Raw genomic sequence first — 56,334 nt, 5'->3', positions numbered from 1 at the left:
ATCCAGGGATACTGCGCGGTACTGAAGAATGGGATAACACCTATAAAATCAGAACCGTCGTTGAAAGAGATATCAATCACATGAAAGAGAATCTCTGTCTTGCAGGGCGTCGCACACAAAATGAAAAAACATTGCATGCTGATCTAATTCTTGCAGGTATCACTCAGCTCATCACCGTCGTTCTAGCTGACAAAATCAAACATCATGAGTATATCCGCAGTGTAAAACCGCTAATCGCGTAGGACTTACCAACTTCATTAAGCCATATGCTTATTAAAGTGCGCCTAAAACTGTCGGCTTACATTTTATTTCAGAGGATTCATGCCCTGCATGAATTTTCCTTGTTTAAATTCAAGATTGCGAACGAGCAAAGCGAGTTTCGCAATTACCTAAATTATATCACTATCATTTATTTAATTATGAACTAAATATAAAGCTTTTATAATGTTATGGATAAAACATCACATAATTCTAAAAAATCTGAAAAAAACTTTCCAAATTACTCTTCGTCATTCTCTGCAGCCATATCTGCATAAGAAATGATGCGATAGTTGAGTGTGGCTCTGGGTCCTGCCAGAACCTTAAGTCTGTCCTGAAGACGTCTGTGTACCAGCATGCACTCCTCAACGCCGGTTCCTGTAAGAAGCACAAGATACTGCGTTCTGGAATATCTGCAGAAAGCATCACCATGTCTCAAAGTCTCGTTAATAGCCACTCTGAGGGACTCCATACGTCTCTCGGCCTTTTCCTCCTGTCTGATCTCCTTGCCCTCATAATCGGCGATTGTGAGAAGAAGAAGGAAAACAGTAAGACCGTGTCTCTCCATATTCCTGCTGAGAATCTGATAAGAAGCTCTCATCTCAGGATACAGGCACTCGTAAGGGCCACCCTCTTCCTCAAGCACAAGACCGCTCTTAAGCCCATTCTCACTGGAATCCTGGCTAGTTGCATGATCTTCGGAGAAAGCGGCATCCTGAAGCTCCTGATAGCAGCGCTGCATGTTATCTGTAGGCGCTATTCCAAGCTCCTCAGCATAATATCTGATCATCTCCTCATAGAGAGAATATGCCCTCTTATAATCCTTCATAAGCCTGTAGGCATCGATCTCACCAACCTGCCACTCGCAGTCGGGATCGATTGCTGACGCATTATGAAAAATCTTAGCCATAGCTTCGTAGTTCCCGGTAGCTCTGTAATAGCCCGCAAGGAAATCTACGCACTCCTCATAGAGAGTCCTTAAATCCTCACTCTTTTTGGATATCCAGTAAAGCTCGTTAAGCTCGGGCAAAAAGTTACCCTTATAAATATCGAAGGCCTTCTGGTAGCTCTTCGCCTTATCCTCGTCCTTTTCGGAATTTCTGGCATTGTTTATAAAAGCTGTAAACTCAACGTTATCAGCTGTAGCCTCAACGCTTGGATCAGCCTTATAAAGACCGTCTGAGAATACAAACACATTACCGCCCGGAATTCCGGCCTTCTCAGCAACCTTCCTGAACTGATAAATCAGGTTGTTCATACTGTTGTTGAGGTTACTCTTCACATTAAGATCTTCCGAGTAGATATCATCCTGAAGATCTTCCTTCTTAACCCCTTCGCTTCCGGCAGAAAAAACTCTTGCCACAAGCTGAATATACTTAGATGCGCGGTTTCTGCCGAGAGTAATCTCCTTACCATTACACTCAATACCAAACACACCTAATGTTTTGATGTATAACTTTGTTTTTTTCATAACTTTTTTCGCTTCTCTCCATACCCATTAAAATATGTTCTATTGTATCATAAAATCACAAATTATTGCGAAAATATTACCACACAAAACTCAGAATATGATTGGTTATCACAAAACCTCACTTATTCTGTCTTCCATTCGCTTCATCTCCTGGAATTCTCCCATATCAAGGAAAGACATCTCGCTTATAGGATACATGCCCACTCTGCCGCCGCTTTTCATAAGGTCATCGGCCAGATCCGTCATGTGGTACATAACATCCGGAGGTATCATATTAAAGCATGCAGGATTCACGACATACATACCCGTATTGACAAAATAGGAAAGATGCGGCTTCTCCCTGATAGCCGTCACGAGACCTTCCTTCTCAGCATCCAGAACCCCATATGGAATAGGAAAGTTTTTAAGTGAAGAGACAATCGTTATTCCATTCTCGGATGCAATGTGGTGCCTTATTATACTGTCATAATCGGCATCGATAAGTATATCGCAGTTCGTCACAATCACAGGTCTTTCGAATTTTTCCTGAATAAGTCTGATGCTGCCGGCGGTGCCAAGCGGCTTATCCTCTTCCACATACACAATCTCATAAGGGACCTTCTGCTCTGCGAAATAGGACTTTATCATCTCCTTTTTATAATTCACCGTCAGATAGAACTTTCTCGCCCCATATTCGTGGAACCTGTTCATGATTCTCTCAAGAATAGGAATATCGCCCACAGGGATCAGCGGCTTGGGTAAAATCTTGGTGTATGGATAAAGCCTTGTGCCTTTACCACCCGCCATGATAATTATCGGTGTGTCGGAGAGCGCAAGATCTGCCGCCTCAATGTAATCAGCCTTACTCTTATCCCGGAAAATAATATTAACAATTTTATTTTCCTTATCAAGGATCGGAATAGACGTAATATGTGCGCTGTTCATCAGGAAGTTGCACTTGTCCGCCTCATTTTCATACAGAAATCTCGGCGTTTTAAACGCTGCCATCATGACATTGTCATTAACATCTCCCGACTTCAGTATCCATCTTCTGATATCGCCGTCAGAGATACTCGCCACAAGAACACCGTCATCTTCCACTATGTACAGAATACTTCTGGTATTAACATCAATTTTCTGCATAGCCTGAAGTATGGTTATATCCTTTGTTGAGATGAACTTTTCAAGAGTAATGCTGTTTTCTTCCGACATACGTACCCCCTCATGGCTGTTGTCAGTCCGTTTATAAACCTCTATTCATCAGCAATTCCGCATATAAAAAATCTTCTTCATTATCTATATCAACACTGGAACGTTTAGACATCACATAAGCATAGCTTCCGTCTCTGTAGAAAAAATTGTCCTCGGCAAACGCTCCTATAACCGCAATATAAATCGAGCCATTTAAGCGGTATGACTTCTTAGCCTTCTGCCTCTGATTAGCTCCGGCTCTCTCTATAAAGCCATCCATACTCAAATCCTCCGGCAGTGTCCCGCACCATGAAAGCGGATGCTCCGTCTCACACACTGAGACAACAAACTTAGCCTTTTTTTCCGTGAAAAGATCGTATGCTCCTCGTATATCCTCAGAAGTCCTAAGAGGAGATGTGGGTTGAAGGAGACAGAAAGTATCAAAGCTTTTGCCCATCTCCTTATACTTCTCAATCACTTCCGTAACCGCATCCCAGGAACTGGCCGAATCGGACGCCGTCCTCTCACTTCTTAAAAACGGAACCTCTGCGCCAAGCCCTCTTGCGATCTCTGCATACTTCTCGGAATCTGTCGATACCATAACAGCATCAAATACTCCCGAACCCAGAGCAGCATCAATCGTATAGCCCATAAGAGGCTTTCCGTTCATCGGCTTTATATTCTTATCCACAAGCCCCTTCGAGCCACTCCTCGCGGGGATTATAGCGAGATTCTTCATAGTGTATGCCTCATCCGCTTCATATTCATGTTTCAAACTCAACATCATAAAAGCTTTTCTTCAAATCCAGTCTGTCTTCCAAGATAAACTTCTCGATAATCTCTGCCATCATTTTCGATGTACCTTCTTTTTCGTATGGATTACCGGTATATTTTATCGACTCTCTGAAAGAAGCATCCAACGCCTTATCGATTGCCGCCACAATACTCTTTTGGTCCGTACCACAGTAAATAACCGACTCTGCCGCCACTCTTCCCTTCTGCCTGTCACCGATATTTATCGTAGGCACATGGAAAGACGGAACTTCAATTATTCCGCTTGATGAATTACCGATTACAAAAAGCGCACCTTTAACCGCACTTAAATATCTGCGCATTCCCAGCGAATCTACAAGATAGAAGTTATCATGCTCAGCAGCATATTTCGCAAGGATCTCGTTTACCTTCCTGCCTCCGGCATCTGCTCCCGCTTTTGTAAAAAGATAAGTGATATCCGGATACTGCTCAAGAGCTGCAAGTAACTCCTTTGTCTGCTGGTCCGCACTATCATCTTCAAGAGTCACCGGATGGAAAGTTCCGACAGCATATCTATCACCAAGTATTACTGCTCCCTTTTGCGACCTTTCAGCCACATTCAATCTGGCACTATTAATACTCTTCTCAAGCTCATCTCGCGGCATGATATCCACTTTGCATGCATTCTCAACACCAAGAGCGCCGACATTGAATACTCTCGAAGGATTCTCTCCCAGCTGAATAACTCTTTTTCTGTACGCCTCAGTTGATGTGAAATGCAACTGGCTCATCTTCGTAATACTGTGTCTCACCGCCTCATCCACAGCACCCTGCGTGGTTTCGCCGCCGTGAATATGAATAATCGGAATCCTCGCATTCATAGCAGCACTGCAAACAGACAGCATCTCATATCTGTCTCCTAGAACCACTATCGCATCAGATCTTTTTCTATCAAAATACTCTCCAAAGAGCGTTACCGACTGCCCCATTATCCTTGAAATATCTGCAGGACTGTCGCCTTTTACCCCACTAAAAATATCAATTTTTTCATCTATCTCAAAACCAAGTTCAGAGGAATCCTTCTCGATTTCCTTGACTGTCTCGCCGAATTCCTTAAGCAGATGTGCGCCGGTAGCCACAACCTTAGGGCACACCTTTCCATCATCAAGAAGCCTTTTTATCAAAGGACGAAGAAGACCGTATTCAGCTCTTGTGGAGGTAATGATTGTTATGGTTTTCATAGTTCGATTAGCTCATCCTCTTTAAAATCCCGCTTCGCCTTTTGCCCTATCACTTCATCCCACCTCATGGGTGAGATGCCGCTACCGGGCCTCTTGGTGGTAAGATTATCTTCTGAAAAAATATCACCGGCCTTTATTTCTTTTGCGGCAATTATGCTCTTTCTTGCCACTAATCTATTCTTAAGCTCCGCCTCGGTTGGCTGCTTATTTCCATCGCCAAGAGCCATCTCTATATTCCTGACAGAAAGGACCATCTGCCTTAGTTCATCAGGTTCAAGCGATGCCTTATGATCCGGACCTTCCATACTCCTGTCCAGTGTAAAGTGCTTCTCCAGAACCGTTGCGCCAAGTGCTGCTGCCGCTATCGGAACCTCTATTCCCTGTGTATGATCCGAATATCCGACATCACATCCAAACTTCTCCTTTAGCGCAAGCATCGCTTTCAGATTCACATCCTTCATCGGTGTTGGGTAATTTGTTGTACAGTGAAGTATGGTCAGTTTCCCTGTCCCGTTTTCCTCAAGCGCCTTCACTGCATCCGCAACCTCATCCATGGTGCACATTCCGGTCGAGAGAATCATATCCTTGTTAGTCTTAGCTATCTCTACAAGGTATGGATAATTGGTTATCTCTCCGGATGGAATCTTCCATATATCAAGGATCGGATCAAGAAACCTTATACTCTCTATATCGAATGGCGTAGACAGGAACTTTATTCCTACCTCCTTGCAGTAGTTCGCAAGTGTAATAAAGTCATCGAAAGGAAGAAGGAGTTTTGAAAGCATATCCTTCTGAGATTCTTCCTTACCGATATTATTCTTTTGATACTCGGCCATGGGCGCACTTTTGGACACCAGGCTTGATAGCTTCGCCGTTTGGAATTTAACTATATCCGCGCCGCATTCCTTAGCGGTATCCACAAGCTTTTTTGCCAGTTCCAAAGAACCGTTATGATTTACACCCGCCTCAGCAATGATTAATACTTTATCCGCCAATGCTTATCCCTCATAAGATATGATTACAGACTAGTTCCATCTTCTAAGTATTCTGGCCGGAGCTCCAACCGCCGTGCAGGATGCTCCGATATTTTTTATAACCACTGATCCTGCACCGATAATCGCATCATTTCCAACTTCCACACATTGCAGAATCGTTGCACCTGCTCCGATCAGTGAATTAGCACCAACTTTGCTCTCGCCGCACACCTTGGTTCCAACCGCCACATGCGCAAAATCACCGATTTTGCAATCATGTTCCACTATAGCCCCCGTGTTAATTATTGCGTTATCCCCAACGGAGGCTCCTGCGTTTATCACAGCAGTTTTCCCAACAAATATCCCGCTTCCAAGCTTTGCATCAGCAGCTACCACCGCGGAGGGATCAATTATATTTGGAAAAGAAAAGCCCATATCCTTCGCCATGAAAAACAATTTACTTCTAAGGCCGCTCGGTTTAACAAATCCCACAGTTATAAATGCATTCTTAACGCCTCCAGCCAAAAGTTCGGGCAGCTTATCGTCTCCGCCCACAACCTCACAGCCAAGAATCGTATCCCCGGGCTTTAGATTGACATCCGTTACATAAATTTTCTCGAACTTCCTGGACCTGAGCGCCGCATCGATCACCGACTTGCAATGCCCGCCGCCACCGATCATAACTATGCTTTCCATGTGGATTCCTCCGAGAGACTGGTGCTAACAAATCAATATATTCCTAAGATATATTATACTCGATATTTCGTATAACGTGAACATCCGACCTTTCTTAATCAGCGTCACATTTCAGATAAATATTCCTCAACATTCCTATATTCTCTGCCATCTGAAAGTACCTCTGTCTCTCCGGAATATAGAACACATCTCTTTTTAATCATTCCATATATCGTCCTAACGTGATCCAGTTTCTTCTCATCCATAAGAGGCTTCCACTGATTATCTGCACGTTCACTGCTATGTTTTATTTCATACAATTCACAGCTGTCGGTTTCCTGATCATAAATGACCATATCAATCTCGCCGACATCAAATTGGAGCTTAAAAACCCGCTTATTCTTCCCCAGAGCCTTCTGTGTCTCTAAGAGGACAATATCCTCAAGCATTATCCCCCGTACATCTTCAAGGATTTTACTTGAAATAAGCAGTTTTTCGCGTTCACTAAGCGCTTTGAATTCCTCATTTCTCATAATTAAATACACAAGAGCCTGTGCCTGGCAGTACCTCATTCCAGGCTGAGTAAAAATTGTACGCCAAAGGTCACCTGTACCAGCAGCATTGGATTCAATTTTTATATATTCGATTAAATCCAAAGCTTTCAAATACTCTTTGATCTCAGTTAATACCGCTTCAGAAATGATCTCTGAGAGTTCCTCATTTTCCTTTATATCAAGAATCCCTTTCAACTTCTTTATGACATCAGATGTATCTATCTCATTAAGCGCATCCGTTCTTTTCTCAGGTTCTCTTGCACTTCTAAGCATCTGTGCAGATGACCTAAGGTCCCTTGAAACAAACTCCTTCAGAATGACTTCCTTGGTAAAATCATGATTCATATCCTGAATAATACGATTGATGACATTAGTGAGTTCATGGGCATCATATAACCTTTTCAGATTCCTGAAATGAGTCCCCTCTTCATAACATGCCAGCGAATGCTGGATATTTTTACATATCGCCGTATCAATATAACGTCTGGTGCTCTCATCATCTCTGAAAGATGCCTCCTCAAAATCCTCATCATCTCCAAACCTAAGTTCACCCGCTTTTAATGTTCCGCCATATCGAATATAGTCATCTATACTAGTTATCCCTAATAGCCTGGCATGCTCTCTGTATGGAATATATGTTGTGTGTACCATAACAGCACGATCGTATAACTCTTCATTGGAAGCAAAATAAAATCCCAAAGAATCCGTTCCGGACAATATAATCTTTAGTCCCTGCGCAGCATAGACATCCGAAAAGAGCGACGCAGAATCAATGAAGTCACTTATCAGAGTAACTTCATCAATAAACAAATATTTAAATCCGCCCTTTACTGCCAGCTTCATAGCTTTATTCATTTCAACCATCGTATCTGCTGTCGTCGCCTTAATATATAACGACTTAGTGAAATCAGCATCCTTCATGCCTAGAATGAGCTGCCTTAAAAGAGTCGTCTTACCTGTACGACGAAGGCCATAAATCAGGCAGACTTTATCAGACTGCTTTCCATAGATATACTTTTCCAATATCCCATAGCAGTCTCTTTTCTTAAGCCCTTTAGCAGCATCTGCCATATTTCTTAGCGAGCTTCCATACATGGCATTCACTTCAAAATCAAAGTCATTAGAAAATTCAGTCTTTCCATAGGCCACACCAGCTTCCATCAGATAGCGTCCCTCATGCCTTTTTTCAGTTTTCCCAAGACTCCTAAGATTCTTTTGAAGTTCTTTCCTAAGTTCTACCTGCTTCCGAAGAATTGCAGCGTCCTCTTCGCTCACGCTGTCATAATGCATCTTTCCATTATCATCCTTCCATTGATGATAATTATATATTTTTTCGTTGATCTTCTTCTGCGTAACATAGCCTCTTGGAAGTTCACTAATCTTCTTATTTAGTTCAAAACTGTCATTATAACTACTCATAATCATTAACCTCTAAAATAATTTTAACCCCAATTAACCCTAGTGTCTATGGGTTAATCGGGGTTAAAGCCAATGTAATACACCATGTTTTCATGCGCATTACATCGAGTTTTTTATTTTACTCTCGACAAATAATATACTATAATAATACTGAATGCAGCATATTATTTTACGCGCGTCAAATATAATAGTTTAAGAGGTACTATATGCCCACAATAATTAAAGAAAAACAAAACCTAACCTACCTGAAATGGTCTCATATAAGGCACTCCGGCGGTACTGCAGGCACTTTTCTAAAATCCTCTTCCACCCTCGGAAAAAAGAAGGAATATTATAAACTCTCACTATTTGATTCGGAGAAAGGCATAATCGGACACGAGTGCATTAACGAAATTATCGCTGACAGACTACTGACAATTCTTGGCATAGAGCACCTTAGCTACACCCTTATAAACGCGGACATAGCTATCGACGGCAGAATTTATAGCACCTATCTATGTGCTTCCGAAGACTTCAAGAAACGAGGCGAAAGCAAAATTGCACTGGACGATTATTATAGAACAGGCGCCAATCCCGGAGAATCCAAATACGATTTTTGCGTAAGGCAGGGCTTTAAAGAATACATAGACAGAATGATAGCCTTCGACTATATAATCCTCAATAGGGATCGCCACGGAGCCAACATTGAAGTTCTGAGAAACTCGAGACAGCACACGCTGAGAATAGCCCCCTTATTCGATCACGGATCATCTCTTTTATGCTCATGCCTTACACCAGAAACTGCTTCTGCCTTTGATGTTATGGCGGATAAACCATGTAACAATTACATCGGCACACGTTCATGTTTGGAGAATCTGGAAATTATAAAAGGGCAGAAGAATCTCTTTCCAAATCAACTCAAAGAGACCGATAAGTGTTTTCTGCTGGATGGATTGGATGACATACTACCCGCTATTTTCATAAACAAAATCTGGGATATGATCTATGAGAGGTACTTATTTTATGAAAATCTATGAGATTTTTGATAAGGAAAATGACATATCGATAGGCATTCTTTTATATTATGAAAAAGAAAAATCCTTCATAATAGAACTACAAGAATACCTTGACGAGTGGAGTGCCCCGCTCCTGCTGACAAACTATGTTAAAAGGGGAATATTGACCATCCCCCGCGACGTAAGCTTATTATGGGTCAAAGAGCGCATTATCCCGAACAGTCGTCAGAACATAGGCGACATCCTAACCACGCACGGCCTCAGGGAATATGATGAAATAAAATTCCTTGAACTATCTCATGGCCGATGCTCTCAAGACAGTCTGTATATAAAAAGGATTGAGAAATTGCCTGAATATGTATTAGAAAGGCAGAAAAAGAATCTTACTAACTGCACGATTCTGGACGGTACCTTTTTGCTTTGTTTTTTTGCAGATGATACCATTAGAAAAATTGATCTGCGAACCCTCAGTTATCTTCCTGATGTTGATGCCGTTATTAGAAACAGAACTCTTTTTTCCTCCTGTCAAATCGGCACAGGTGGATATTTCATTACGTTCAACGATTCTATAGACATTCCTGCATCTGAACTGTATGAAGCAGGCACTTTTATACCACTAAGACCGCATGACTTTTTCCTGTTTGCCAAAAATAATCTCGCAGACACCACCGAATGCTGCGAGATATTGGAATGCTCCAGACAGAATCTGTCCTATATGGTAAAACGCGGACAGCTTACACCCGTGAAGGAGAACGTGAAGGGGAATCTTTTTTCAAAAGGAGATGTCGTGAGGAATATGTGGTAAAAAATGATAAAGCATTAAAAAATTGTGATAACTATCCCATCCATTCCCTGATCTGGTCATCCGTAAACTCGCGCATATCCTCGCCCGAATTCCAAGCCTTGTACCAGCTGACAGTCCTGTCTATCGCCTCAGAAATGTGCCACTTTGGTTTCCAGTCAAAAGTCCTCTTTAATTTTGAAGAATCAAGCTGCAGAAAGCCTGCCTCGTGAGGCGCATCCGTCTCTGATAAATCCTTCCAGGACGCACCTTCTCCCCAGCACTTCACAAATCTGTCTGCAAGTTCCCCCGTAGTCACGCAGGACTCCGGATCAGGTCCAACATTATATGAACCGGACAGCTCATGATTCTCAGTCTGCCTCATAGCTATGAGCAGATATGCAAAAACCGGCTCAAGTACATGCTGATACGGCCTTACAGAAACCGGATTCCTTACAGCGATACTCTCGCCCTTTATTGTCGCTCTCACACAATCCGGAATTATCCTATCCGCAGCAAAATCCCCGCCGCCTATGACATTTCCTGCGCGGGCAGTGGATATCTGTATATTCTTATTATCTTTGAAAAATGATTTCTCGTAGGAATGAGTCACTAATTCCGAGCAACTCTTAGAATTCGAGTAAGGATCGTAGCCGTCCAGCTTTTCATCCTCACAAAAAGCATGATCCGGTCGTTCCGAATTCTCATATACCTTGTCAGTGGTGACATTTAAGAAACTCACCTTTTCAGAAAACAACCTCACGCACTCCAGAATATTCACCGTTCCCATCACATTGGTCGAATAGGTATTAACGGGATCTTTATATGATTCGCGCACAATAGGCTGCGCCGCCATATGAATGACAACCTCAGGAGTAACGCTCTCATAATATTTCTTCAGCTTATCAAGATTGCGAATGTCCCCAATCTCACTTTTTACATCCTGATAAGTACCCAGAATCTCATAAAGCTTCGAATCACCAGAAGGTTCGAGGGCATAGCCGTACACATCCGCTCCGAGATGGCAAAGCACAGCGCACATCCAGCTTCCCTTAAAACCTGTATGGCCGGTAACGAGCACACGTTTCCCGGAATAGAACTCCTTTATAGCTTTAAGATTTTCAGCATTCATAGGCACGTCCTAACATCTTCAACTCATAAAACAGCCTGAAGTATCACCTTCGCCATATAAGTCAGCTTCTCATCCGTCATTCCTGGATATAGCCCAACCCAGAAACTATCCTGCATAATTCTGTCTGTATTTGTAAGAGAACCGGCAACTCTATAGCCATCCCCAGTTGTTCTCATTTCATCAAAACACGGATGTTTAGTGAGATTTCCCGCAAAGAGCATCCTCGTCTGAACGCCGCGCTCCTCAACAAATTGCACAACCTTATTCCTGTCCACGCCCTCTTTGCAGGTCATAAGATAGCCGAACCAGCTGGGATCTGAATTCTTTGTAGCAATCGGAAGAATCAGCTTTTCCTCAGCTCCGCCCTCGACAAGAAGCTTAGTCAGATACTCGAAATTATGCTTCCTCTTCTCCACAAATCCCGGGAACTTTTCAAGCTGCGCACAGCCGATGGCCGCCTGAAGATCCGTGGCCTTTAAGTTATATCCGAAATGCGAATAGACATACTTGTGGTCGTAACCCTTCGGAAGCTCCCCGTATTGCCCGTCAAACCTGTGTCCGCACATATTATCCTTGCCGGAAGGACATACACAATCGCGGCCCCAATCTCTCATGGATCTCACGATTTTATGAAGGAGCGGATTGTCAGTATAGACTGCTCCGCCCTCGCCCATTGTCATATGATGAGGCGGATAAAAACTCGAGGTTCCAAGGTCTCCGATTGTGCCTGTAAAACGCATCCTGCCTTCAATGGAATACCTGCTGCCCAGCGCATCGCAGTTATCCTCCACAAGCCACAGATTATTCTTTTCGCAAAAGCTCTTAACCGCGCTAAGATCAAACGGATTGCCCAAGGTATGCGCAATCATTACGGCCTTCGTCTTTTCAGACAAAGCCTCATCAAGCCTTGAAACATCGATATTATATTCAGGAATATTTACATCCACAAAAACAGGAACAGCGCCATATTGAATTATAGGCGCTACAGTTGTGGGGAACCCCGCCGCAACAGTAATGACTTCATTCCCCCTGCGCACCCTTCGTTCTCCCAGAAGCGGAGACGTCAGCGCCATAAAGGCTGCAAGATTTGCGGAAGATCCGGAATTCACAAGAGAACAGAACTTCACGCCAAGGTACTCAGAGAGCTTCTTCTCAAACTCGTCCGTATATCTTCCGGAAGTAAGCCAGAATTCCAATGCAGAATCCACAAGGTTAACCATCTCATTTTCATCATAAACCCTGGATGCATACGGAATCCTGTCTCCCTCATGAAATTCATCGGATTTAGTATGATATTTTTTTGCATATTCAGATACCATATCAAGTATCTGCTTTTTCATCATTCCCTGATCAGACATCATCTCTCCCACCGGAACTTAAATCGCCATGAGTATCTTCCCACTTCATCCAGGGCGCTTCACCTCTTGCAACCATGCCTTCGAGAACATCGTGCTCCCGTTTTGTGTCCATGCATTGCCAGAAACCCTTGTGGTTATAGGACATCAGCTCGCCTATTCCGGCAAGTTTTTCAAGTACATCCTTTTCAAATACAGTATTGTCACCATCGATGAATCTGAAAACTTCGGGCTGAAGCACCATATAACCAGCATTAATTGGCTTGGCATCATCTACTCTCTTCTCTCTAAACGCGCGTACAGAATTGTTCTCCGCTATATCAAGAATCCCCTTTTCCTGATCCAACATTACAGAAGTAAGCGTAGCTATCTTGCCATGTCCTTTATGAAACTCCATCAGGTTCTCAATATTTACATCGCAAACGCCATCACCATAGGTCATCATGAACGGCTCATCACCAATATATTTCTGAATTCTCTTAAGTCGTCCACCCGTCATCGTGTTAAGGCCGGTATCAACTACCGTTACCCTCCAGGGCTCTGTATGTATGTCATGGAAGTCAATGCTGTAGGTCTCTGCCAGATCAAATGTAACATCTGAAGTATAAAGAAAATAATCCCCAAACCACTTCTTGATGATATGCTGCTTATAGCCGGCACAGATCACAAACTCGTTGTATCCATAATAAGAGTAAAACTTCATAATGTGCCATATGATCGGCATACCCCCAACCTCGATCATCGGTTTTGGCTTATAGCTGGATTCCTCGGAAAACCTTGTTCCATGTCCACCGGCAAGTAATACTACCTTCATTTCATTGCCCTCATCAACAAATTAGAAAACAAGCTAATATATATTCTATTATAATCGAAATATCGATAGAAAATAATAAAAAAACAATAAAGAAATAAGCATAAAAGTAGCACCCTCCTTGCGGAGAGTGCCACTGTAAATCCTTTTGTATGATTATCCGGCTTCGTATTAGCCCTGAAGGAGTGACATAACACCCTGTGTACTCTGGTTTGCCTGTGCCAGCATGGACTGTCCTGCCTGTGCGAGGATGTTGTTCTTGCTGTAGGTAACCATCTCGTCTGCCATATTTGTATCGCGAAGTCTGGATTCTGCTGCTGTTGTATTCTCTACTACGTTATCCAGGTTCTTGATTGTATGCTCTAATCTATTCTGGATAGCACCAAGTTCTGATCTCTGTTCTGATACAATCTTGAGTGCGTCTTCAATAGCGTCGATTGCGTATGTTGCTGCTATGCCAAGACTGTCTGTTACTGTAAGATTCTGAATACCGAGATTAGCGGCGTTCATAACCTGTACATCCATCAGGATTTTGTTTGTCATATCTGCATCAGATCCTACATGTAGCTGAAGACCAAGATCCTTCGCAACTCTTGCAGTTCCCTTTGTAATACTGAAGGTATACTGTTTTTCATCATTTGAAGCTCCAGCTACCTGTGCTCCCTGAGGGTTCCTACACGCTGCACTAACCATATTAACTTTATTACTATCAACTCCTATCAGATTTGCCTGCTTAAGAGCCTCATTTATTTTCTGTATAGCTACAGATACCGTTATATTCTTATCAAGATTTGCATCTACTGCAACTCTGGTACTACCGCTGGTAGGAGTTCTAACCTGGGCTCCGTCGACTACCATAGCCTGTATCTGTTCAAGAGAATATTCCTGATCACCAACCTTAAATACCTTAGTTGTTCCATCATATGTGCTTGTCGCTTTTTTATATGTTGTTCCATTTATAGTTACAGATGAACCAGTATTAAGTGCAGTAGAAATCGCGCCTTGTATCTTACCGATTGTATCTGAACTCTTGTCATACATGTGGTAATTTTTGCCTGCAATCTTAATGTCATCGCTTGACTTAAGGTATGTAGTGAATGTTCCATATGTGCCAAGGTCAGCAACTGTACCATTAAGACCTGCGTCATGAGTATTCATGTACTTGTTATAGTTTCCGGTGCCTCCCTTAAGCAGGTAGGTCTCGTTAAACTTTGTTGTCTCTGCAACTCTGTCGATTTCTGTAGTAAGCTGAGTAATCTCATTTTGAATCGCATCACGATCAACTTTACTGTTTGTTCCGTTAGCTGCCTGTACTGCAAGCTCGTTCATTCTCTGAAGCATATCGTGTACTTCTGTGAGTGCACCTTCTGCTGTCTGTACTGCGCTTACACCATCATCAGCGTTTGTTGATGCTCTGTCCAAGCCTCTCATCTGCTTACGCATTTTCTCACTTATGGAGAGTCCTGCTGCATCGTCTGCTGCTCTATTGATCTTATAACCTGAGGAAAGTTTTTCAGAAGATTTAGCCTGCTGGCCTGTTGTAATGCCAAGCATTCTGTTAGAATTCATCGCCGTCAAATTATGCTGGATAACCATATTATACCTCCATGTGGGTGCAGTCTCTCCCTCTGATCCGTAGAGTCCGAGCCTGCTGCTTGATACTTTAATTCAAAATAATAGTTACTTATTAAGTTGAGTGCGCTCCCACATCGATCATCCTTGACGATGTTTGTATTTGTTTTTACACTCTATATATCGTTCCGATTTTCATTTACTTAACCCCTTTTTTGAATTTTTTTGCTTTTTTATTTCATTCTGTACCAAAATAACATACAAAAAAAGCGAAGAAACGCTGATTTTAAGCGCATCTTCGCTTTTGAATTATTTTTCTAAAAATATGCACTTTTTATATAAAATCATTAAAAATCATCATAGAATCTCAGAATAAATATTATCAAGCTCATCCTCATCAATGAACGGATACGGATTTTCCAAGGCCGCTGATACCCTCTTTCCGTTTTCATCAAGACTGGATATACATTTAGGAATCTCATCGAACAAAATAGATCCGATAAACTCGCATATAACAGGCCCATCCTCATTCATGACACTATCCAAAACTGTTTCTATTTCTGAATTACTGCGTATTAGATAGTAATGAATCCCATACGCGTCCGCAATCCTTGATAAATCAGGCATGGATACACCGCTTTCCTCGTCGCAACCTACGTGGAATCCGTCGAAGTTTCTGTCCTGCATGGTTGAGATTGCCGCATATCCTTCATTATGGAAGATAAACATCTTCGCATTTATTTTGTGATGAACTATGGTCTGGAATTCCTGGAGATTTAGTTGCAAGCTTCCATCTCCTTCTACCATTATTACCCTGTTACAATTCGATGCAAAGTATGCACCAACAGCAGACGGCAACGCAAATCCCATTGATCCAAAACCCATTGACGAAATTGTTCGCTGATTCTTCTTATGATTAAAAGCCATATGACCTGCGGTATTACACCTGCTCGTCGATGAAACAACGATGGTATCCTTCTCAGTACACCTATCAGATAAAGAAAGTGTCAGCTTGTATAGATCTACCCCACTATTTTCCTTCGGCTGTTTCTCATTCTGAAGAGGAAATCTTTCCTTTATATTACTACAAAAAGAAATCCACCTCTTGTAATCAGGAATATCCAAATCTGAAATATGCTTCTCCAATGCCTTCAAAAACTGCTCTGTACTTGAAACCAGCATATTCTTATCCGGCATATCAAGCTTTCTCATCTCATTTTCATCAATATCAATGATGTACTTCTTGGCCCTAAAAGCAAAATGTTTCTCACTGAAGGCTGTGATCATATTATCCAGCCTTGTCCCAAGAATAATCACTAAATCTGCACCCTGCGTAATTATATTCGAATACCTTCTGGCCTGAAGTCCGGGGCTTCCAAAAAATAATGGATCAGAATTACCCATCACATCAAGAGCTCTCCAGGTTGTAACCACCGGAATTCTCAATTTTTCATTGATTTTCAGGAAAAGCTCTCTTGATTCTTTTGAAGTGCACCCATGCCCAAGTATAAAAAGGGGCCTTTTTGCCTCTTTAAGATCCTGCATTACTTCTTTTACAAAGTCATCTACCTCTGTGTCGCTTACCATACTGCTCTCTGTTTGCGGTAATTCAAACCCTCGTATACACTCCGGTTCAATATCAGCATTCTGAATATCAAGAGGAATATCGAGCCATACCGGACCCTTCCTTCCGGAAGTAGCCAGATATAGAGCTTTTTCAATCTCATACCTTATATCATTCTTATCCATGACAGTAACAGCATACTTTGTTACAGGCTTAGCCATGGATACAATATCATTTTCCTGAGCACCAAATTGACGAACGCCTCGAAGAGATGCAAAATCAGCGGTTTTAACCTGTCCTGACAAAAAGAGCACCGGCGTAGAATCAACAAAAGCCGCCCCTGCAGCAGTAAGCGCGTTAGTTCCTCCTGGACCTGTAGTAACAAGGCACACCCCAAGACTATCATCATACATCCCATAGCCCACAGCAGCTATAGCCGCAGCCTGCTCATGATGACAACACACATGCTTAATCTTGCTTCTTCCAAGAGCATCCACCAGGTACATGATGCCACCACCACTAAGCATGAAGATGTGCTTCACTTCTCTCTTTTCAAGTTCCTGCATTACATAATCTGCAACTCGCATTGCTCATCCCCCATTATAAAAAAATACTAATCACTATTTTTCGCGCTTTATAACAGAACTTAATTCCGTAAGCTTGACTTTTATCTTTATATTATTGTCATCAGCAAATTTCTTAATCCACTTATTATCTTCCTTTCTATAAGGATCCATCCAAAATCTTCTGATGAACTTCTTAATTTGAGATCCAAATGACCAATTCATTTCCGAACAACTATCTATATCATCAAAATCATCTATAGTTTGCTCCGCAGTAGCCTCACCTGATAAGTATCTCAAAATTAAAACATCTGCATCAGAGCATCTATATCTTCATCTTATTGAAATCTTTCTGTTATTCTGTCTTCAACATCATCAATATTCAACCTATAATAGGACAGTGTTTTCTCCAATGTACTTTTAGGAATCGCATTATGATTGTAGTTGTATATGGCATAATCTATAAATTCATGCGGCATTACGATTTCATTAGTGGCTACATTGAGCTTATAATTTCCTCCGACACTCTTTAACAGATTTCCAACTCTCATTTCATTTCGTGTATTATCCAGACATATCTTTTGATCAATGTCGATTATTCCCAAACTCTCTAACCGATTGAGCGTCATTTCAAAGCTTACATTAAACTCCGACATTATTCTGGCAATATCCATAGCTGTCAACTCTTGACCATTCATATTTGTTTCAAGATCAATGTATTTTTTTATTTTATCCTCCGGCATTAAAAGACACGCTGCAAAATAATTCGCTTCCTGTTCTCTGTCATCTTCACTACTACTAAAAATAGTTGAACTATCATCTACAAATTTTTTATCTGAATTGAAATGAAGTACAACATGCCCTATCTCATGTGCCAAGGTAAAGATTTCCCTGGATAATCTGCTACTACTATTTGTAAATATAACAACATCATCCTCCTTACTCATAGCAAATCCCAGACTGGAATTCTCTCCTATCGGATATCTTATCAATTTGTAACCAAACTCATCACATTCCTTGAACAAATCAATGATGCCATACCTACTAATCCTGCATCTTTCTCTCACAGCATCAGCATGTATTCTTATATTTTTTTTACATGTATCATTCATCACACTCTATCTCCATCTTTAATCTGCAGCCTCTTATACATATGCTTATTTGCATAGAATAAATCCAGCATCTCAAATATGGATTCAGCTTTAGAATTATTATCTCCTGTTCTATATGAAACCGGCTCTTCTTCATCTAAGACCTTTGTAATATCAATCACTGATATTTCCAAAAGTTCTGCTATCTTTGCAAGTATATCCAATGTAATACCACTATCACCGCTCTCTATTCTGGCATACTTTTGCCTGCTCATAGAAAGCACAGAAGCCATATACTCTTGAGTATATTTCTTAGCACTTCGTAGTTCTTTTATTCGCAATCCTAGCTTTTTATACATAACACAACCTCCATTGGTGATTACATTCTAACATTGCAAATTAACATGTCAATACAAAATGTTAGGATTTTATAACATTTTAATATTTAATGTTACAAAAACCTAACATTTGATAATTCAACATTTTTATTTTATATAAGTCTAATAGTTACGCACTAGAAAATTATCATTTATAGAAATCTTTATTCTCTACATTTCCAACGTATTCTTCCTGCGACTCAAGGCACCAGTCCCTGATAGCAGTAATGCCATCCTCAAAAGAATACTCTTCAGTAAAACCTGTTGCCGTTTCAAGTTTTGAAATATCTGCCCTCATTTCAGGCATTACTCCTGAAGCACTAACTCGTTCTCCAAGCACAACCTCCACATTCGGATTCACTACCTCATGCATTATCTTTATATATTCCTTTAATGGTTGCTGTGTCTTACTGGCAACATTGTAAACTTCTCCGTCTTCAGCGCTATCAGCCAGAAGATACAATGCCTTTGCTGCATCAAAAGAATAGAGATAATTCCAAATCTGCTCTCCGCTGGTATACTGTGGTCTCTCTCCCTTTAGTAGTTTTAAAATGCCTGTGTTTATCAAACTATTCGTTCCATCATATGGACCATATATACTAAACAACCTTGCACAAATATGCTTTATTCCATATCCTTTGCACATTATCCTGGTCATGTTTTCCGCACAAAGCTTGGCATTACCGTATCCATTTTTAGGAGTAGGCTGCATATCCTCACTGATATCGCAGTTTGAAATCCCATACTCAGCCTGAGATCCTGTCATAATAAAAACCGGACATTCTATTTCATGGCAGAGCCTCGCTGCATCAACTGTGTAAACAATATTTCTGGACTGCAGCTCCATATTGTCCCTGCTGCCCTGCTTATCAGCAATAGTGGATCCTTCCCATGCGATATGAAACATAGCATCAATCTTTCCAAACTGCTTAATCTCATCCGCGAGAGCCCCTATTTCCATAAGGTTCTTATGTACTATATGGAGGTTATCAGCTACCGGTAGATACTTTTCACGGAAGGATCCCGGTCTGACTATAGCTATTACTTCCAGTCCTCTATTCAAAAGATATCTTACAACGGCAGTCCCCGTCACACCGGTTCCACCTGTTACCAGCACTCTCTTCATAAAGGCTTCCTCTCAACGTTTTTAAAACCTTCTGCCACTTTTGCAATGGTGATTGCCTCAACTCCCGGATACTCTCTTTCTATAATTCTCATAATCTCATCAGAATATCCCCCAGCCATAACAATAACAACATCGATTTCTCCCTTTTTCAACACATCGGAAGAAACCACCGGTAAATGAGTTGCAGGTGTATACTTTCCTTGCTTAAACGGAGCTGAGTCAATCACGCACTCCAAATATTCCGACATTCCAAGCAGTGAAAAATTCGCGAGAGCCTGATGACCTGCCCCCCATGCTGCAACCTTTTTTCCTTCAGCTCTCCAGCTTTTAAGAAGGCCACTGATCTTGTCATTCATCTCATTTTCTTTGGAAATAAGCGCCAAAACATCTATATCAGAACGCTTCCTGACCTTTGCTGACAATATATACCCATACCATATACTCTCACAGGTAAGCACCTCAAAACCATTAAGCCTCAATATGTTTTCCAAAGTATCCTTTGTAAAATATGAAACATGATCCTGTATGAATTCCGAGTACAAGGACTCTTCCAAAATCATATCAAAATTAGGAACTTCAACGATGCCGACAGCACCATCTCTTAGATTATTTGCTATTCCACGGATAAAACCACCCGGCTCCGGAATATGCTCAAGGAAATTCATAATGTAAAAGCCATCGTATGGAGCCCCCTTAATCCGATAGTCTTCATTTTCAATAAAACCCTTTATTACATTATGTCCTGCTTTTTTTGCTTCAAGAATATTTTCATCTGAATGTTCAAGTCCAAAGGCGATACACCCTGCAGTCTCCATAGCAGTCATGTACTCACCCTTTCCACATCCTATCTCAATCACTTTCTTACTTTCAAGGTTATTCTCCGCCATCCATTCAGAATACTGTTTTCGCCTAAATTCCATCATTTCATCCGAAAAGCCAGATGCCCTGATGACATCACGAAAATATGGCACAGGCTCACCTATTGCCTGTACCAGTCCACAATATGGGCATTGTTTCAAAACAATATCCAGACCTTTTTCATTCTCCAGCTCTTCTTCTGTAGGAAAAAACTGTGCACTCTTTGGCATATTTCTATATAACAGCAGATTCTTTTCAGGTAGTTCTTTTCCACAACAACGGCATCTATCCAAGTTTTCCCCCTACTATATTATTGCATTATCTTATTAAGCCTTAACTGACTTCATTTTCTCTATCAATTCATTGATTCGTCTGTTACTCAACAAGTGCTCCAATATCAATTATTCTCTCAACCATCGGATATTGATATTTTATTTGAAGCTCTATTTCTGCATAGTGCGTGGGAATACATACAACAACAGTAGTAATGTTCTCCTTTTCTATGATTTTTGGCGATTCAATTTGTTTTCCAGAAACAATAAGCTTTTGCTTCATATATGAAGAATCAACAAAAACAGCTGAATCTGATTCCAAATTTTTAATTACACCAATAAGATTGTATGTTTGATAATTAACTCCCCAAAATGCAATCTTGCCATATTTCTCATATAATCCAGCAACGTTCTGATTCATTTTCTCATACAAGGAAACCGGCACAAGAAAACTATGCTTTTTTCCACAATGAGGACAAGACAAAGGTGCATGCATAAATAGCTTTATTTTTTCATAACGGTTAGGTTTTCCACATCTACTACACTTTGCTGTAAAATCCACCCTTGAATATAACTTATCTAAAACCACATCCTTTGCGTCGCTAAATGAATCCGTATTCTCAACAGGCCATCTCATTACTTTTTCAGTAATATCCGCAAATTGAGAATCACTCATCTGTGTGACATTAATCTGCGGACACCCGTCTTTCAAATACTGTACCGGATCTGTAATAATCCCTCTCCTTATAGCACTAGAATATAGCTTAGAACCAGGGAATACAGTTATAGTTCCTAATGTAACCCTGTACTGAATATGATTTTTCCACCAATTAAGTGTATTCATTGCCGTTTCATAGGTTTCTGATTCTTCACCAAAAATAAAAGATCCCTCGGAAGAAATCTGGGCCTTATAAACAGCACTAAGCGTCGCTTCAATTTGCTCTACAGTTATGTGCTTTCCCATACTTTTAAGTACGGTATTGTCTGCGCTCTCCAAACCAAGAGCAAAATTGTCGCATCCTGCATCCTTCATTATTTCTATAAGCTTGGGGTCAACGCTATCTACTCGCAGTTGTGCCCACCAATGAATGTTATATTTCTTAATTCTTTTGCAAAATTCAATGACTCTATCATTATTAAATGTAAACAACTCATCTTCTATAAACAGGTATTCAATTCCATATTTTTTATAATTATAATCAAACTCCTCAAAAAAGCCGTCTAAGCTACGCTGTCTATACTTTCTGCCAACCGTATGAAAGCAAAACGAACAAGAAAATGGACAAGATCTGCTAGCTAGCATAGCGATTGAGCGCACTGAATTAACTCCGGCAACTGCAGCATTACTTTCAAGGGTCTTTTCAAATTCAAACCCATCATAGTCTGGCCACGGTATGTCATCAATATCGTCTATTTCTGGTCTTGGAGGTGTAATAATAAATTCATCGTTCTCTTTAAAAACAATACCAGGAATAGTTGACAATGGAATATTGTCTCGAACTGCTTTTGCAACCTCTACGTCTGTAATCTCTCCTTCACCAATTACCCCCACATCAACATTTTCCAATGCCTTCATAGCAGAAATTGGATCAGCAGTAATTATTCCTCCTCCGCATAATATAAACATATCCTTCTTGATACTTCTTGCTGCATCTACTACAACCTTGATTGGGTAATATTGACCTGATGTCCCACCCACGAACACAGCATCGATCCCATTTTTTTCTACTTGTTCTTGTATTACTTCCTCTACACTTGCTTCGATATGATTAAGATTAGCACATATACAGTTCAACCCCGCTTGCTTAATAGCAGCGCTTACGTAGGGTATCCCCAGCGGAAAGTTATACCCCTCACCTATTCGATTAACAAGTCTTGGCATAACAAGAAGAATATTCATTCAAGTCACTCATCCCTTCCAATACGGCTTTGTTGTAATGTCCTCATCTCCAAACACTTCATCGCTTGGAACCGGTACCGGTTTGCCATATATCTTTCCTGCTACATACTTCTTAACCCACGGAATATCCTGCGCAAGGAAACACTCATCATAGTGTTCACCAAAGTACTTGATTTCCATGCCTCGCTGAATGATTTCTTTAAACGGCGTCTCAAGTATATTTCCTATCGAGCAATGAAAATAAGGACATGGCTGCACATCACCATACTGCGTCACTGATACAAAGCCTTTAACACCTATACATCCCATATCAAGCCCATATCCGGGAGTAAGATGTGTACAGAGCTTATACTTTTTCTCCAGTTCTCTTTCGAATTCAAGATCCTTCTGATCTATCATGCTCTCAAAGTGACCTTCATAAGCTCCAATGGGTTTAGCAAATGTAATAAATACAGTAAGTCCCATGTCATTATAGAATTTTACAAATTCCTGGAATTCCTCAGAATGAAGTCTCTGTTTTGTGACCACAGTCTGAATATAAAGAGGCAGACCTATCCTCTGACATTCTTTTATCCCGTCCATTGCATGCTGCCATGCTCCGGGTTTCCTACGAAACTCGTCATGCTCTTCCGGATTCAAACTATCGATAGAAAGCTGAATCCTGTCGATACCGATCTTCTTCATATGCTCTGCTTTCTCAGCAAGCAAGTATCCATTAGAATCACTATTTATAAAGAATCTGTCAGGTCCAATAGCCTCCACTAGCTCATCTAGGTCAGGAAATGTTGTCGGCTCTCCTCCGCTTATTACAAATCTTGCAAGCCCCATTTCGTCTGCCTGATCCGCAAGTCTGCGCACATCATCCGGTGTAATACTTCTCTTTCCTGCCGCATTTTTCTGGTATGCCTCTATTGAGCAATGCTCGCAGAGCATATTGCACATATACCTGTACTGCAACTGTATAATAGCAATGCTCTCACCCCGGTTATATTTCTCGACAAATTGTGATACTTTCTCGTAAACTCTCGGCTTTGTCTTTTTTAGATATTCTCTGCCCCGTATTTCCTTTTCTGATAATTCTCTTGCCATATTCCCCTCACAATCCTGCGGTTTGCTAAAAACCGCATAAACAAGACTATCATTCGGTCATCTCAATTCGCCTTTCCAACTCATGAACCGTTTCTATAAATCTATGCTCCGTGTCACATAAATATTGTGCTCTCTTTTCAGCCTTTTCGGACATTTCATTGTAATAATCTTTATCATCCCTAAGCGTGCCTATTCTCTCAGCCATTCCATCATAATCATCAAGAATAAACTCATCGCCTATATTGTAAGCAACATCACCAAAATTCATAGAGACCGGCACTACCCTTTTAGACATAGCTTCCACAGAAGATGTTCCTCCACCTAATCTACGAGGATTTATATATATATCGCATAGATCCAAATATGATAAAGTATCACTTACAAAGCCGGTATTCTTACTTATCTCTTTAAATCTCTCATTTTTTTCACATATATACTCGTATTTACTAAAACGGCCGATGAATAGAATATAGATGTCCTCCAGTTCACATATAAAATCTATAAATTCTTCATCAATTTCCACATCCAGGCGACTACCAACAACGCAAGCCACAGTCATGTTTTCTGATATTCCAAGTTCCTGCCTGGTATGATGCTCTCTCTGCAATTTGAAATCTGATGTAAAAACCGAAGGTATTAGAGAATCCTCTTTAGCTCCCAGATATCGGGCATATGCTATAGCTTCATCAAGATTTCCCAATGAATAGGTAAAATAGTCTGTTCCATCATACTGAAGTTGCCCCGGTGCCATTCCCACGAGCAAAACAGACACCATATCATTGGCAATACTGGCTGTAATATTAAATCCACCTATATTGACAATATATTCCGGTTTCATTTCCTTTATTGTTTCCAGTATAACTGTCATACTGTTAACATCCAGAGAGCTTCCTGCTTGTACTTGGAAAAAAGGTAATCTCACCTCTTCATCTGTAATATAATCCATTTCGTCAAGTTGACTATTAGAATTATGTTCATTTTTCCAAAACAAAGGTATTTCAGCAGACGAAGAAAGCAAATCATTGGTATTGATTATCATCACTTCCTTGCCATCAATCTTTTTTATAGCTTTTGCTCTGAAAAAACAGCTTTTTGTCGGACCATGCGCAAAATCAGTAAACTGAGATGTAATAAAAATCACAAAATTCTTATTCCTCTCACCATAAGGAATAGGATGATCATCTATCTGCAGCATATGTTTATATTCATCAACCAACTCCAAATAAACATCCAAATACCGTTTGTAAGATTCATTAGAATATGTAGTTGGCAGAAGAAACATAAGCCCCCTACAGCCTGACCAAAGATTATATTTTATCTTTATCTCAAGGCTGGCCTTGCTAATAAAATCTAAATATCTGATTATATTTCCCGGATCAGGTTCAAGTAATAGCATCAGTTGATAAAAAGCCGCACAGAATAATTCGTTTATTTCACCATTTCGCGCACACTTTCCAATATCTCCGCGCTCAATTTCTTTTTTAATTCCAACCAGATCATATCCCTCGTAAAAACCATCTACTATTCCATGGCCAATTCTCCGCATGTCTAAAATATTGACTTTGTCAGATAAAAAGAATCCTTCCAGTTTATCTTTCAATGCGAGATCTGCTTCATTCATCGCAACATCCTCATTCAGACTTATTTATCAGATTTACCATATCTTTAGTAAAATGAACCTTCGTCTTTCTAGGTCTTACAAAGCTATCCCGTTCATCATAGAAGGAATCGTTCGCATAGTGCGTCGAAGATATCTCTTCAAAGACGCATCCATTCTCAGACGCAAAACTATGTTTTACCCTTCTCTCCACTGTCATGAGATCGCCTTTATGAAGAACCTTCTTTTCTCCATTAAGAACGATTTCAAGATCACCATGCAGCACTACGAAGGTCTCCTCCTTCTGCACATGGTAATGGGTCGGATGCGATTGACCCGGAAGAACAGCTAAAATCTTTTTGCAGTACTCCCTATTAACGCAGTCTATCATCGCAACACCTGTCTCATGAAACTTTTCAATTCCGTAATGATGTGATACCTCGCATTCACTACCGACCGGAACTACAACATTACTATCTGCAAGAAGCTGCGTAAGTTCTTTTAGGATGCCATACAGTTCCTCTGTAGTATTCTTTTCTACAATATCCGTTTTCATCACCGGAGCTTTTTCATTCACATCGTTCTTCAAAGAAATGCTATTGTATTTGGATAAATCACTTGCCACAAGCTGCCCTTCACAGCATGGAAATGCAAGGAAATAATCTTTAGGTTCAAGAGGATTTCCTGACTCTAACTGATTCTTAGCAAATACTCCTCGTCTAAGAGCTGCAAGATCTGCCTGCTCTTTCTCTGTAGACGGATATCTTTCACCCTCTATTCCGCATATCTCATAAGCCTCTCTCGCGGCTTCAAGCCAAGCCCTGATCTGCTGTGGATTTGCCGAATATCCGTTAAGTGTTATGGTATCGGTCGGTACTCCGACGTGTTTTTCAAATATTCTTGCACCCTTTGCTATGGCAAGCCGAATAGGCATAGTATTATCGGGTGCTTCATGTGTGGAAAAGCCAATCCTGATATTTGGAAATGATTTTTTATAAAAATCTATCTGATTCAATTGAAGATGTGCATTAGTCGTAGGATATTCTGCGACACAATGCATAAGTGAAAAATCAATATTGCGGTTAGTAAAGAAGCTAACCACTCTGCATACTTCATCCATAGTACTCCCGGCACCGGAAGCTATTACGGGTTTATTCTTTGATGCAATCTTTTCAAGAAGAGGCCAGTCAGTAAATGAACAACTGGCAATTTTAATATAGTCATAGCCCTGGTCATCAACTCTGTCCACCGACACCTCATCAAAAGGCGTACATATTGCTTTAAAACCGCAGTCCCGAAGCTCTTTTAAGAGCTCAGCAAACTGTTCCTGAGAAAGCTTTGTTTCCTGAAATCTTTTTATATTCTTTATGTCGAATCTGTCCTTGAAATCCGGATGAATAAAGGTATCAAGATCCCTATACTGAAATTTGAATCCATAATCAAACTCAGGAAAATCGGTACATACTTCCTTTATCTCTCTAATGATACGTTTTCCATGCTCAACACTTCCCTGATGGTTGTTTGCCATCTCAAATACAAATAGTGGTCTTATACTCATAATCCCTCCATTCTTCCAATAAAATTCATGTTAAACAAAGTCACTACCCTTGTAACCCCTTATACTCTTTCATAACGTCTCTGTAATCTACCGGTATGTCATTATGCTCATTCTCTTTGCGCTTTTCATAGTTAATATATAATGCTACCAAATCCTCATTATCAAAAAAGGTGCTACTACCAAGCCTTTTTAGAAGAGCGTAAAAATAGTTATCAATTATTTCACATACTTCATCCCATGAATGTAGTTTACTCATCCCCTTATAATAGAATCCGTAGGCAACTCTTACCCGCATATATAGGTTAATCATTATCCCCAAAACACAATCCAGTGCTTCATCTTTATTTGCATCCATATCCTGTAGTATCTCGACCTGTCCATCAGATTCTTTTATGCGCCCTTCAACACGTATATGCTCACGAACTTCATCATCAGTCTCTTCCTTTTCAAGATCATTACCGACAGAGTCATAAAAGAGAGGTATATTGGGACTCCATAACCCACCCTTATGTGCAAGATATGCCAGGTACACGCAATGAGTATAATGATAATAGTACTCATTATTCTCTCTATATTTTGAATATCTATTTATCAGATCATTCTTTTCTATTTCTTCCGGTTTTATACAGGTTCCGGTCATATAGTTACAGCCAAATCCACCCTGTAACCCAAACGAACCCGGCGGTTTTTCAATTGGCTTATCATCAAGATAATAGTTCTCGCCTCGCACGCCGAAACAGTAAACTCCAAATTGAGGACGTCTGTTCAATTCTTCCAAAGCATATCCAAAGTTTTCGCCGATGATGAAATCCTCATCACTGCAAAACAATGTATATTTCGCCTCATTAAAGCGGAATACATTTTCCGCACTATCCATGAAACATTTCGATGGTTTTATAAAATACTTAATCCTTGAATCCGAATGGGATAATTTCTCTATTTCATCGTAGTATTCAGTCTCTTCCGTCGATGAATTATTGCATATTACAAATGCTACTTCTTCATCGTATAGGAGTGCTTGCAGCCTCTTTACATTTTCGAGAGCCTTTTTACCACGGTTAAAGGTCGGCATTGTTATGGCTACAAATGGTGTTCTCTTCTTATCTTCAGAAATACGCCTGATATGAAGATCTGACATTTCTTTTGCGTAATCATAGTTTGAAGCTGTTTTTATTGTGCGTGGGATGTAATTTCCGGTCTCATATAAATAATCCAGAAACTTCTTCCTATCCAGGAATATACATGTAGCCTGATCAATTTGCTCTGCCACCTTTGGGATCATCATGAATGAAAAAAACTCACACTTAGCGCGGATATTATCCAGAATTATGTATTCCTGCCTGTATAGCTGCTTTGAAGTTTCATCTAGAATCATCTTCAAATCTGAAAAATCATCAATTATTATTGAGTCAATAGACCTATACACATTTTCAGTCACCTTTACAGAGAAATCGTAATGGTGTCCACTGTAGAATCTGTTCTCAGCTTTATTCCAAATATAATAGAGCGTATCGGATACCGGTACCATCATAAGTGAGCACTCATCATAGCCCGGTAATTCTGTATCCTTCAATATTCCCTTCTCTGTCAGTGTGTTTATATTTTCGTAATAAGCCTCTCTGAACTCCTCTTCATTTGGATGTATAAAGTTTTCGTATACCACTCCGAAAATATCTGCTTTTTGCCCAGGATTATCAGAAGCAACATGTGCAGCGACAAACGCCTTCATCGCCTCATCATAGTTACCCTCATCAAATTTATCAAAAGCATATTGTAAAATATTCTCAACAGACATTTTCTTTGTTATTCCTCAATCTATTTTCAAGCTCGCTGATAGTGTCCATAAACCGATGTTTCGTATCGCATAGATACTCTGCACGTTTCTTCGCCTTTATTGACATTTCCGCGTAATAATCTTTGTCGCTTTTCAATTTTCCTATTCTCTCCAGCAAGCCTGCATCATCCCGAAGAGAGAACTCTTCGCCGATATTGTAATAAACATCACCATAGGTAAGAGAGACCGGCACTACACCTTTGGACATCGCTTCAACGGATGATGTACCCCCTCCTAATCTCTTGGGATTTATATATATATCGCATAGCTCTATATATGAAAGAGTATCACTCACGCTTCCGACACTTAGACTATTCTCTGCCAAATTGCGATACTTAAAACATATATCGTCATATTTCTCAAATTTGCCAATAAATATATAAAAAACATCCTCAATCGAATTCAATAGATTGGCAAATTCATTATCAACGTCAACATCCAACCTGGCCCCTATAATACATGCAACAAACCCGTCAATGGGTATTCCGTATTCAGCTCTTGTATGTGTTTCTACTTGTTTCTTTAAATCAGACGTAAAAACAGAGGAAATTAGTGATTCTTTCTTTGCTCCCACATATTCCATTAAGCTATACAAATCCTCAGTTTCTTTCAATGAACACGTAAAATAATCCGTGCCATCATATTGAAGTTGCCCCGGAGCCATTCCCACAAGCAATACTGAGATAACATCGTTCAGCAAACTGGCTGCAATATTGAATCCACCAATATTAACAATGAAAGATGGCCTTAATTCCTGAACCGTCTCAATTATGGTAGCCAGTGAATTATTATCCATCTGATCTTTTTCTTCCAGCTGGAAATAATCTATCCTTACTTCATCGTCACCAACGAAATTCGCATTGTTCAGTTCTGTATTAACGCCCTGTCTCACCTTCCAGAACAGTGGTAAATACGGCATATACGGCAGCAAATCATTGGTATTGATAATAAGCACATCTTTTTTCCCTATTTGCTTAAGTGCCTTTGCCCTGTAAAAGCAGCTTTTTGTCGGTCCATGTCCCATATCGGTGTATTGCGAAGTTATTACAACAGCTAAATTTTGATTCCTCTCATCATAAGGTATCCTATCAAGACTGATTTCCAATCCTTTTCTATACTTATCAACAATTTCCAAATAGATATCCAGATATAGTCTTGTCACTTCTTTAGATGAAAACACCGGCATATAAAAAATCATTGCCCTGCACTGACACCACAGATTATATTGGATTCCTTTATCAAAATCTCCCTGTCGAATACCCTGAAGTAACTTAATCATGCTATCCGGCGATGGATCCAAAAGCGCCAGAAGTTGAATATATGCCACTTTGATCAGTGCGTTAGTCCCCGGTGATAATAATGCTTTCCCTATACTCTCATTAAGCTCATCTCTAACATACAACAGGTCATAGTCATCGTATTTTCCTTCAACTATATCCCATCCAATCTTAAGCATGTCGGAAATATCAACCTCTCCGGTTTCAAACAAAAGTAATATTGTGTTAAATAGTTTCTCTTCTTTCGTCATTATCGATATTCCCTTGCTGTATGGAGAGTTCTATTGCTTCCTTCAAAGTAATACAGTCATCCTGAAAATGAATAAAATAATCCTTTATCATTCTAATACTTGCTATTGCATCACCGTTATTTACATAAATAAAATCGTGTTCCGGTATCATGTCTATATTCTGAATCCAGAACTCTTCCATCATGAAATTCACAACCGAAGAATAGATATTTTCTCTTAATTCCGATAAATGCTTTAAAAGCTTTTGATTGCAGGTGTCACTTATGTCTGAATTTTCACACGATTCCAAAACCACCTTGCATATATCAACTATTTCTTCAGCGTTAGTGACGAAAATATCCAAAACCTTAAGCCATACCTCCAGCATACTTCTGGTCTTTAGATATTCTTCATGGCTCTGTGCCTTTTTTATCTTTTTGATACCGTTTTCTAACTGAAACGCATTGGTAATAAACTCGTCCGCTATCACCTTAAGTTTTTTTATCTCTGTCCCTTTAATAAGAGCTCCACCTTCCGTCGCATCTATCACTCTTATTTCCGGATGCTTTCTTATCTCCTCTTCAAAAAAAATCTTAAAGCTTATCCACATATCATTTGTAGAAACATCTCTGCCATCTATTCCGGGGACCATTCGTATGTCCATATCCTTTTCATCACCGTTCTCACTGTCAGCATGATGTCTTCCGTCCAGATATGCCAAATCCTGTCCAATAAGCACTATGGTCCTGATTCCCATCTCCATGCATGCACAGAATGCAGCTCCGGCAACGTTTCCGCCATAGTCTATACCACTGACCGTTGCTCCGGATTGTTCTCCGATAAGTCCATACTCGTATACCAATCCCTGGAAATATATAATCCTATTCTTGAACAGCTTCTGTGCATCAATGCTTACCTGATATGACGCAAGCAGCGGGACATTTTCAGCAATGTGATATTTCAAAAAATCCACACTCTTTATTGCATCCACAGACACTATTAAGTCAGGCACTATATTGTGTTTATCCAGCACCCCTACCGCTCTGTCTGTGCATATAATAAGTGCATGACCTTTTATCCTTTTTAATTCCTCAACATTCTTTTCAAGCGATGGTCCCGCAGAAACAATTACAGCCGGTATTCCCTCCGGTAAAATTTTTACAAAATCCGGAAAAAGATATCCGAATTTCATATGATTCCATGCATAGAGCCTTGCTTTTAATGCAGTTCTCCCTACTTTCCTGATATAATTCTTAGCCGTATTCCTGTTTTCTTTTAATGTATAACAAGTATTCTCAAATACCTGATCTATAGGATACGAAGGTGTAATAATATCCATCAGTTCAGAATTAAACTGGAATATGTCGTTTTGTATATCATTAAAGTAGTCGTCTTTTTGATCATCAGTAATATATATACATACGTTTGAATCCAATATTATTTCCGTCAGATCTATATATGCGCAAACGCATGTAAACAGATCCGTAAATAGTTCATATACAAAAAAATGTGTGTCAGATCGGAACTTCTTTCTTAGTACATTCAAAAATATACCTGTCGAAAATCCATATAGCGCAACAGAAGTTCTTTTATGCGAATAAGCAATTCCTTCCTCCCACTTCTTTGCTTCATACGATGGGCTATACTGGCTGTTCATCCTGACGTATCTATCTTCATTGACACGCCTGTATATTACCAACTCTCCATCTTTGGATTTTCTAATATGATATTTTTCACTCTCATCAGAACCGGCATATAAATGCACTCCATACCTGGATTCATAAGCAGCAAAATTCTTCTGCCTAAGTTCCTCATTCTGATTTAGCGTATCATCTTCATGCATGCTCTGCTTTTTCCTTCTCCCAATCCGCTTTTCCTACATCAATTGCCTCCTGCAATTCACGTTTTAAACTCATACAATCTTCAGGAAAATGCTCGAAGAATTTAGTGGCTGCCTCAAAAACCTCTTCTGCTTCTTCATTGTTACGTATCATGAAAGTGTAATCCGGAATAGAATACAAATCTTCTATCCAGAATTCTTCCATGCATGTATTGACCAATGTACTATATATTTCTGTTCGCAACTCATCCATCTTCTTAAGCTTTTTATTGTTCTTAGAATCTGTAATATCCTGATATTTACTTATCCTCAATAATTGCCTGCTCAAAAGGGCTAATTCTTCGGAATTTCTTGCTATCATATCAAGATCGTCAAGCCATTTTTCCTCTTCTTTCACAGTAGTCAAATAATCTTCATCATTTTCAGCGAATGGAAGATTATCAAATATTTCCTTTAAGTCATAGGACTTAGTACATACCTTATCCGCAACTTCTTCGAGTGTCATTATTTCTGTTCCTGCAATAAGAGCACCTCCTTCTGTTGCATCGATAACACGCATTTCGGGGTGAATAGCAATCTGGCGTTCAAAGAAATTCCGAAAACCAATCCACATATCATTACTTTGAACCATTTTCCCATCAATCCCCATAATTTCTCTGACATCAAGTTTAGGTGTTCCATCGCTTCTGGCATCAGCATGATGCCTGCCGTCAAGAAAAGCAAGATCCTGTCCGATAAGTACTACCGTCTTTATTCCCAGGAAATCGCAAACTGTAAACGCCCCTCCTGCTACATTCCCTCCTTGGTCAAGACCATTTTGCGCCTCAACCTTTTCTCCTATAAGATGATACTCGTATGTTAGAGCATGGTAAAAAATTCTCCTGTCATAAAAGAGTTTTTGACTCTCAATATTAAGCTGATAGGAACAGATAACAGGGATATTCTCAGCAACCTTGACCCTCATGAAATCGGGACTCTTCTCAGCATCAAGAGAAATAACTGCATCCGGCACAATATCATACTGATCAAGAACGATAAGCGCCCTGTCTGTACATAATATAAATGCATGCCCTTTTATCTTTCGCAGCACTTCAACATTTTTGTGAAGAGATGGTCCGGCAGCAACTATAATCACAGGGATATCCTTGGGAATCCTGTCTCTGAGATCAGCCAAAATATACGCATTTCTCATATGATTCCAGGCATACATCCTGCATCTTAGGGCATTTCTCCCCCTGTCTTTCTGATAATTATTGGTAGAATCCATCATTATCTCTAGTTCTTCACAGAGATTTTCATACTTTTCGTTACTTGAATAAAACGGGGTTATTATGCCTTTTGCCTCGGGTCTGAAAGTTGCCATGTCATGTATCATATCGTCCGAAAGGTAATCCTTTTGCTTTTCCGTAACCGCAAAATGAATCCTCTTTTCAGATATAAATTGGCTCAAATCAACAAATGCACTGACAAAAGCAAAAAGTCCCTCCTCCGGCTCTAAAATAAAAAATACCGTATCCGGTCGTAATTTCTTCATTAAAGCTTGTAAAAACACTCCTGTGGAGAATCCCAAAAGAATAATTGTTGTCCTGCGATTCTTAATATTCTGCTTATCAGCCCATCGCTCTGCCTCATATGACGGGTTATATATGCTATTAAGCCTCAAGTCTCTCCCATTAAGTACCCCTCTTATATAGAGAACAGCCTCTCCATTCTCAGCTCTTTCCATGCGGTACTTTTTATCTTCATCAGGATCGATTGTTATTTCCTGATCATATTGTTGCTTAAATAGAGAAAGATTCTTTTGTCTTAGTTCTTCATTCTTTGCTATTGTATTTCCACCAACATTTTCCATATTTATGCCTCACAAATTTTTCGTGGATTCAATCAGGCTTTCTTTTAAGCTTACACAATCCTCGGGAAGCTTCTCGTAAAAATTCCTTGATGACTCTAATACAGGAATGGCTTCTTCATTATTTCTCATAAACAAAACCATATCCGGTATACTGTACTGATCTTCAATCCAGAAATCCTCTAATAATGAATACACCATGCTTCTATGAATCTGAAGCTTCAAATCGCTAAGTCTTTTTTTCTTTTTTGAATATCTCGGTTCATTTATATCATGATATTTCGCCGCTTTCAGAAGCTGAGCACATATGTCAGTCAGTTCTTTAGCATTCCTCTCTATCATGCCAAGATCATCTATCCAACCATGTATAATATCTTCGCTCTTATTGTGCTCATCATCTGTTTGAGCCTTTGTCAAATCATGGAACATGCCTTGTACATCGAATTCTTTGTCGGAAAGAAGCTCTGACACAGCCTTCAGAGACATTATCTCAGTACCTTCGATTCTAGCGCCTCCCTCGGTTGCATCTATTACGGTGATATCAGGATTTAACCCTATCTGTCTCTCGAAAAAGTCCCTGAAAGATATCCACATTTCATTTGTCTCAACCATACTGCCATCAATCCCGGGTACCATTCTTCTGACAATATTGGGATTTCCGTCTTCGATATCATCAGCATGATGTCTTCCATCCGTAAATGCCAGATCCTGGCCAATAAGTATTATTTTCTTAATTCCCAGCATCTCACATATAATAAAACTGCCACCGGCTACATTGCCTCCCATATCAGGAACGCTTTCTCCCGCTTTTTTTCCTATAAGTTCCTGCTCATATGCAAGTGTATGAAAATATATACATCTACCATCAAATAGTTTCTGTGTCTCTGAATTGGTTTGATACGAACATAAAAGATATGCTTTTCTCGCTATTTCAGCCTTTAGGTAATCTGGACTTTTTTCTGCATCCATAGTGACAATTACATCAGGCACGATTCCGTGCTTATCCAGAACGCTAAGAGCTCTGTCGGTACACATAATTAATGCATGTCCCTTAATTTCTTTAAGTACATCCACATTTTTATTAAGTGATGGCCCTGCAGATACTATTATTGCCGGTATATCCTCAGGTAATTTGTCCTTTAATTCTGTTATCAGCATATTGTTTTGAACATGATTCCAGGCATACATTCTGCAAAGCAGCGCATTTCTTGCCCGACCTTTTTGAAAATCATTCGCTGAAGCCATTATGGCTTCAAGTTCATGACAAATATGCTTATACTCTTCATTTTCAGAATAAAAAGGTGTTACTACGGAAATTGTCTCCGGCTTATATGTCGCCAAGTCTCTTATCATGGCATCAGCCATTACTTTATGTTGATTTTCATTTATGAATAAATTTACACGATTGTGCAATATGATATCAGTAAGATCAATAAATGCGCAGACGAAAGAAAACAATGATTCTTCCGGCTCATAGACAAAAAACATTGTATCTGGTCTATATCTCTCAATAAGAGTACATAAGTATACTCCATTAGAAAAACCCAACAGAGCAACAGTAGTCCTTCTTGTTGGAACTTCCAGCTTTTCAGCAAGCTTTTTCGATTCATATGAAGGATCATAGCTACTGTTTAGTCGTAATGATGCCCCTCCGGCTGCACCGATAATATAAAGTACAGGCTCACCGTTTTTTGCCTCCCCCATAGCATACCTGGAGTCTTCAGCTGCATCAATAACAGGCCTTACTCCATATCTGGACGCAAAAGCAGAAAAATTACGTTCTCTAAGTACTTCATCCTTCTGTAATTTACTAATAGTGCTCCCCTCAAAAGCCATAATAAGTTACCTTAAGTATGAATTGTCAAACAATTTAGGTTATATACTAACAATTATATCACATGTCCGTTTCTATGTAATCAAATGCTTCCAATAAACTTTTTGCATCCCCGGAAAGATTTTCATAATATTCAGAGCACTCTCTAAGCGTATCCTTAGCTTCCTTATCCGTTCTTAAATACAATACCTTAGGAGGAATTGAGTACATATCTTCAACCCAGTATTCTTCCAGAAGATTATTCATCTCATATGAATATATCTTTTTTCTTAAAGCATCCATTTTTGCAAGTTCACCATCCGCTTTCGGCGAACTAATGCCATGCTCATCGATTAACTCCATTATCTTTTGGCATTCATTTGTAAGTATTCCCGAGACATCAATAATTTCTTTTAGCTCATCTGTCCATACGGAAAAAACATCGTTTATTCTTTTTATCCCTTCTTTTTCAACAGCAAAAGGAAGCTCCTTAAACACATTCTCATAATCAGTTGTTTTTCCGTTATATTTTTCTACTACTGTTTGAAGCGGAAGTACCTCGCTACCCTGAATAAGCGCTCCGCCTTCGGTTGCATCTATTATCTTTACTTCCGGATACATCTTAATTTGTCTTTCATAGAAATCTCTATATTTTATCCACATCCCGTTACTTTTAACCGGTGTTCCGTCATAGCCGGGAACTTCAATAACGTCCTCAATTTCATCCATTCCGTCATCTTTAGTGTCAGCATGGTGTTTCTCTCCGAGATATGCCAGATCCTGTCCAATCAGAATAATTGTTTTAAATCCCAATATTCTCAAAACACTGTATGCTGCACCGGCGACGTTTCCACCCATATCAATAGAGCTTTCCGCAAACGATCTTCCCAGCAGCTTTTTTTCATAGCTGATTTCATCAAAAAATATTAGATTGCCATTAGGTCGTTTTTGAGCATCTATATTCAGTTGATATGAACATATTATTGGTATATTTTTCTCATATGCATAATTCAGAAAATCGGAACTTTTTAATGCATCCACAGAAATGGCTGCATCCGGAAGTATTCCATTTTCCTTTAATGTATCCAATGCTCTGTCCGTAGAGATAATCAGTGCATGGTGTTTCAATTCTTTAAGCAGATGTACATTTTTGCCAAGTGACGGCCCCGCTGCAACTATTACAGCCGGACACTCTGTGGGAATAATATCCTTTGCATCCGAGAGAACATGCGCAGTACTCAAATGTTTCCATGCATATATTCGGCATCTTAGCGCATCCCGTCCTCTGCTTTTCTTGAAGTTGCGCAAGGCAATACTCAGTGCACCTATTTCATCGCATATCTTCTTATATCTGTCATCTGCAACATAAAACGGCGTAATTATCCCTCTAACTTCCGGTCTGCTTACGATAATCATATTATGAATGACATCTGTCATCCTATTTATTTGACTCTCTTTTATAAATATATGTATCCTGGAATCACCTATCAGATCTGACAGATCAACGTATGAACACACAAACGAAAAAAGGGCCTCATTGGGCTCATAAACATATATTTCAGTATCAGAGCGCATTTTTTTCAACAGAGCCTTTATATAAACTCCGGTTGAAAAACCGCACACTATTACTATCGTTCTTCTACTTGCTTTTTTCCGTCCATCAGCCCAAATATCGGCTTCGTAGGATGGCGAATAACTGCTGTTTAGTCTAAAATCACCTGATCCCCCGACGCCTTTAACATACAGTACAGCTTCACCATTAGATGCTGTTTCTATGCGGTATTGCTTATCTTCTTCAGCGCCAATTACAGGCATAACCCCATATCGCGTTTCAAAAAGTTTGAAATTCGTCTCTCTAAGGTTCTCGTCTTTATGTAATTCGTTTACTTCTTTCCCCTCTAAAGACATAAACAAGTTGCCTCATATCAATACAGAATACTCTATTTTTTTATCCACTCCTCAATCTCTCTGTTAAGATCATGATGAAGTATATCTGCGACAAGTATATAATCTCCTTGCTGATTAGCTTCTGCAAGCCTTGCAAAATCCGTCTGCCATTCCTGCATCTGATGCATATGCTCTGCATCTGCTTTGCCACTCTGAACCAAAAGCTCTGTGAATGTGACAAGCAGCTTCATAACCGGCGCTACCATCTCCGGTCCACCGGGTTTTCTCTGATAAATCGTATCAGCAGCTTTCTCATTATTCGCTATTACCTGTCTTCCCATATCCTGTAACTGGCCCATAAATCCCCCTCATGACGAAATAGTCAATCAATTCGAATAATATATTGACAATTATATCATGTAATGACAAAACTTGAAAAGAGCTCTCCCTTGCGGGAGAGCCCTTTCTATGGTGTACGTAATGTACTCTAGTATCGCTAACGTGATTAGCCGAGGAGTGAAAGAACACCCTGATTGGACTGGTTAGCCTGAGCAAGCATTGACTGGCCTGCCTGAGCAAGAATATTATTCTTGCTGTAGGTAACCATCTCTTCAGCCATGTCTGTATCACGGATACGGGACTCAGCTGCTGTGGTATTCTCTACTACGTTATCAACGTTCTTAATTGTGTGCTCTAATCTGTTCTGAACAGCACCGAGTGCGGATCTCTGTTCTGATACTGTCTTAATAGCATCCTCGATAGCATCGATTGCATATGTTGCTGCTGTACCGGATCCATCAACAACGTTGAGGTTCTGGATACCAAGATTTGCAGCGCTCATAACCTGAACACCTACTGTAATCTTGTTTGTCATGTCTGCATCAGCACCAACATGGAGCTGAAGTCCAAGATCCTTAGCAACATGAGCTGTCTGTTTAGCAATAGAGAACTCGAACTTAAGTCCGGCACTCTTTGTCTTAATTCCAGAAGCAGCATTATTAACAGTTACCTGGCTCTGCTTATCAGCATCAACACCGATTGTGTTAGCCTGTTTAAGAGCATCAATCATCTTATCTCTTGCAGTCAAAATTGTGATGTTCTTATCAAGGTTAGTATCTACAGCTGTACGTGTTGTGTTGCCGTTTACGCGAACCTTAGCTCCGTCAACAACCATTGCCTTGAGTTCATCAACGCTGTACTCATCTTCACCATACTTGAAGACTTTAGTTGTTCCGTCAAGGGAACTTGTTCCCTTAACATATGTTGTACCATTGATAGTAACAGATTTAGCACCACTCTCACCAATAGAAGCCTGCAGCTTTCCAATGGTATCTCTTGTTGCTTCATACAGATGATACTCTTTGCCGGCGATGGTCTGCTCTGAATCAGTACTCATGTAAGCTGTGAATGTAGCCTTATCACCAAGATCTGCAAGTGTTCCACTAAGACCAGCATCATGAGCTGCCATGTACTTGTCATGATAGCCCTGTCCGCCCTTAAGCAGATATGTCTCGTTGAACTTGGTTGTCTCTGCAACACGGTCAATTTCTGTTGTCAGCTGATCAATCTCGTTCTGGATGGATGTACGATCAGATTCACTGTTAGTTCCGTTAGCAGCCTGAACTGCAAGCTCATTCATTCTCTGCAGCATATCGTGTACTTCTGTGAGTGCACCTTCTGCTGTCTGAACTGCGCTTACACCATCATCTGCGTTGGTGGATGCACGATCAAGACCTCTGATCTGTTTTCTCATCTTTTCGGAAATTGAAAGACCTGCTGCATCATCTGCTGCACGGTTAATCTGATAACCGGATGACAGCTTCTCGGCTGACTTTGACTGAGAACCAGTTGTTACTCCGAGCATTCTGTTAGCGTTCATCGCTGTGACGTTGTGTTGTACTACCATAATATACCTCCTTGTGTGTGTACGCGGCAAATCCTTTTGCCGTAGTTAAAAATATTAAATTTGTTTCGGTTCGGATATCCGGTGAGCGGAGTTCCTAGGCTGCTCTCTCCCTGCTATCCTACTCTATCCTCAAGTGCATTTCTCTGTGTTCCGTGCCACAAAAAACAAAAGCACTTTGAGTTCTTACATACATTATATCGGACCAACTATCATAAAGTTAACCCTTTTTTTCAAAAAAAGTATAAATTATTTATAAACTTTGCTCAGCTATTATTTTGGGGGATTATTTCTCATCACCCCACCTAAAAGCTCGTTTCTTACTTACACAGATAAGTATATCTACGCATCTGTTCAAATATTATATTTCTAACCCGTTCAACAATTCTATCTTCATATCCATATATACTGTCTAATAGTTTATCCACATATTTCTTATCAAACTTAAACTCTATCTGCTTCCCATATAACCTCTCTGCTATATCTAATTGTTCATCGAAATCCTGGCAGAATGTCTTTGCCTGAACCGTCTCCATAAGATCATATACATCCCCATCCAGCGGATAATCCATTGTTGTGTCTGCCAAAAATCCTGCCCCATGATCAAAATAAGGACAATATCTATAGCTACCATCCGGACATAAAACCACAGCGATATTATGAGTATGTCTGTCCTCATTTAAGAAAAATGCATCTATAGCCATCATCTTGGACATATATACTCCGAAATCCGTAAGTCCTGTAAGTTCCTCTGTTTTAGATACAATAAGTCTCAGTCTGTCCACATGATCACTTATCCCATAGATCATATTGCTCAAACCAACACCATAAGTATTTGTAAATAATCTCTCAAGAGTAATAAGCTGTTCTCCGGAATTCAATAAGTCCTCACTGGACACTCCCATGTAAACCCGATTCTTATACTTTAATTCTTCCTGATTATAAAGAACAAACTCGGATGTACTCATTGTGCTCTTTAGCATAAGATGAGATGCCACAAACTCAGAAAGGCCTTCATATCCGGTATAGTCTGCTTTATACCATATCCCATCCCTTTCAAATTTTAGCTGATTCCCTTTTGAGGATTTTCTATTTACTTCTCTTTTATCTGCATCAAATAATTCCACCATGCATTTATCTCTCAATCTTTATCCAAAAATCATCTTCAGCCATACGGCCATCAGTCTTTTCTATAATCATAAGCGGATCATAAAAAGGAATATCAAGTTCCCTCAGCATAAGCTTCATCTTATCCCGCTCTTCCGGGAAGCAACGGGAACGAAGAAACTCCTCATAGTCTGCAAATGTAGGATGCTCATTTCTGCCAAACGCACGATATATGAGATTATCTGTATAATTCTTTATTGAAACTCTCTGATTAATTATATCCACATCAATAATTGTGCAAACTGTATCAAGATAGTAATACCATAGTCTTAGCGGATATTTCTTTTCCGGGAGCATAAGCTGCTCTGCTATTTCAGGATGACGGAGCACAATCTGTGCAAGCAACGTTACAGGTCCGGTAATCTTCTTATCTGAAGTCTCCCATCTCTCAACTGTCGGTTTCGATACATTACAGAAAAGAGCAAACTCAGCCTGTGTCATTCCAAGCTTGTTCCTTAATATCTTAATATCTTTTGCACCTATTGAATTTGGAATTATATATTTTTGAGTTTTCATAAATTAATTTAACCATCAAATTGATGGCTTGTAAAGATATTTTTACCATTATTTTAATGGTTCATATATTATTCACATCTTTATTATATTTTCATCTAAAAAAGCGCACGCTGTTTTAGCGTGCGCCGACAATTCTTTACATATCCCTTATTCTCTAATTCCTTTCAGATAGTCATAAATAGGATATTTAGTTACATACTCTTCCTTACCCCAAACAATTTCTATCTGAGCTCCCTTTCCTGTATCAACATTAATAAGAATCGGAGCATTGAGATTAACTGTCATATTAGTGATGTCTTCCGGAACGGATATTGTAACCAGCATAAGAAGATTCTTATTTGTAAGAGGTTCCAACAGTTCAACATCATCTTCATTGATCTGGGGATTGTAATTGGGTTTTACACATAACGGATCAATGACAGGAAGCGCTATATCAGGATCATCCATTGACTGGAGATACCACACTGCTCCAACGGGTTTATCCTTGTCATGAATTAGTGCAAATTTCTGAAGATCCGGGAATCCCACAAGACCAAATGGCATAGTTATTATCTTCTCATCCTCAATGTCTATCTCGCCAAAGATTCTGGTATTAAGTTTCATTTTTCGTCTCCCTTCTAATACCCCTCATAAGTTAATGAATTCTATTAACATGGCAACTTAAATGCTTGCCTTATTCTCACTTACCCTGAATCTTATCTGCCAAAATCTCTTTTCTTCGATCATTCTTCTGTAATCAAGAAGATTCTCTCTTACTACCTGAGGATCATCCACCGGAGCTATCTGATATCCGGGGATTACCGGAATAAACTTTGCAGCAAGGGAAGCCGTAATCGAATGATCCCCGCAGCTTATGATATATTCCGGACGTACATCCATAATTGTACTGAGGATAATATTCATCTCATCCTCGGAGGGCATTCTGTCATCGCATTGGAAGAACGGTACCGATAGCCCTCTGATATATACGTTGTTGGCATTTGCCAGATACTGCATAGAATTATGTCCCTCTATTCCAAACAAAGGAACCACATTTGAAACCGGTAATAAATCATTCGTATTAATAATGAATGTATTCTGGCACATACTAACCATAATCTCCTGTGCTATGAGGTTGGTAAGATGTGTCTCCCTGTGAGTATCAGTAAGATACTGCTGGGTCAGAATAATAGTCTGATCCGGTCTTCTTTCATGTAATTTTAGAAATTTGCCTACATTTCCAAGCCTGCACTCATAAAACTTTTTACTCCTCTTGTAAATTTTATGAAACAGTCTATCGGATTCTAATGTAATTATATACGGTTTTTGGTATGAAAGATAGCGTGCCTGCATTAATAAGAAAAATCTGTATCTCTCATCAATCCTAATCCCATCAATATAAGCAAGAAATTCCGTATAGAAATCCTTGCTATCCGTAAGTCTGACCATCAGGTGAAGATAAGCTATGTGCCTTAGCATCTCTGCTGTATCTTCGTTAGGGAGGAAGTAAACACTTTTCCTAATTCTGTCAGCAAGTTCTCTCTTGCCTTCCTGGGAAAGCGCTCCGCTTATTATCCTTGCCCCTATCTGAAGCATCTCATCGAAGCACTCCGTAATGTCATCACATGATAATATCTCGACTATTCTGTTTTCGTATTCCTTTACAATTGGAAGTTCGTTCACATTATCACCTAGTTCTTTGATCATAGAACTGAGGCGGTGTAATCTTGGACTTGTTCATTGTAAGATAATAATCAAGGGCTGCCTGTGAAGATTTCCGATTCTGATTTATCTGCCCCTTCGATGAACTAAAGTAGTTCTGTGCGAGCGTCTTGTTACGCTTTTCGCCGGCTTCTATGGAATTAGATAAATCAGTAATCTCTCTGATAAGATTCTGGAAAATTTTTATTTTCTCACGGTGCTTATCTTTGTTCTCTTCAAGCTCCTTCTTTACTCTCTCATACAAGCTTTCAAATCCGTCATTTAGATTCTCAACCCGCCTTATAAGTTCACCTTTGCGACTTATTGCTTCATCAAAGCCTTTTTCATCAAATGCTGTTGTACTTTCAAGTATTTCTCTCTGAGTCTCGTTTTCTTTAACTATTTCTTCCAGAACTTTAATTTTGTCCCTGAGACTCTCTTCCATCATATCCAGGTATGATTCCGTCACCTTTATTTCCCCACTTTCTTCAGATTCGCCATGTAACAGTCACATAGCTTCCCCATCATTTTTTGATTCCATTATCTTATGCACCTGCCTGAACCGTCTGTGGTGCAGGAGCCTGTCCTCTTGAAATCTTGATAGCCTCCATCCATGTATCACGCATGGTATGAATGTGCTTATTCACCTCATTCATGATCTCGAGAGACTGCTCTCTGTGAAGATCTGCTTCAACAAGCCTCTTCATGAGATAGTTATAGACATTCTCAAAATCCTTTGCCACAGGATATTTCATATCAAGTGTGTTATTGAGATAGTCAATAATATTTTCTACCTTGAGAAGGTATGTTGTGAACTTTTTCTCATCTTCCTTCTCAAGTCCCATAATTGCGATATTACAGAACTTTATTGCACCATCATAAAGCATCAGAGTAAGCTCCTCAGGCTTCGCCTGCTGAATCTTGGTATTCTGATACTGATTCATCATATTGCTCTGTCGTGCATAAGGATTTCTTGCTACCGGCATAACATACCTCCGTGTGTCGTGTTGATAACCTCATCTGTCAGCTTCACTGGCACCTTCCCCCACAGGGGAAGTTTCTAAATCATTCTTCTCCTGCCTGAAAAGCTGCTCATCAGCCTGTTCCAAGCATTCCTGCGAGAGAATTGGTCTGTTCATTGAGTTTGGTCATTGCTTTTTCCATCTGAGCAAACTTGTCATAGTACTTATCTTCCATCTTGCCAAGTTTATCCTGCTCATCTTTAAGCTGTGTCTTATACTTATCTACCTGCTTCTTCATCTGCTTATCTTCATAAAGAGTATAAGCGCTGGAGAAATCGGTTGACTTCATAAGATCGCCAAGCTTTGAATACATATCGGATGATATGGTCTTGAAGAACTTGCGAACTATCTCAGGATCTTTGTCTATTTTTGCTTTTAACTTATCTTCCTTGCTGCTTGTAAGATCATCATCCTCATCGCCGTAGATATGCCACTTAATTCTATCTTCCTCTTCACCTTCAAAATATCCGGGAGTAGCAATATGGAATGACCAGAACGAAGTTTTTACCTCAACCCATTCATCCTTTTCCTCATTATAGTCAAGCTCGCCCCAATCGAAGGATTGCATCATGATGTTCTTCATCTCAGTCATGACTCTGAAAATCGTAGGATCTTTCGAAAGAAGGCCTTCGTCAATCTTCTTATTCCAATCCTCAATCTCATCATCTGTCATCTCATCCTTCTGCTCTTTTGTCAGAATGGCATAATCTTTGGCATCATCAGCATTGTACAGTGTATACATTTCTCCGATAAGGTCGTTATATTCCTTCAGGAATCCTTTTACCATATCATAAATACCGCTGGTATCATCACTTGTCTGGAGTGATATATCAGAAGCAATCTGCTTTGCAGTTATGCTGAGCCCGTTAATATCGAAGGTATTACTGTTTGATGTATACACGGCACCGTTCAGGGTGATTTGAGCATCTTCACCGGCATTGTGCACAGCATCTTCATTTGTGCCATAATCAAGCCCCATCGCTGAGACAATTCTCATATCGCTGTGTTCAAAATCGATATCAAAATTCTCATCTTCACCTGATGCTGAAGACGATAAATAAACACGTCCCTGTTTCGCATCAAAGCTGGCATTTAGACCATAACCACTTGAAGACTTAGCCTGTTTAAACTCAGCAAGTGCCTCGGTTACCGATTTGTCAGGATCAATCTTGATATCTACAAATTCTCTGGTATCTTCCTCTCCTTCGGCAGGTGCTTTTCCAAATCTGATTCTCACCATTCCCTTGTAATCAGCATCTGTTATTGCGGGAGTAATTTCATTTCCTTGCTCATCAAGCTCTGCCGGTTTATGAATTCCGGCTGTTCCTGAATACCCTGTCAGATTTGTGATAGAGGTTGTAGCTCTTAGTTCTCCTGTCTTGGAAGAGATTTTTCCACCGGTAAGATAAGCGCTGCTTGCAAGCTTATCAACTGACAGCTTCTGACTACTGTTCATAGCTGTTCCTGATGTCGTAACCGTAACAGCACTCTCATTTGATACGCTCGTCGTCTTTTTTACATAAGATGAATCAAAACGCAGATTACTCAGCGTCTTATTGTAGAAGTTCACAACCTTCTTGTTGAGCTCCTTCCACTTATCCATCTTCATGTCATGTTTTTTCTGATCACTTTTAATTTTATCTACTTTATTGGACTGTACCTTTGTTAACTCTGTAATGATACTCTCTGTATCGAGTCCGGAGGCCAGTCCGGTTATTCTCATGGTCATATGGTGCTCCTTTCTAAAAAAAGCGCAAAATACCCCTTGCACGTTTTTAATAGACTTCCGAAAAGGGATTTATTATCCTTTTTCGTCAACCATAAGTCCGGCCAGTTCCCACGCTTTTGCGATCATGTCGAGAGTTTTCTCCGGCGGCAGCTCCTTGATTGTCTCTCTGGTGGTCTTGTCCACGATCTTGATTGTGATACGGTTAGTATCCTCGTGGATTCCGAACACTGCCTCAGAGTTATTGAACATTTTCTTGTTCATCTCGCTAATAGCGTTCATTATGCGCTTGTTCTCAGCCTCGATCTGTTCCTGTGTCCTCTCCTGGCGGGTAGGCACGTTAGGATTGTTACTTTCCTGTGGTTCTGGCTTAGGTGCGGGAGCCTGCGTAGGCGGAGTCTCCAGTGAAAAATCCGGTTTCTCCTGTCCCTGACCTGCACCCTCAGGAAAATTAACAACGCGCTCTGCCTTCTGGACATCGGGAATCTGTGTTGTGCCTACTGCACCAATGTTTCCGATTGCTTCCATAGCCATCTCGCTCACCTCCTTGTGTTTCTTTTACAGCGGCTATCCCTTTCCGCTTTTTTCATATCAGTATGCCTAAAAATATACATAAACATACTTATACTATCCTCTATCCATTATATCGGATGTAAACACAGAACATTTAGGTTCTTATAGTTTTTTAATAAAATGTTTATATACAGGATAGAAATATCCCCTCATCCGCCCTTCGGGCACCTTCCCCCGAAGGGGGAAGGCAAAAAAAGTCCCATACACTTACGTGCACGGGACTCCCACAACATCGTATTTAATTATTACTGTTTCAAAAGGTCTGCCAGTGCGGAAATACCGTCTGTATTTGTAGCAGCCTTGTTCTCTTCCTGGATCTGCAGATATACTTCTTTTCTGTAGATTGGAACCTCCTTCGGTGCGGCGATTCCCACCTTCACCTGATCTCCCCTGATGTCTAAAATTGTAATCTCAATATTATTGTTAACGATGATAGACTCGTTCTTTTTTCTGGATAATGCTAACATAGCTCTTCCTCTCTCTCCTTTTTTATACCAAGCTCCCCACAGAAGTACCTTAAGTAAAATTAACGCTGTGCCAACTCCTTCTGTTTCTGAAGATAGTCATAAATAGGGTATTTTACAGGATAATCATCGTCGTCAATAATGATCTGACATGCCTTGCAGTTACCCGAATTGATGATGATAGGCCCCTTCAGATTGACTGTCATCTTAGTGATATCCTGAGGAACAGTCACGGTTACCAGAACCAGAAGATCCTCATCCTCAAGAGGAAGTATGTCCTTAATGTTTTCCTCCGGAACTACAGGATTGAAGTCCGGTTTAACGTAAAGCGGATCCATAACCGGCATAGCGAAAACCGGGTCATCAAGTGACTGAAGCCATCTGATGTTGTTGGTATCCTTATCTTTATCATGCATGAGCGCAAACTGCGTCATGTCCGGAAAACCGATAATACCCTTCGGAAACTCTATGATCTTGCTATCTTCAATATCAATCTCTCCGAAAATTCTGGTTGTTAATTTCATTCTGGTACCCCTCCATATGAAAAAACATCACTACTATTCATTGTAGACAAGTTAACGGTATTTAGCAAGTAAATAAAGTATAAAGTGCTCCCCTCATTCCCTCATCCGCCCTTCGGGCACCTTCCCCCAGAGGGGGAAGGCATTTTATATTTCTTCCCCCCAGGGGAAAGGCATTTTATATTTCCTCCCCCAAGGGGGAAGGCATCTTTTCTACCGTATCAGATGTAGTTCATCAGTGTATCTTTACCAATCTTACCGGTTGCCATGAGAGCTGCCTGGTAGGTGAGCTGTGCAGTTGCGAGATTGGTTGCTGTCTCTGCAAGATCAGCGTCCTCATTATCGGACTGCAAAGTCTTGAAGGTTGTGGTCTGGTCCTGAAGTCTGGAGTTGATTAGCTCAAGTCTCTTACTTCTTGTACCGTTATCGGTTACCGCAACATTCGCTTTATCAAGAGCTTCCTGGATGCTGGTGATCTTGTGCTCGAATTCCTCCTGGATGTTCTGGCGGAGGTAATCATATGCCTTCTTGCAGGCATCGATTTCGTTCTGAACAACTCTTATTTCATCCTCATCTGTGAGGTCTGCGATTTTTTCCTTAAGAGTTTCAAGAGTTGTATTTACGACATTTATCTGAGCTGCGAGCTGATCAAGGTCGTAGATGTCTCTCTTCATTGTTGTTGTGAAAACCGAATTCGCAGAGGTATTGACTGTGATTTTCTGGGAATATCCAACGTCATACTGGATATCGTGAGGTGCGTTACCGCCGTTGTAAATAACACCGTCCGCATCCACACAGCCAAACAGATTCTGAGGTCTGATGTCTCCCTGCTCCCATTCCTTCTTGTCGTAAACAACATCAATTGTGTTGGCATTGCTGATAAAAGCAAGTGAACTCAGTTTCTCTGTCAGATAATCGTTAAGAAGGATTTCACCGGTTTTTGCATTGAGATAAACCATATTGTTCAAAGTCTTTGAGTACTCCTCATAAGCTTCCAAAAACATCTCTTCATCTCTTGCGGCATTTCCGAAATTATAGCTGCTTCTCTTGGGTGCGTACTCGCCCTTGAGCTGTTTGTATGCCTCGTCAATCTCATCATCTGTGGAGGTTGAATAGAGGATATGATCGCTATCGATTTTTATTGTAGTCTCTTTGTATGAGGAGTGAATACTTCCGTTTGCTGTTACCTGAAGCACTGTCTTGGTAGCGTTTCCGTACTCATCCTGCTCGGTTGCCTTCTCGATCTTGTAGGTTCCGTCTCCGCTTACGGTTGCAACGAATTCGTTATCAACTTCAACCTTATACTGCTGACCAACGGGTCCAAGGAGCGGCATTGTAACTTCGGTATTTTCTCCATCTGAAAAGGCCAATGTTGTTACACTTGTGGTATGCATGGAAACTATCGCGCTCTCAATTCCTGTGGGAACATCGAACTGTCCGTCTCCGTCGCCGTCTGTCAGAACTCCGTCTTTACTAACTTCGAACTGATAAACATCATAGGACGTAAGATCTGTCACATTGATGATGTAACCTCTCTCGGGATGAGTGATGCTTGCTCTCTCTGCGGTGTACATATAATTGCCGACAGTTACTGTATAGGTATCTGAAAGCGGAACATATGCATTCTGCTCCACGCCTTCGCTGTTTACAAAAGTAAGATCAAAATATGTAAGATTTGTATCTGTTATTGAAGAGGTTGCTTCCTGAGCCAGATTTTCCCTGAACTTCAGCTCCGCATAGTTTCCATCTCCGACTGTGTAATCGAGGTTGTCATAGGAGCATCTGATTCTTCCGATTTCAACCTGGCGGATGTCATCCTCCTTTGTCTCATTTTTAAATCTTCCTGAGGTGCTGGTATCAAGAACGTCGCCGGCATTGAGATACTGCATATTAAGAGTTCTGCAGGACTTGCTGATATCGCCCGCGTTGAATTCGTCATTTATATCTGTGAAATTCTCTGTCGTGGGATTTGAATAGGACAGAGCTGTATCAGTCCTGAACCCTGTGAAAATATAGCGTCCGGCGTAATCAACATTACCTGTGGAATAGTACTCTGCTGAGAGAGCATCCAGCTGGGTAACGATTGTGTTGAGGTCAGCCATGGTGAGATCTTTATTCGCACCTCTGTTGGCCTGCTGAATCGCGTCCGTGAGAACATCGGTAATTGTGGAAAGGGCATCCTCAGTTACTCCCATCCAGCTCTTTGCATCCTTGGCATTTTTGTCGTAGTACTGGTCAAGCTGTGTAACTGTGGATCTGAGTCTCAAAGCTCTGATTGCAATAACCGGGTCGTCAGAAGGTCTGGCAATCTTTTTTCCTGTTGCCATCTGAGTGTTCACTTCATCCTCTGCCACCTTGTTGTTATTGATGTTGTAGAGTGAGTTGTTGTTCATTATCTTGTTGGTAATTCTCATGGTAAAACCTCTCTTTAAACTCCTGTCTGAGTTATCAGTCTGTCATAAACCTCTGTGAGCGTGTTTATCATCTTTGAGTTGAGTGTGTAGCTGTGCTCGAACTGAACAAGTGCCGAAGCTTCTTCATCCTCATCAACGCCCATTACGCTGAGTCTCTGATTTCCTATAGTCTTCTCCAGTGCTGTGTAGGTCTCTTCCAATGTGCCGGAATTGCTGGTATTGAGCGCCACATCTCCGAGAACCTTATCCAGGAACTCGCCGCTTGTAGCTCCCCTGAAGATATCTTCTTTATTGAAAAATTCGTTCAGTGTCTCAATATTTCTGTACTCCGATTCGCCCTCGGTCACATCCTGTTTGGTTGCCAGTAGATCGGAATTGCTTCGAAGTTCCCTTGTAACTGTAAAGTTTCCTGCAGTAACTTCGTAGTAGCCTTTATTGTTTGAGAGGGAAGTGAGCTGAGGATATGAAAACTGTGCGTTTGAATCCATGTCGCTCGTTCCTGTCAAAATATAGCGTCCTTCAAGTGAGTCTGCAGTGTAGCCCTTGGACATTATGTCGTTTACTCTGTCTGAAAAACGTCTTATCCACTCGTTCATCTGCTGCATGTAGTACGGAATGCCCTGATATGAAAAATCGGCTCCGACTGTTGCTGTCCTATATTTGGGAGGAGTTGTCGACCTTGTACTCTCCGCTGTAAGTATGAAGGTGTAGGTATCACCGCCGTCGTACTGCCAGTCCTCGTACGAATAAATCTTACTTGCAACTTCGATTTTTCCTGCAGCAGGAAGTGTACATTTTGTCATGTCCATAAGATCGGGATCCGAAACCTTGATTGTTACTGTTGTAAGTCCGGTCTTCTGATCTTTTACCGAGTTCTGAACTTCGCCGCTAAAGAAGAAGCTGTTGTTTCCGTCTCTCATATCGATGAGGCCCTGAAGTTCTCCGCCGATCAACTTATTATCAAGATCAAATACGTCAAGTTTGCTGGTATCGTCGCCGTCCTTAAAGCTTGTGGGTGCCCATTTGATGTCGTAAAGTCCGACGATGTCTGACTGGTTTACATTTTCATTTGCTTCTCTTGCTATACATACAAGCTTTCTGTAGGAGTAGGAATCAAGGAGCTGCTGCTTTCCTGCGATATTTACGATAAGTCTTGTTGCTCCGGTCTCACGCTCGGGATTACTTGCATCGACAACCTTGGTTTCCTTTACTTCTATATTTACTATTTTTGAAAGCTTATCAAGAAGCTCATCTCTCTGATCTCTCAGCTCATTCGCTCTTGAACCCTGCATCTCGATGATGTTGATCTGCTTGTTAAGGGAACAAATCTGTTCTGCGTAGGAATTGATCGTATCGCAGTCCATTTTTATCTCCTGGTTGATATCGTTCTGGAGCTGTTTTAATGATTCTGACATGTGGTTAAAGTAGTCGGTGATCTGTGAGAGCGATGATACGAAAGTCGCCTTGGATTCGGTAGTTCCAGAAGCCTTCATAACGTCCTGCAGCGCTGACTGCATCTTGGAGAAAAGGCTTGAGAACCCAGTTGTTCCATCGTCCTTAAAGTACTCCTCTGCCAACTCATTGAAGTAATTTCTCTGAGATACTCTTCCGAGAAGTGACTCGTTGGTTCTGTACTTGACGTCGTAGAACTCATCTCTTACTCGCTCAATCGCGATGGTGTCAACACCGGCACCTGCGCATCCATAAGTTGTGAAAACTCTGAGCGCATCCGATGCTCTCTGATCAACCTTCTGTCTGCTGTATTCATCGGTATTGGCATTGGCGATATTATTTGCTGTTGTATTAAGTGCTGCGTTCGCCGCTCTAAGTCCCGATGCAGCTATGTTTAATCCAAAAAATGTTGAAGGCATATCTTTTCCTTTCTTTAGCCTTCCCCCTGGGGGCGCTCGACGTCCGGGGTTGCTACTCGTCCGGGGGACGAGTGCTTAGCAACGACCGGAGTGGAACGTAGACCGTCGGTTCAGCGCGGACCGAAGCGGAGCGAAGACAGGTGGCACGAAGTGCCGGATGAGGGGATTACGAGCCAAGCGCCGTAACCACGTGCTCGAGCATCTCGCTGACTACATTTATATATCTACTCGATGCATTGAATGCATTCTGGAACTTAATCATGAATTCAAGTTCTTCATCACTTGATACTCCGACGATCTGCTCTCTCGCGTTAGATACTGCAGACACTGTCAGTTCCTGATTGGACTTGATTCCCTTATATACATCACCTGAGTTCGCAACCTGTGAAACCAGCATGTTGTAATATCCTACGAAATCAGTCTTTGTTGCCACGTTGGGGTTGATGAGATATTTTGCTGTGGTGAAAGCACTCTTCAGCTTCTCAACCGTATCATTATCTTCACTTCCGTCTGCGAGGAGGAACTTCATTGCTGTGGGCTCTGCCATATAAAGCGGATTAACTGCGATGTTGGTGATTATGTAGCCCTTTCTGTTTTCTCCTGCCTTGTGATTTTCATCGATGTCGTAGTTGAGGCAATCCTCTTCGTTAAGGACTTTGAAAAGATCGTAATCGGAAGTTCTTCCTTCCACCTCACCGAGAGTTACGGGGTTACTTCCCGCATCCTCATACACCTGATTTATTGCTGTGCAGATATTCTTGATCATCTGGTCGAACTCTGCTTCCACGTTCATGATAACTGACTGTGCGATGTTTGTATTGTAGTAGGCACCTGTCGGATCATCTGTTATATCGTGATAATTTGCGTGGTGGTCACCTCTTGCAAGAAGTGTTGAGCGGAGTTTTCCGATATCTGTGTTCATTGCTGTGGAGACTGTCTGTGTAAGGTCAAATACCTTAGCTCCTCTAATATCTGTTACTACCCATTCTTCCTGGATAGGATCGTATTCTTTCTTTGCTGCGAACTCCCAGTAAGGAGTGTTATATCCTGAAGGGCTTCCGCCTTTATCTGCCGGAAGTGTATTGTCACATGCCATGTGGTTCACATGATCTGTTGTTACGAACTGTGTTCCCTCAAACTGTACAAGTACATTTCCGAAGATGTCTTCGTAGTAGCTAATTCTTCCGAGCTCTCCGAGCTGATCGAGAAGAAGATTTCTCTCATCTCTAAGATCGTTTGCATGCTCCTGATTTCCCGACTCTATCTCAACTATCTGAAGGTTAAGCTCTTTTATCCTGTCACCGATCTTATTGATCTGCTCAACCAGATCCGCAACCTTGAGATCCATGTTATCCTGGTAATTTGTGAGTCCTTCGTACACACTGTTCGCTCTTGTGATAAACTCGTTAGCTCTTGTCACGAGGGTGCTCTGGTTAACCGCAGATGTGGGATTTTTACTCATCTCCTGAACCGCTACCCAGAGGTTACTGAGAGAATCCGCGAACTCATTTCCGTTCATCTCCTGAAGCTGATCCTCGATCTCTTCAAGGGTTGTAACAGACACATCATAGAAAGCCTGTCTTCCTGACTCCTGCCTGTAGCTCTGGTCAAGGAACAAACTTCTGACCTGTTTACAATTGTTGTAAACAACTCCGAGTCCTGTCTGTTTCCAGGAAATTATTCTGAAATCCTTTTCAGTGGTGATGTAAGGGCGAGTGCCCTGTGAAACCTGTTGTCTCGTATAGCCTTCCGTGTCTATATTTGACATATTGTGGGCGGTGGTGTTCAGAGCGTTACTTGATGTCTGAAGTCCCGATGCTCCAATATATAAGCTTCCCATTAAAGATGCCATGTATTTACCTCATTGCCTATGTGAGCTTGTCTAGATATCCCTTTTCCGGACTGACATCTGCTGTTTTGGTAAGGGCTATCCCTGTCAATTACACTATTACTCATATAATGTATCGGTTAATTTGGCTATTTACTTATATATATGCGCTCACTTTTTTTCTGTTTTCTCTTACCGTTTTTCATGCATAAAAATAAGTCTATTTCATGTTTTCACAGAAGTAGACTTATGTTTTTCAGGAAAAATCTTCTTTATATTGTTAATCCGTAAATCCATTTCTTCAAAATTTGAAAATTGACTTACACCTATGCCAAAGTTTACTTTATTACAATTATTTAACATCACTGCTTCGCATCAAACCTTCCCATAGGTGCAACCCCGATCAGATCACCTCTGGTGCCGGCTTTTCTTGTATAGTTTGCAGTTTCAGGTGCACGTCTTGCTGCCTGAATGATATTCATCTCATACTGAACCATCTCAAGTGAACTCTGAAGCAGAATCTGGTTCTGATCATTAACTCTCTGAACATTTTCTGCCAGTGATTTAAGCTTGTCTCTCATCTGTGCAAGACTTCTCTGCTCATTGGGCCTTGAATCAAGCATTCTGATAAGTTCGATAAGCTTGAGATTGTTGCCCTTCTCTCCTATTACATCGGCGATAGCGTCCATGGCAGCTTCTCTTTCTTTGTCCACAGCTGCAATAAGGGAAACCACAGCCTGCTCATCTCCTGAAATCTTGGAAAGTTCTTTCAGATCTCTCTGGATTATCACCGGTGTCTTCTTGCCGGACAAAACCAGAAGTCTTTCATATAATGCACATTCTCTGTCAAGAGCATCAACAAGATTCTGTAATAAGCTTGCCATAGTACTACCTCCAGATGAAGTTCGGTAGTGTCAAATTTACTACCCGTTTTTAGTTCTAAAACCTTGATTTATTGGGAGTCCAAAATAAAAAGAGCATTGACCCCCTCTTTTGGTATAATGTCAATCGCCAAACCAACATTCCCAGAAAAGGAAACAATGCTCATGGACATTATACTTTATTTACTTCAACTCATTCAACAGCTCTATCAGCAGAACTGCTGGCTGATAAATTTTATCTGCAGATATATACCTCTTAAGCAGTGGGCTTTCGATGATTCCCATTCTCCCAAATATCAGAAGTTCAAAGTTGATGAACTTCCAAAGATTGTCTACTACCATCAGGATTGGGACTGGAAGGACCTTAACAACTACTATACTCAGCGCTATGGCAACCCCGTTAAACCAATCAAAAGACGTTCAGAATGCGATATCCCGGAGGAATGTTCTTGTCCATCATGTCATGCACCACAGCCATATCTCTACAAGAACAATGGTAAAGCTGGACAGCTCATGTGTAAGATCTGCCAGACTACTTTTACGCCTGAGGACAATCGCTTTGATAAACAGTTATCTTTAAAATGTCCTCACTGCCAGCATACTCTTGTACGTATAAAAGACCGTAAGCACTTCGCCATCCATAAGTGTGTTAATCCCAAATGTCCTTACTATCTCAGCAACCTTAAAAAAGTCGATAAAGAGGATCTATCCGAAGAGAATGGCAAGTATAAATACAAGCTTCACTACATCTATCGCGAATTCTCGATAGATTTTTTTAAGATGGATTTGAACTCTCTTCCAAAGAATGCATCATCACTTAAGTTCAGCAAACATAACGCTTATATCATGTCTCTGTGTCTGACCTTTCACGTAAACCTGGGCTTATCTCTCCGTAAAACACGGCAGGCATTATCTGATCTGTACGGTATATCCATATCCCATCAGCAGATCGCCAACTACTGCAAAACAGCAGCCATATGCGTCAAACCTTTCGTTGATGACTATCCCTATGAGAAGGGATCTGTTTTTACCGCCGACGAAACATATATCAAAGTCCGTGGTATAAAAGGCTATATCTGGTTCATCTTAAATGCAGCTACCCGCGCAATCATCGGTTATCAGGTATCCGACAACCGTGGTGTTGGTCCATGCATTCTTGCAATGAGAATGGCTTTTAAGGGTATCACTGAACTTCCGAAGAACTTCAAGTTTATCGCTGATGGATACAGTGCGTATCCTCTGGCTGCCCAGCAATTCTTCAGGCAGTTTGGAGATAAGTTCAAGTTTGAAATCACCCAGGTAATAGGCTTGCAGAATGATGATGAAGTATCCACAGAGTTCCGTCCCTTCAAGCAGATGATAGAGCGTCTGAACCGTACCTACAAAGCCTCATATCGCATTACAAACGGCTTCGATAATTACGATGGTGCCAACTATGATCTGACTCTCTGGGTTGCCTACTACAACTTCCTGAGGCCTCACAAGCACAATGGATATAAACCTCCAGTTGTAGACGAGATACTGTCAAATGCCGAAAATATGCCAGCACGATGGCAAACGATGATCTACTTCGGACAGAAGAAAATCCTGGAACTTCAGTCAGCTGATTGCTCTTAGATTCTGAGCCTGAGGTAATAACCCAGCCACCGCGTTAGCGGCATTGCCCTTGATGGCACAATAAATAACTGCTAAACTGCTGAAATCGACGGAGAAAACCTGATTGCTCTTGAGTTCTTCGCCGTCGGTGATTAACCGTCAGCAGTTATTTATTGTGCTGTCAAGGGTGGCGTCCGGTTACCTCAATGTAAATATCTGCGATTTTCAAGGTTCATCTGAGCCTATTTTTTTGACTCAGTTTTTTCATAGATCATTTGACACTATC

The 56,334-nt window shown here is 40.7% G+C and carries 46 protein-coding genes and 1 pseudogene; 4 read left to right on the top strand and 43 right to left on the bottom strand.

Annotation, left to right across the window (positions count from 1 at the left end; genetic code table 11):
* Positions 1–147 (top strand): annotated as a pseudogene (locus tag BMW61_RS22610) (ISNCY family transposase); the annotation flags it as partial.
* A gap of 352 nt (positions 148–499) precedes the next feature.
* On the opposite strand, the gene BMW61_RS17310 reads toward BMW61_RS22610, so the two are convergent.
* The 7 genes from BMW61_RS17310 to BMW61_RS17280 all read right to left on the bottom strand — a co-directional run bounded on the left by BMW61_RS17310 (position 500) and on the right by BMW61_RS17280 (position 8,515).
* The gene (locus tag BMW61_RS17310; protein ID WP_091824510.1) at positions 500–1,729 is read right to left on the bottom strand and encodes a bacterial transcriptional activator domain-containing protein; all 1,230 of its coding nucleotides are present in this window, start codon (positions 1,727–1,729) and stop codon (positions 500–502) included.
* 108 nt (positions 1,730–1,837) lie between these two features.
* On the bottom strand, positions 1,838–2,920 hold the full coding sequence (locus tag BMW61_RS17305) for a nucleotidyltransferase family protein (RefSeq protein WP_091824507.1): 1,083 nt from the start codon (positions 2,918–2,920) through the stop codon (positions 1,838–1,840).
* A gap of 31 nt (positions 2,921–2,951) precedes the next feature.
* A complete protein-coding gene (locus BMW61_RS17300; RefSeq protein ID WP_091824519.1) occupies positions 2,952–3,638 on the bottom strand; it encodes an acylneuraminate cytidylyltransferase family protein in 687 nt (228 codons plus the stop codon).
* 25 nt (positions 3,639–3,663) lie between these two features.
* A complete protein-coding gene (gene neuC / locus BMW61_RS17295; protein WP_091824504.1) occupies positions 3,664–4,893 on the bottom strand; it encodes a UDP-N-acetylglucosamine 2-epimerase in 1,230 nt (409 codons plus the stop codon).
* A complete protein-coding gene (gene neuB / locus BMW61_RS17290) occupies positions 4,890–5,888 on the bottom strand; it encodes an N-acetylneuraminate synthase (RefSeq protein ID WP_091824501.1) in 999 nt (332 codons plus the stop codon). The genes neuC and neuB overlap by 4 nt, the downstream gene beginning before the upstream one ends.
* Positions 5,889–5,918: 30 nt before the next feature.
* Positions 5,919–6,563 (bottom strand): acetyltransferase, encoded by a 645-nt coding sequence (locus BMW61_RS17285; protein WP_091824498.1) that lies wholly within the window; start codon positions 6,561–6,563, stop codon positions 5,919–5,921.
* A gap of 104 nt (positions 6,564–6,667) precedes the next feature.
* On the bottom strand, positions 6,668–8,515 hold the full coding sequence (locus BMW61_RS17280; RefSeq protein ID WP_091824494.1) for an AAA family ATPase: 1,848 nt from the start codon (positions 8,513–8,515) through the stop codon (positions 6,668–6,670).
* Positions 8,516–8,721: 206 nt separating this feature from the next.
* On the opposite strand from BMW61_RS17280, the gene BMW61_RS17275 reads away from it, so the two are divergent.
* Positions 8,722–9,531 (top strand): HipA domain-containing protein, encoded by an 810-nt coding sequence (locus BMW61_RS17275; protein ID WP_091824491.1) that lies wholly within the window; start codon positions 8,722–8,724, stop codon positions 9,529–9,531.
* Positions 9,518–10,315: a hypothetical protein gene (locus tag BMW61_RS22300; protein ID WP_207650197.1), complete on the top strand. Its 798-nt coding sequence runs from the start codon at positions 9,518–9,520 to the stop codon at positions 10,313–10,315. The genes BMW61_RS17275 and BMW61_RS22300 overlap by 14 nt, the downstream gene beginning before the upstream one ends.
* Before the next feature lie 31 nt (positions 10,316–10,346).
* On the opposite strand, the gene rfbG is transcribed toward BMW61_RS22300, so the two are convergent.
* The 36 genes from rfbG to BMW61_RS17090 form a co-directional block, all read right to left on the bottom strand.
* Entirely contained in the window at positions 10,347–11,423 is a 1,077-nt protein-coding gene (rfbG, locus tag BMW61_RS17265; protein ID WP_091824488.1) for a CDP-glucose 4,6-dehydratase, read from the bottom strand.
* A 23-nt stretch (positions 11,424–11,446) separates the two neighbouring features.
* Entirely contained in the window at positions 11,447–12,781 is a 1,335-nt protein-coding gene (rfbH, locus tag BMW61_RS17260; RefSeq protein WP_442857298.1) for a lipopolysaccharide biosynthesis protein RfbH, read from the bottom strand.
* On the bottom strand, positions 12,774–13,592 hold the full coding sequence (gene rfbF, locus BMW61_RS17255) for a glucose-1-phosphate cytidylyltransferase (protein WP_091824483.1): 819 nt from the start codon (positions 13,590–13,592) through the stop codon (positions 12,774–12,776). Before rfbF ends, rfbH begins: the two co-directional genes overlap by 8 nt.
* A 168-nt stretch (positions 13,593–13,760) precedes the next feature.
* A complete protein-coding gene (locus BMW61_RS17250; protein ID WP_091824480.1) occupies positions 13,761–15,185 on the bottom strand; it encodes a flagellin N-terminal helical domain-containing protein in 1,425 nt (474 codons plus the stop codon).
* 333 nt (positions 15,186–15,518) lie between these two features.
* Entirely contained in the window at positions 15,519–17,312 is a 1,794-nt protein-coding gene (locus BMW61_RS17245; RefSeq protein WP_091824477.1) for a thiamine pyrophosphate-binding protein, read from the bottom strand.
* 33 nt (positions 17,313–17,345) lie between these two features.
* On the bottom strand, positions 17,346–17,588 hold the full coding sequence (locus BMW61_RS17240; RefSeq protein ID WP_091824474.1) for a hypothetical protein: 243 nt from the start codon (positions 17,586–17,588) through the stop codon (positions 17,346–17,348).
* Positions 17,589–17,626: 38 nt separating this feature from the next.
* Complete coding sequence (locus BMW61_RS17235; protein ID WP_091824471.1) at positions 17,627–18,400, bottom strand: ImmA/IrrE family metallo-endopeptidase; 774 nt, start codon at positions 18,398–18,400, stop codon at positions 17,627–17,629.
* Positions 18,400–18,738 carry a helix-turn-helix transcriptional regulator gene (locus tag BMW61_RS17230; protein ID WP_091824469.1) on the bottom strand — a complete coding sequence of 113 codons (339 nt, stop codon included), beginning with the start codon at positions 18,736–18,738 and terminating at the stop codon, positions 18,400–18,402. Before BMW61_RS17230 ends, BMW61_RS17235 begins: the two co-directional genes overlap by 1 nt.
* A gap of 166 nt (positions 18,739–18,904) precedes the next feature.
* Positions 18,905–19,882 (bottom strand): NAD-dependent epimerase/dehydratase family protein, encoded by a 978-nt coding sequence (locus BMW61_RS17225; protein WP_091824466.1) that lies wholly within the window; start codon positions 19,880–19,882, stop codon positions 18,905–18,907.
* On the bottom strand, positions 19,879–21,033 hold the full coding sequence (locus tag BMW61_RS17220) for a class I SAM-dependent methyltransferase (RefSeq protein WP_091824463.1): 1,155 nt from the start codon (positions 21,031–21,033) through the stop codon (positions 19,879–19,881). Before BMW61_RS17220 ends, BMW61_RS17225 begins: the two co-directional genes overlap by 4 nt.
* Positions 21,034–21,115: 82 nt before the next feature.
* The gene (locus BMW61_RS17215; protein WP_091824461.1) at positions 21,116–22,912 is read right to left on the bottom strand and encodes a B12-binding domain-containing radical SAM protein; all 1,797 of its coding nucleotides are present in this window, start codon (positions 22,910–22,912) and stop codon (positions 21,116–21,118) included.
* Between the two features lie 9 nt (positions 22,913–22,921).
* Positions 22,922–24,001 (bottom strand): radical SAM/SPASM domain-containing protein, encoded by a 1,080-nt coding sequence (locus tag BMW61_RS17210; protein WP_091824459.1) that lies wholly within the window; start codon positions 23,999–24,001, stop codon positions 22,922–22,924.
* A 49-nt stretch (positions 24,002–24,050) separates the two neighbouring features.
* Positions 24,051–25,622: a glycosyltransferase gene (locus BMW61_RS17205; RefSeq protein ID WP_091824456.1), complete on the bottom strand. Its 1,572-nt coding sequence runs from the start codon at positions 25,620–25,622 to the stop codon at positions 24,051–24,053.
* Between the two features lie 10 nt (positions 25,623–25,632).
* On the bottom strand, positions 25,633–27,156 hold the full coding sequence (locus BMW61_RS17200; RefSeq protein ID WP_091824454.1) for an N-acetylneuraminate synthase family protein: 1,524 nt from the start codon (positions 27,154–27,156) through the stop codon (positions 25,633–25,635).
* A gap of 43 nt (positions 27,157–27,199) precedes the next feature.
* The gene (locus BMW61_RS17195; protein WP_091824452.1) at positions 27,200–28,951 is read right to left on the bottom strand and encodes a glycosyltransferase family 2 protein; all 1,752 of its coding nucleotides are present in this window, start codon (positions 28,949–28,951) and stop codon (positions 27,200–27,202) included.
* Positions 28,941–30,518 carry a glycosyltransferase gene (locus BMW61_RS17190; protein ID WP_091824449.1) on the bottom strand — a complete coding sequence of 526 codons (1,578 nt, stop codon included), beginning with the start codon at positions 30,516–30,518 and terminating at the stop codon, positions 28,941–28,943. Before BMW61_RS17190 ends, BMW61_RS17195 begins: the two co-directional genes overlap by 11 nt.
* Positions 30,493–32,340, bottom strand: a complete 1,848-nt coding sequence (locus BMW61_RS17185) for a motility associated factor glycosyltransferase family protein (protein WP_091824447.1) — start codon at positions 32,338–32,340, stop codon at positions 30,493–30,495. The genes BMW61_RS17190 and BMW61_RS17185 overlap by 26 nt, the downstream gene beginning before the upstream one ends.
* Positions 32,333–34,189, bottom strand: coding sequence for a motility associated factor glycosyltransferase family protein (locus BMW61_RS17180; RefSeq protein WP_091824444.1), 1,857 nt, complete (start codon positions 34,187–34,189; stop codon positions 32,333–32,335). The genes BMW61_RS17185 and BMW61_RS17180 overlap by 8 nt, the downstream gene beginning before the upstream one ends.
* Before the next feature lie 9 nt (positions 34,190–34,198).
* Complete coding sequence (locus BMW61_RS17175) at positions 34,199–36,022, bottom strand: motility associated factor glycosyltransferase family protein (protein WP_091824441.1); 1,824 nt, start codon at positions 36,020–36,022, stop codon at positions 34,199–34,201.
* A 58-nt stretch (positions 36,023–36,080) separates the two neighbouring features.
* Complete coding sequence (locus tag BMW61_RS17170; RefSeq protein ID WP_091824438.1) at positions 36,081–37,907, bottom strand: motility associated factor glycosyltransferase family protein; 1,827 nt, start codon at positions 37,905–37,907, stop codon at positions 36,081–36,083.
* A gap of 32 nt (positions 37,908–37,939) precedes the next feature.
* Positions 37,940–38,245, bottom strand: coding sequence for a hypothetical protein (locus tag BMW61_RS17165; protein WP_091824435.1), 306 nt, complete (start codon positions 38,243–38,245; stop codon positions 37,940–37,942).
* Positions 38,246–38,391: 146 nt separating this feature from the next.
* The gene (locus tag BMW61_RS17160; protein WP_091824432.1) at positions 38,392–39,792 is read right to left on the bottom strand and encodes a flagellin N-terminal helical domain-containing protein; all 1,401 of its coding nucleotides are present in this window, start codon (positions 39,790–39,792) and stop codon (positions 38,392–38,394) included.
* Between the two features lie 317 nt (positions 39,793–40,109).
* Complete coding sequence (locus BMW61_RS17155) at positions 40,110–40,919, bottom strand: hypothetical protein (RefSeq protein WP_091824429.1); 810 nt, start codon at positions 40,917–40,919, stop codon at positions 40,110–40,112.
* A gap of 4 nt (positions 40,920–40,923) precedes the next feature.
* Positions 40,924–41,472: a helix-turn-helix domain-containing protein gene (locus BMW61_RS17150; protein WP_091824426.1), complete on the bottom strand. Its 549-nt coding sequence runs from the start codon at positions 41,470–41,472 to the stop codon at positions 40,924–40,926.
* A 147-nt stretch (positions 41,473–41,619) separates the two neighbouring features.
* Complete coding sequence (fliW, locus tag BMW61_RS17145; protein ID WP_091824423.1) at positions 41,620–42,075, bottom strand: flagellar assembly protein FliW; 456 nt, start codon at positions 42,073–42,075, stop codon at positions 41,620–41,622.
* A 57-nt stretch (positions 42,076–42,132) separates the two neighbouring features.
* On the bottom strand, positions 42,133–43,134 hold the full coding sequence (locus tag BMW61_RS17140) for a hypothetical protein (RefSeq protein WP_175475278.1): 1,002 nt from the start codon (positions 43,132–43,134) through the stop codon (positions 42,133–42,135).
* Between the two features lie 4 nt (positions 43,135–43,138).
* On the bottom strand, positions 43,139–43,621 hold the full coding sequence (locus BMW61_RS17135; RefSeq protein WP_091824417.1) for a hypothetical protein: 483 nt from the start codon (positions 43,619–43,621) through the stop codon (positions 43,139–43,141).
* Between the two features lie 76 nt (positions 43,622–43,697).
* Positions 43,698–44,138, bottom strand: coding sequence for a flagellar export chaperone FliS (gene fliS / locus BMW61_RS17130; protein ID WP_242876788.1), 441 nt, complete (start codon positions 44,136–44,138; stop codon positions 43,698–43,700).
* Positions 44,139–44,247: 109 nt separating this feature from the next.
* Positions 44,248–45,903 (bottom strand): flagellar filament capping protein FliD, encoded by a 1,656-nt coding sequence (gene fliD / locus BMW61_RS17125; protein WP_091824415.1) that lies wholly within the window; start codon positions 45,901–45,903, stop codon positions 44,248–44,250.
* A 72-nt stretch (positions 45,904–45,975) separates the two neighbouring features.
* Complete coding sequence (locus tag BMW61_RS17120; protein WP_091824412.1) at positions 45,976–46,434, bottom strand: flagellar protein FlaG; 459 nt, start codon at positions 46,432–46,434, stop codon at positions 45,976–45,978.
* A 284-nt stretch (positions 46,435–46,718) separates the two neighbouring features.
* Positions 46,719–46,940: a carbon storage regulator CsrA gene (csrA, locus tag BMW61_RS17115; protein WP_022761402.1), complete on the bottom strand. Its 222-nt coding sequence runs from the start codon at positions 46,938–46,940 to the stop codon at positions 46,719–46,721.
* 59 nt (positions 46,941–46,999) lie between these two features.
* Positions 47,000–47,461, bottom strand: a complete 462-nt coding sequence (gene fliW, locus BMW61_RS17110) for a flagellar assembly protein FliW (protein WP_091824409.1) — start codon at positions 47,459–47,461, stop codon at positions 47,000–47,002.
* 218 nt (positions 47,462–47,679) lie between these two features.
* Complete coding sequence (locus BMW61_RS17105) at positions 47,680–49,872, bottom strand: flagellin N-terminal helical domain-containing protein (RefSeq protein WP_091824407.1); 2,193 nt, start codon at positions 49,870–49,872, stop codon at positions 47,680–47,682.
* Between the two features lie 14 nt (positions 49,873–49,886).
* On the bottom strand, positions 49,887–51,743 hold the full coding sequence (gene flgK, locus BMW61_RS17100) for a flagellar hook-associated protein FlgK (protein WP_091824404.1): 1,857 nt from the start codon (positions 51,741–51,743) through the stop codon (positions 49,887–49,889).
* Positions 51,744–51,909: 166 nt separating this feature from the next.
* A complete protein-coding gene (gene flgK, locus BMW61_RS17095) occupies positions 51,910–53,595 on the bottom strand; it encodes a flagellar hook-associated protein FlgK (protein ID WP_026498578.1) in 1,686 nt (561 codons plus the stop codon).
* A gap of 338 nt (positions 53,596–53,933) precedes the next feature.
* A complete protein-coding gene (locus tag BMW61_RS17090; protein WP_022763284.1) occupies positions 53,934–54,455 on the bottom strand; it encodes a flagellar protein FlgN in 522 nt (173 codons plus the stop codon).
* 162 nt (positions 54,456–54,617) lie between these two features.
* On the opposite strand from BMW61_RS17090, the gene BMW61_RS17085 reads away from it, so the two are divergent.
* A complete protein-coding gene (locus tag BMW61_RS17085; protein WP_091824402.1) occupies positions 54,618–56,069 on the top strand; it encodes a DDE-type integrase/transposase/recombinase in 1,452 nt (483 codons plus the stop codon).
* Positions 56,070–56,334: the final 265 nt, after the last annotated feature.

Source organism: Butyrivibrio sp. ob235, from assembly GCF_900109475.1.
In the GTDB taxonomy this organism is placed as follows: Bacteria; Bacillota; Clostridia; order Lachnospirales; family Lachnospiraceae; genus Butyrivibrio.
The sequence above is the reverse complement of the archived record's forward strand: the minus strand, read 5'-3'. Positions and strand labels throughout refer to the sequence as shown.

Coding starts and splice junctions, on each gene's coding strand:
- BMW61_RS17310 (WP_091824510.1), bottom strand. CDS start 1,729: ATGAAAAAAACAAAGTTATACATCAAAACATTAGGTGTGTTTGGTATT.
- BMW61_RS17305 (WP_091824507.1), bottom strand. CDS start 2,920: ATGTCGGAAGAAAACAGCATTACTCTTGAAAAGTTCATCTCAACAAAG.
- BMW61_RS17300 (WP_091824519.1), bottom strand. CDS start 3,638: ATGAAGAATCTCGCTATAATCCCCGCGAGGAGTGGCTCGAAGGGGCTT.
- neuC (WP_091824504.1), bottom strand. CDS start 4,893: ATGAAAACCATAACAATCATTACCTCCACAAGAGCTGAATACGGTCTT.
- BMW61_RS17285 (WP_091824498.1), bottom strand. CDS start 6,563: ATGGAAAGCATAGTTATGATCGGTGGCGGCGGGCATTGCAAGTCGGTG.
- BMW61_RS17280 (WP_091824494.1), bottom strand. CDS start 8,515: ATGAGTAGTTATAATGACAGTTTTGAACTAAATAAGAAGATTAGTGAA.
- BMW61_RS17275 (WP_091824491.1), top strand. CDS start 8,722: ATGCCCACAATAATTAAAGAAAAACAAAACCTAACCTACCTGAAATGG.
- BMW61_RS22300 (WP_207650197.1), top strand. CDS start 9,518: ATGAAAATCTATGAGATTTTTGATAAGGAAAATGACATATCGATAGGC.
- rfbG (WP_091824488.1), bottom strand. CDS start 11,423: ATGAATGCTGAAAATCTTAAAGCTATAAAGGAGTTCTATTCCGGGAAA.
- rfbH (WP_442857298.1), bottom strand. CDS start 12,781: ATGTCTGATCAGGGAATGATGAAAAAGCAGATACTTGATATGGTATCT.
- rfbF (WP_091824483.1), bottom strand. CDS start 13,592: ATGAAGGTAGTATTACTTGCCGGTGGACATGGAACAAGGTTTTCCGAG.
- BMW61_RS17250 (WP_091824480.1), bottom strand. CDS start 15,185: ATGGTTATCCAGCATAATTTGACGGCGATGAATTCTAACAGAATGCTT.
- BMW61_RS17245 (WP_091824477.1), bottom strand. CDS start 17,312: ATGCGAGTTGCAGATTATGTAATGCAGGAACTTGAAAAGAGAGAAGTG.
- BMW61_RS17235 (WP_091824471.1), bottom strand. CDS start 18,400: ATGAATGATACATGTAAAAAAAATATAAGAATACATGCTGATGCTGTG.
- BMW61_RS17230 (WP_091824469.1), bottom strand. CDS start 18,738: ATGTATAAAAAGCTAGGATTGCGAATAAAAGAACTACGAAGTGCTAAG.
- BMW61_RS17225 (WP_091824466.1), bottom strand. CDS start 19,882: ATGAAGAGAGTGCTGGTAACAGGTGGAACCGGTGTGACGGGGACTGCC.
- BMW61_RS17215 (WP_091824461.1), bottom strand. CDS start 22,912: ATGAATATTCTTCTTGTTATGCCAAGACTTGTTAATCGAATAGGTGAG.
- BMW61_RS17210 (WP_091824459.1), bottom strand. CDS start 24,001: ATGGCAAGAGAATTATCAGAAAAGGAAATACGGGGCAGAGAATATCTA.
- BMW61_RS17205 (WP_091824456.1), bottom strand. CDS start 25,622: ATGAATGAAGCAGATCTCGCATTGAAAGATAAACTGGAAGGATTCTTT.
- BMW61_RS17200 (WP_091824454.1), bottom strand. CDS start 27,156: ATGAGTATAAGACCACTATTTGTATTTGAGATGGCAAACAACCATCAG.
- BMW61_RS17195 (WP_091824452.1), bottom strand. CDS start 28,951: ATGTCTGTTGAGAATATTTTACAATATGCTTTTGATAAATTTGATGAG.
- BMW61_RS17190 (WP_091824449.1), bottom strand. CDS start 30,518: ATGACGAAAGAAGAGAAACTATTTAACACAATATTACTTTTGTTTGAA.
- BMW61_RS17185 (WP_091824447.1), bottom strand. CDS start 32,340: ATGCATGAAGATGATACGCTAAATCAGAATGAGGAACTTAGGCAGAAG.
- BMW61_RS17180 (WP_091824444.1), bottom strand. CDS start 34,189: ATGGAAAATGTTGGTGGAAATACAATAGCAAAGAATGAAGAACTAAGA.
- BMW61_RS17175 (WP_091824441.1), bottom strand. CDS start 36,022: ATGGCTTTTGAGGGGAGCACTATTAGTAAATTACAGAAGGATGAAGTA.
- BMW61_RS17170 (WP_091824438.1), bottom strand. CDS start 37,907: ATGTCTTTAGAGGGGAAAGAAGTAAACGAATTACATAAAGACGAGAAC.
- BMW61_RS17165 (WP_091824435.1), bottom strand. CDS start 38,245: ATGGGCCAGTTACAGGATATGGGAAGACAGGTAATAGCGAATAATGAG.
- BMW61_RS17160 (WP_091824432.1), bottom strand. CDS start 39,792: ATGGTAGTACAACACAACGTCACAGCGATGAACGCTAACAGAATGCTC.
- BMW61_RS17155 (WP_091824429.1), bottom strand. CDS start 40,919: ATGGTGGAATTATTTGATGCAGATAAAAGAGAAGTAAATAGAAAATCC.
- BMW61_RS17150 (WP_091824426.1), bottom strand. CDS start 41,472: ATGAAAACTCAAAAATATATAATTCCAAATTCAATAGGTGCAAAAGAT.
- fliW (WP_091824423.1), bottom strand. CDS start 42,075: ATGAAACTTAATACCAGAATCTTTGGCGAGATAGACATTGAGGATGAG.
- fliS (WP_242876788.1), bottom strand. CDS start 44,138: ATGCCGGTAGCAAGAAATCCTTATGCACGACAGAGCAATATGATGAAT.
- fliD (WP_091824415.1), bottom strand. CDS start 45,903: ATGACCATGAGAATAACCGGACTGGCCTCCGGACTCGATACAGAGAGT.
- BMW61_RS17120 (WP_091824412.1), bottom strand. CDS start 46,434: ATGGCTATGGAAGCAATCGGAAACATTGGTGCAGTAGGCACAACACAG.
- csrA (WP_022761402.1), bottom strand. CDS start 46,940: ATGTTAGCATTATCCAGAAAAAAGAACGAGTCTATCATCGTTAACAAT.
- fliW (WP_091824409.1), bottom strand. CDS start 47,461: ATGAAATTAACAACCAGAATTTTCGGAGAGATTGATATTGAAGATAGC.
- BMW61_RS17105 (WP_091824407.1), bottom strand. CDS start 49,872: ATGAGAATTACCAACAAGATAATGAACAACAACTCACTCTACAACATC.
- flgK (WP_091824404.1), bottom strand. CDS start 51,743: ATGCCTTCAACATTTTTTGGATTAAACATAGCTGCATCGGGACTTAGA.
- flgK (WP_026498578.1), bottom strand. CDS start 53,595: ATGGCATCTTTAATGGGAAGCTTATATATTGGAGCATCGGGACTTCAG.
- BMW61_RS17090 (WP_022763284.1), bottom strand. CDS start 54,455: ATGGCAAGCTTATTACAGAATCTTGTTGATGCTCTTGACAGAGAATGT.
- BMW61_RS17085 (WP_091824402.1), top strand. CDS start 54,618: ATGGACATTATACTTTATTTACTTCAACTCATTCAACAGCTCTATCAG.